The 55,925-nt window shown below is 73.5% G+C and carries 54 protein-coding genes (1 of these 54 cut by a window edge); 21 read left to right on the forward strand and 33 right to left on the reverse strand.

Annotated elements, in window-relative coordinates:
* Positions 1 to 12: 12 nt before the first annotated feature.
* Positions 13 to 270, forward strand: coding sequence for a hypothetical protein (locus tag SD460_RS21925; RefSeq protein WP_290056350.1), 258 nt, complete (start codon positions 13 to 15; stop codon positions 268 to 270).
* Here SD460_RS21925 and SD460_RS21930 read toward each other — a convergent pair.
* Complete coding sequence (locus SD460_RS21930) at positions 257 to 1,264, reverse strand: LCP family protein (RefSeq protein WP_290056352.1); 1,008 nt, start codon at positions 1,262 to 1,264, stop codon at positions 257 to 259. The genes SD460_RS21925 and SD460_RS21930 overlap by 14 nt on opposite strands.
* Positions 1,265 to 1,352: 88 nt before the next feature.
* On the opposite strand from SD460_RS21930, the gene SD460_RS21935 reads away from it, so the two are divergent.
* Positions 1,353 to 2,714 carry a sugar transferase gene (locus tag SD460_RS21935; protein ID WP_290056354.1) on the forward strand — a complete coding sequence of 454 codons (1,362 nt, stop codon included), beginning with the start codon at positions 1,353 to 1,355 and terminating at the stop codon, positions 2,712 to 2,714.
* On the opposite strand, the gene SD460_RS21940 is transcribed toward SD460_RS21935, so the two are convergent.
* From SD460_RS21940 to SD460_RS21950, 3 genes are all read right to left on the reverse strand, one after another.
* Positions 2,708 to 4,129 carry a tyrosine-protein kinase domain-containing protein gene (locus tag SD460_RS21940; RefSeq protein ID WP_318306644.1) on the reverse strand — a complete coding sequence of 474 codons (1,422 nt, stop codon included), beginning with the start codon at positions 4,127 to 4,129 and terminating at the stop codon, positions 2,708 to 2,710. The two genes, SD460_RS21935 and SD460_RS21940, sit on opposite strands and share 7 nt — an antisense overlap.
* Before the next feature lie 26 nt (positions 4,130 to 4,155).
* Entirely contained in the window at positions 4,156 to 5,190 is a 1,035-nt protein-coding gene (locus SD460_RS21945) for a DivIVA domain-containing protein (RefSeq protein WP_290056358.1), read from the reverse strand.
* Between the two features lie 69 nt (positions 5,191 to 5,259).
* Positions 5,260 to 5,727, reverse strand: a complete 468-nt coding sequence (locus tag SD460_RS21950; RefSeq protein ID WP_290056360.1) for a CAP domain-containing protein — start codon at positions 5,725 to 5,727, stop codon at positions 5,260 to 5,262.
* Between the two features lie 414 nt (positions 5,728 to 6,141).
* Between SD460_RS21950 and SD460_RS21955 the strand changes: the two genes are divergently transcribed.
* Together SD460_RS21955 and SD460_RS21960 are read left to right on the forward strand one after the other, a co-directional pair.
* Positions 6,142 to 7,461 carry a GH25 family lysozyme gene (locus tag SD460_RS21955; protein ID WP_318306645.1) on the forward strand — a complete coding sequence of 440 codons (1,320 nt, stop codon included), beginning with the start codon at positions 6,142 to 6,144 and terminating at the stop codon, positions 7,459 to 7,461.
* 23 nt (positions 7,462 to 7,484) lie between these two features.
* Complete coding sequence (locus SD460_RS21960; protein ID WP_290056362.1) at positions 7,485 to 8,225, forward strand: D-Ala-D-Ala carboxypeptidase family metallohydrolase; 741 nt, start codon at positions 7,485 to 7,487, stop codon at positions 8,223 to 8,225.
* Positions 8,226 to 8,361: 136 nt separating this feature from the next.
* Here SD460_RS21960 and SD460_RS21965 read toward each other — a convergent pair whose 3' ends face one another.
* From SD460_RS21965 to SD460_RS21985, 5 genes are all read right to left on the reverse strand, one after another.
* The gene (locus tag SD460_RS21965; protein ID WP_290056364.1) at positions 8,362 to 9,306 is read right to left on the reverse strand and encodes a helix-turn-helix domain-containing protein; all 945 of its coding nucleotides are present in this window, start codon (positions 9,304 to 9,306) and stop codon (positions 8,362 to 8,364) included.
* Between the two features lie 134 nt (positions 9,307 to 9,440).
* Entirely contained in the window at positions 9,441 to 10,205 is a 765-nt protein-coding gene (locus tag SD460_RS21970; protein ID WP_318306646.1) for a DUF1206 domain-containing protein, read from the reverse strand.
* 58 nt (positions 10,206 to 10,263) lie between these two features.
* Positions 10,264 to 11,481, reverse strand: a complete 1,218-nt coding sequence (locus SD460_RS21975) for an RNA polymerase sigma factor (protein ID WP_318306647.1) — start codon at positions 11,479 to 11,481, stop codon at positions 10,264 to 10,266.
* Positions 11,481 to 11,846: a YciI family protein gene (locus SD460_RS21980; RefSeq protein WP_290056370.1), complete on the reverse strand. Its 366-nt coding sequence runs from the start codon at positions 11,844 to 11,846 to the stop codon at positions 11,481 to 11,483. Before SD460_RS21980 ends, SD460_RS21975 begins: the two co-directional genes overlap by 1 nt.
* Positions 11,847 to 11,972: 126 nt before the next feature.
* Entirely contained in the window at positions 11,973 to 12,986 is a 1,014-nt protein-coding gene (locus SD460_RS21985; protein WP_290056372.1) for an ABC transporter substrate-binding protein, read from the reverse strand.
* Positions 12,987 to 13,877: 891 nt separating this feature from the next.
* Here SD460_RS21985 and SD460_RS21990 point away from each other — a divergent pair.
* On the forward strand, positions 13,878 to 16,709 hold the full coding sequence (locus SD460_RS21990; RefSeq protein WP_318306648.1) for a helix-turn-helix transcriptional regulator: 2,832 nt from the start codon (positions 13,878 to 13,880) through the stop codon (positions 16,707 to 16,709).
* Between the two features lie 341 nt (positions 16,710 to 17,050).
* Here the strand turns inward: SD460_RS21990 and SD460_RS21995 are convergent, their stop codons facing one another.
* From SD460_RS21995 to SD460_RS22005, 3 genes are all read right to left on the reverse strand, one after another.
* Positions 17,051 to 18,217 (reverse strand): MFS transporter, encoded by a 1,167-nt coding sequence (locus SD460_RS21995; protein ID WP_290056374.1) that lies wholly within the window; start codon positions 18,215 to 18,217, stop codon positions 17,051 to 17,053.
* A 193-nt stretch (positions 18,218 to 18,410) separates the two neighbouring features.
* The gene (locus tag SD460_RS22000) at positions 18,411 to 18,710 is read right to left on the reverse strand and encodes a hypothetical protein (protein ID WP_290056375.1); all 300 of its coding nucleotides are present in this window, start codon (positions 18,708 to 18,710) and stop codon (positions 18,411 to 18,413) included.
* Entirely contained in the window at positions 18,707 to 19,567 is an 861-nt protein-coding gene (locus SD460_RS22005) for a 3-hydroxybutyryl-CoA dehydrogenase (protein WP_318306649.1), read from the reverse strand. Before SD460_RS22005 ends, SD460_RS22000 begins: the two co-directional genes overlap by 4 nt.
* 120 nt (positions 19,568 to 19,687) lie before the next feature.
* Between SD460_RS22005 and SD460_RS22010 the strand changes: the two genes are divergently transcribed.
* Positions 19,688 to 20,344 (forward strand): TetR/AcrR family transcriptional regulator, encoded by a 657-nt coding sequence (locus tag SD460_RS22010; RefSeq protein ID WP_290056376.1) that lies wholly within the window; start codon positions 19,688 to 19,690, stop codon positions 20,342 to 20,344.
* A 2-nt stretch (positions 20,345 to 20,346) separates the two neighbouring features.
* Here the strand turns inward: SD460_RS22010 and SD460_RS22015 are convergent, their stop codons facing one another.
* Together SD460_RS22015 and SD460_RS22020 are read right to left on the reverse strand one after the other, a co-directional pair.
* A complete protein-coding gene (locus tag SD460_RS22015; protein ID WP_318306650.1) occupies positions 20,347 to 21,147 on the reverse strand; it encodes an adenylate/guanylate cyclase domain-containing protein in 801 nt (266 codons plus the stop codon).
* A 27-nt stretch (positions 21,148 to 21,174) separates the two neighbouring features.
* The gene (locus SD460_RS22020) at positions 21,175 to 22,233 is read right to left on the reverse strand and encodes a YeiH family protein (protein ID WP_290056378.1); all 1,059 of its coding nucleotides are present in this window, start codon (positions 22,231 to 22,233) and stop codon (positions 21,175 to 21,177) included.
* 97 nt (positions 22,234 to 22,330) lie between these two features.
* Between SD460_RS22020 and SD460_RS22025 the strand changes: the two genes are divergently transcribed.
* Positions 22,331 to 23,077: a GntR family transcriptional regulator gene (locus SD460_RS22025; protein WP_290056379.1), complete on the forward strand. Its 747-nt coding sequence runs from the start codon at positions 22,331 to 22,333 to the stop codon at positions 23,075 to 23,077.
* Complete coding sequence (locus tag SD460_RS22030; RefSeq protein WP_290056380.1) at positions 23,077 to 23,331, forward strand: hypothetical protein; 255 nt, start codon at positions 23,077 to 23,079, stop codon at positions 23,329 to 23,331. Before SD460_RS22025 ends, SD460_RS22030 begins: the two co-directional genes overlap by 1 nt.
* Here the strand turns inward: SD460_RS22030 and SD460_RS22035 are convergent.
* Together SD460_RS22035 and SD460_RS22040 are read right to left on the reverse strand one after the other, a co-directional pair.
* A complete protein-coding gene (locus tag SD460_RS22035) occupies positions 23,316 to 24,872 on the reverse strand; it encodes a long-chain-fatty-acid--CoA ligase (RefSeq protein WP_318306651.1) in 1,557 nt (518 codons plus the stop codon). The two genes, SD460_RS22030 and SD460_RS22035, sit on opposite strands and share 16 nt — an antisense overlap.
* Positions 24,873 to 24,950: 78 nt before the next feature.
* On the reverse strand, positions 24,951 to 25,622 hold the full coding sequence (locus SD460_RS22040) for a GntR family transcriptional regulator (RefSeq protein WP_290056382.1): 672 nt from the start codon (positions 25,620 to 25,622) through the stop codon (positions 24,951 to 24,953).
* A gap of 51 nt (positions 25,623 to 25,673) precedes the next feature.
* Here SD460_RS22040 and SD460_RS22045 point away from each other — a divergent pair, with 51 nt between their 5' ends.
* Both SD460_RS22045 and SD460_RS22050 read left to right on the forward strand, forming a co-directional pair.
* Entirely contained in the window at positions 25,674 to 26,450 is a 777-nt protein-coding gene (locus tag SD460_RS22045; protein ID WP_290056383.1) for an alpha/beta fold hydrolase, read from the forward strand.
* 28 nt (positions 26,451 to 26,478) lie between these two features.
* Positions 26,479 to 27,351 (forward strand): hypothetical protein, encoded by an 873-nt coding sequence (locus SD460_RS22050; protein ID WP_290056384.1) that lies wholly within the window; start codon positions 26,479 to 26,481, stop codon positions 27,349 to 27,351.
* 35 nt (positions 27,352 to 27,386) lie between these two features.
* Here the strand turns inward: SD460_RS22050 and SD460_RS22055 are convergent, their stop codons facing one another.
* The 3 genes from SD460_RS22055 to SD460_RS22065 are packed head-to-tail and all read right to left on the reverse strand — an operon-like array spanning position 27,387 to position 31,304.
* Complete coding sequence (locus SD460_RS22055; RefSeq protein WP_290056385.1) at positions 27,387 to 29,465, reverse strand: iron ABC transporter permease; 2,079 nt, start codon at positions 29,463 to 29,465, stop codon at positions 27,387 to 27,389.
* A 7-nt stretch (positions 29,466 to 29,472) separates the two neighbouring features.
* The gene (locus SD460_RS22060; RefSeq protein ID WP_290056386.1) at positions 29,473 to 30,450 is read right to left on the reverse strand and encodes an ABC transporter substrate-binding protein; all 978 of its coding nucleotides are present in this window, start codon (positions 30,448 to 30,450) and stop codon (positions 29,473 to 29,475) included.
* Positions 30,451 to 30,470: 20 nt separating this feature from the next.
* Complete coding sequence (locus SD460_RS22065) at positions 30,471 to 31,304, reverse strand: ABC transporter ATP-binding protein (RefSeq protein ID WP_438860843.1); 834 nt, start codon at positions 31,302 to 31,304, stop codon at positions 30,471 to 30,473.
* Between the two features lie 105 nt (positions 31,305 to 31,409).
* On the opposite strand from SD460_RS22065, the gene SD460_RS22070 reads away from it, so the two are divergent.
* Positions 31,410 to 32,183, forward strand: a complete 774-nt coding sequence (locus SD460_RS22070; protein ID WP_290056387.1) for a maleylpyruvate isomerase family mycothiol-dependent enzyme — start codon at positions 31,410 to 31,412, stop codon at positions 32,181 to 32,183.
* A 48-nt stretch (positions 32,184 to 32,231) separates the two neighbouring features.
* Here SD460_RS22070 and SD460_RS22075 read toward each other — a convergent pair whose 3' ends face one another.
* Positions 32,232 to 32,963 carry a dienelactone hydrolase family protein gene (locus SD460_RS22075; RefSeq protein ID WP_318306652.1) on the reverse strand — a complete coding sequence of 244 codons (732 nt, stop codon included), beginning with the start codon at positions 32,961 to 32,963 and terminating at the stop codon, positions 32,232 to 32,234.
* A 208-nt stretch (positions 32,964 to 33,171) separates the two neighbouring features.
* On the opposite strand from SD460_RS22075, the gene SD460_RS22080 reads away from it, so the two are divergent.
* The 6 genes from SD460_RS22080 to SD460_RS22105 all read left to right on the forward strand — a co-directional run bounded on the left by SD460_RS22080 (position 33,172) and on the right by SD460_RS22105 (position 40,993).
* Positions 33,172 to 34,461, forward strand: a complete 1,290-nt coding sequence (locus SD460_RS22080; RefSeq protein WP_318306653.1) for a hypothetical protein — start codon at positions 33,172 to 33,174, stop codon at positions 34,459 to 34,461.
* Positions 34,458 to 35,462 (forward strand): hypothetical protein, encoded by a 1,005-nt coding sequence (locus SD460_RS22085; RefSeq protein WP_290061285.1) that lies wholly within the window; start codon positions 34,458 to 34,460, stop codon positions 35,460 to 35,462. Before SD460_RS22080 ends, SD460_RS22085 begins: the two co-directional genes overlap by 4 nt.
* 1 nt (position 35,463) lies before the next feature.
* Entirely contained in the window at positions 35,464 to 38,460 is a 2,997-nt protein-coding gene (locus SD460_RS22090) for a hypothetical protein (RefSeq protein WP_318306654.1), read from the forward strand.
* Between the two features lie 48 nt (positions 38,461 to 38,508).
* Positions 38,509 to 39,036 carry a DUF3592 domain-containing protein gene (locus SD460_RS22095; RefSeq protein WP_290061282.1) on the forward strand — a complete coding sequence of 176 codons (528 nt, stop codon included), beginning with the start codon at positions 38,509 to 38,511 and terminating at the stop codon, positions 39,034 to 39,036.
* 367 nt (positions 39,037 to 39,403) lie between these two features.
* Entirely contained in the window at positions 39,404 to 40,150 is a 747-nt protein-coding gene (locus tag SD460_RS22100) for a DUF3592 domain-containing protein (RefSeq protein ID WP_318306655.1), read from the forward strand.
* Positions 40,151 to 40,159: 9 nt separating this feature from the next.
* Entirely contained in the window at positions 40,160 to 40,993 is an 834-nt protein-coding gene (locus tag SD460_RS22105) for a hypothetical protein (protein ID WP_290061279.1), read from the forward strand.
* Positions 40,994 to 40,996: 3 nt separating this feature from the next.
* Here SD460_RS22105 and SD460_RS22110 read toward each other — a convergent pair whose 3' ends face one another.
* The 4 genes from SD460_RS22110 to SD460_RS22125 form a co-directional block, all read right to left on the reverse strand.
* The gene (locus tag SD460_RS22110; RefSeq protein ID WP_290061277.1) at positions 40,997 to 41,401 is read right to left on the reverse strand and encodes an STAS domain-containing protein; all 405 of its coding nucleotides are present in this window, start codon (positions 41,399 to 41,401) and stop codon (positions 40,997 to 40,999) included.
* Positions 41,402 to 41,534: 133 nt separating this feature from the next.
* Positions 41,535 to 42,134 carry a flavodoxin family protein gene (locus SD460_RS22115; protein WP_290061276.1) on the reverse strand — a complete coding sequence of 200 codons (600 nt, stop codon included), beginning with the start codon at positions 42,132 to 42,134 and terminating at the stop codon, positions 41,535 to 41,537.
* Between the two features lie 104 nt (positions 42,135 to 42,238).
* Positions 42,239 to 43,369, reverse strand: a complete 1,131-nt coding sequence (locus SD460_RS22120; protein ID WP_318306656.1) for an agmatine deiminase family protein — start codon at positions 43,367 to 43,369, stop codon at positions 42,239 to 42,241.
* A 77-nt stretch (positions 43,370 to 43,446) separates the two neighbouring features.
* Positions 43,447 to 44,001, reverse strand: coding sequence for a TetR/AcrR family transcriptional regulator (locus SD460_RS22125; RefSeq protein ID WP_318306657.1), 555 nt, complete (start codon positions 43,999 to 44,001; stop codon positions 43,447 to 43,449).
* A gap of 329 nt (positions 44,002 to 44,330) precedes the next feature.
* Between SD460_RS22125 and SD460_RS22130 the strand changes: the two genes are divergently transcribed.
* Positions 44,331 to 45,692, forward strand: coding sequence for a beta-1,3-glucanase family protein (locus tag SD460_RS22130; protein ID WP_318306658.1), 1,362 nt, complete (start codon positions 44,331 to 44,333; stop codon positions 45,690 to 45,692).
* Positions 45,693 to 45,747: 55 nt separating this feature from the next.
* On the opposite strand, the gene SD460_RS22135 is transcribed toward SD460_RS22130, so the two are convergent.
* Positions 45,748 to 46,302, reverse strand: coding sequence for a CGNR zinc finger domain-containing protein (locus SD460_RS22135; RefSeq protein WP_290061907.1), 555 nt, complete (start codon positions 46,300 to 46,302; stop codon positions 45,748 to 45,750).
* Between the two features lie 166 nt (positions 46,303 to 46,468).
* Between SD460_RS22135 and SD460_RS22140 the strand changes: the two genes are divergently transcribed.
* From SD460_RS22140 to SD460_RS22150, 3 genes are all read left to right on the forward strand, one after another.
* Positions 46,469 to 47,152 carry an AzlC family ABC transporter permease gene (locus tag SD460_RS22140; RefSeq protein ID WP_290061908.1) on the forward strand — a complete coding sequence of 228 codons (684 nt, stop codon included), beginning with the start codon at positions 46,469 to 46,471 and terminating at the stop codon, positions 47,150 to 47,152.
* Positions 47,149 to 47,469 (forward strand): AzlD domain-containing protein, encoded by a 321-nt coding sequence (locus tag SD460_RS22145; protein ID WP_290061909.1) that lies wholly within the window; start codon positions 47,149 to 47,151, stop codon positions 47,467 to 47,469. Before SD460_RS22140 ends, SD460_RS22145 begins: the two co-directional genes overlap by 4 nt.
* A 533-nt stretch (positions 47,470 to 48,002) precedes the next feature.
* Complete coding sequence (locus SD460_RS22150) at positions 48,003 to 48,920, forward strand: LysR family transcriptional regulator (RefSeq protein WP_290061910.1); 918 nt, start codon at positions 48,003 to 48,005, stop codon at positions 48,918 to 48,920.
* A 76-nt stretch (positions 48,921 to 48,996) separates the two neighbouring features.
* Here SD460_RS22150 and SD460_RS22155 read toward each other — a convergent pair whose 3' ends face one another.
* The 8 genes in view from SD460_RS22155 to SD460_RS22190 are tightly spaced (at most 26 nt apart) and all read right to left on the reverse strand, a layout consistent with a single transcriptional unit that may run on beyond the window.
* Positions 48,997 to 49,503, reverse strand: a complete 507-nt coding sequence (locus SD460_RS22155; protein ID WP_290061911.1) for a flavin reductase family protein — start codon at positions 49,501 to 49,503, stop codon at positions 48,997 to 48,999.
* 26 nt (positions 49,504 to 49,529) lie between these two features.
* Positions 49,530 to 51,044 carry an amino acid adenylation domain-containing protein gene (locus tag SD460_RS22160; protein WP_290061912.1) on the reverse strand — a complete coding sequence of 505 codons (1,515 nt, stop codon included), beginning with the start codon at positions 51,042 to 51,044 and terminating at the stop codon, positions 49,530 to 49,532.
* A gap of 4 nt (positions 51,045 to 51,048) precedes the next feature.
* A complete protein-coding gene (locus tag SD460_RS22165) occupies positions 51,049 to 51,990 on the reverse strand; it encodes a hypothetical protein (protein ID WP_318306659.1) in 942 nt (313 codons plus the stop codon).
* Positions 51,991 to 52,014: 24 nt separating this feature from the next.
* On the reverse strand, positions 52,015 to 52,755 hold the full coding sequence (locus SD460_RS22170; protein ID WP_318306660.1) for a 4'-phosphopantetheinyl transferase family protein: 741 nt from the start codon (positions 52,753 to 52,755) through the stop codon (positions 52,015 to 52,017).
* Positions 52,752 to 53,846 carry an acyl-CoA dehydrogenase family protein gene (locus SD460_RS22175; RefSeq protein WP_290057395.1) on the reverse strand — a complete coding sequence of 365 codons (1,095 nt, stop codon included), beginning with the start codon at positions 53,844 to 53,846 and terminating at the stop codon, positions 52,752 to 52,754. The genes SD460_RS22170 and SD460_RS22175 overlap by 4 nt, the downstream gene beginning before the upstream one ends.
* Entirely contained in the window at positions 53,839 to 54,990 is a 1,152-nt protein-coding gene (locus tag SD460_RS22180; protein ID WP_290057394.1) for an acyl-CoA dehydrogenase family protein, read from the reverse strand. The genes SD460_RS22175 and SD460_RS22180 overlap by 8 nt, the downstream gene beginning before the upstream one ends.
* Positions 54,987 to 55,238, reverse strand: coding sequence for a phosphopantetheine-binding protein (locus SD460_RS22185; RefSeq protein ID WP_290057393.1), 252 nt, complete (start codon positions 55,236 to 55,238; stop codon positions 54,987 to 54,989). The genes SD460_RS22180 and SD460_RS22185 overlap by 4 nt, the downstream gene beginning before the upstream one ends.
* An 11-nt stretch (positions 55,239 to 55,249) precedes the next feature.
* Positions 55,250 to 55,925, reverse strand: partial view of a type III PLP-dependent enzyme domain-containing protein gene (locus tag SD460_RS22190; RefSeq protein ID WP_318306661.1) — the 3' portion only. It continues 608 nt past the right edge of the window; 676 of the gene's 1,284 nt are visible here — the last part of the coding sequence; the start codon falls outside the window, past its right edge; its stop codon occupies positions 55,250 to 55,252.

The raw sequence follows: 55,925 nt of genomic DNA on the forward strand, positions 1-55,925 counted from the left end.
CGAGGACCACCGGTGAAAGCCGTCGGGCCCGTGCTGGCCGCTCTCTTCGCCGCCGGTTTGCTCTGGCTGCTCACCGCGCCCCTGCACGGCGGATCGCGCCACGGCATGGCTCTCTGGCTCGGCATCGGGGGCACGGCGCTCGTGGCCGCGGCCTGCGCCGTAGTCCGTGCCCGGCGTCGCGCGGCTTGGCGGCGGAACGCGACCATCGCCGTCGTCCCGTTGCCTCGGGCCGGCCGCCGGGTGGCCGACAGCGAGCTCAGGAAGGGCTGAGGGTGGCCGGCAGCGGGACGGGGCGGCCGGCGCGCAGGGCGTCGGCCGCCGCGGCCAGGCGGGGGCGGTCGAGGGTCAGGTAGGCCTGGCCGTCGGGGGCGCGTCCGGAACCGGAGACCGGCGCGGTGTGGAAGCTGACAGCGTTCGGGGGCAAGGTGGCGACGTCGAGGAACAGCTCGCGGAACCGGTCCGGCGTCAAGCCGGCGTCGGCCGAAACCGTGTCGTGCACGACGCCGAACACCCGGCTCAGCAGGTCGGGGTCGGTGAGGCCCTTCGCCGCGACATCGCGGCCCAGCGCGGAAAGCAGCAGGTGCTGGCGGCCGATGCGGTCGAGGTCGCCGTGGGGCAGCCCGTACCGCTGCCGCACGAAGGTGAGCGCCCGGTCGCCTTCGAGCACGATCGGCCCGGCGTCGAAGTGGGTCCGCGTCTGGGGATCGGTCGAGGCCACCGGGTTGTCGACCGGCACCCCGCCCAGCTCGGTGGTCAGCCGCCGCACGCCGGCGAAGTCGGCGACCACGACGTGGTCGATCCGGACTCCCGTGAGGTCCTCCACCGTGCGGACCACCAGCCCGACCCCGCCGAGAGACAGCGACGCGTTGATCTTCGCGCTGCCGTGCCCGGGGATCGGCACCCAGGCGTCCCGGGGCACGGACAGCACTTCCAGCTTCCGGTGCCCGGCGGCGAAGTGGGCGAGCAGGATGCTGTCGGCCCGCTCGCCGGTGACCCCGCCGCCGACGTCGGGCCCCTCGCGCCGGTCGCTGCCCAACAGCATGACCGTGACCGGCGGCTTGGCCTCGCCAGGTGCCGGGGCGGCCGGGGCCGGGCGGGACGGCAGGCCCGCGAAGACGTCGCCCGGCAGGCGGCCGAGGCCGTCGGTCACCACGCGCTGCAGGTGCCACCCGTACGCCGTCACGCCGATGGTCAGCACGGCCAGCGCGACGAGCGCGACCCGTCCGGCCACGCGGTACCACCGGCGGCGCGCGATCCGGCTCATGCCCCGACACTGGCTCCCGGCCGGGACGCTGTCAACGCGGGGACAACGATCAGGTGACCCGGCGAGGCCGGCGGAAGGTCCGATGTAGATGGTCGGGAAGCCTTGGTGGCGAAGGTATCGGACGTTCCTCGCCGGATCCGACACGCTCGTGGTCGGCTGGGCGGTGACCCTCGTCCCGGTGATCGCGCCGGGTCAGCCGCCGTGGCGCGACGTCACCGCGCCGGTGGTTTTCGCGGTGCTGTGGTCGCTCGCGCTGGTCGTTTCGGGCACCCGGGACGCGAACGTGCTCGGGATCGGGCACGAGGAGTACAAGCGCGTGGTGTCCGCGTCCGTGACGCTGTTCGGTCTCGCCGCGATCGCCGCGTACCTGCTCGGCGACCCCCTCGTCCGCAGCTACCTGGTCGCCGCGTTCCCGGTCGGCGCCTCCGGCCTGGTGTGCTCGCGGTGGCTGTGGCGGCAGTGGCTGCACGCGCGGCGCTGCGCCGGCGCCTGGTCGGCCCGGGTGTTCCTGGTCGGCGACACCGCGCGGGTGGCGGACGCGTTCGCCGCGGCGCCCTACACCGGGTACGCCGTGATCGGCAGCTGGCACGGGACGGCGGACGACAGCCCGGACGACACCGCGCGCGCCATCGTCCGCGCCGCGCGCCGCCTGGACGCGGACACCATCGCCGTCACCGGGGGACCCGACGCCGGCCCGGACCTGCTGCGCCGGCTCGGCTGGCTGCTCGAACGCACGCCCACCCAGCTCGTGGTCGTGCCCGGCGTGATGGCGGTGGCGGGGCCGCGGGTGCGCACCCGGCCGGTGGCGGGCCTGCCGCTGCTGTGCATCGAAGCCCCGCGGTTCACCGGCTCGGCGAGGCTGGTGAAACGCCTCTTCGACGTCGTGGTCTCCGCGCTCGCCCTGTTCGCGCTGAGCCCGGCCTTGGCCGTCATCGCGGCGGCGATCAAGCTGGACAGCCGTGGCCCGGTCTTCTACCGGCAGCCGCGCTGCGGGCGGCACGGCAAGGTGTTCCGGGTGTGGAAGTTCCGCACGATGCACCCGGGCGCCGACCGGCGGCGCGCGGAGCTGGTCACGGCCAACGAAGCCGACGGGCCGCTGTTCAAGATCCGGTGCGACCCGCGCGTCACCCGGCTCGGCCGTCACCTGCGCCGGTGGTCGGCCGACGAGCTGCCCCAGCTGATCAACGTGCTCACCGGGCGGATGAGCCTGGTCGGCCCGCGCCCGCCGCTGCCGGAGGAGCTGCGCCGCTACGAGCGGGACGTCCGGCGTCGCCTGCTGGTGACCCCCGGCATGACCGGACTCTGGCAGATCAGCGGGCGCTCGGACCTCGGCTGGGCCGACGGGGTCGAGCTGGACCTGTACTACGTCGAGAACTGGTCGTTCACCCTCGACCTGATCGTGCTGTGGAAGACCGCGCGCGTGGTCGGCAGCGGCCGCGGCGCCTACTGACCGACGGGTTCGGTGCGCCGCGGCAGGTTCCGCCGCTGTTCCGGCAGCCACCGGATCAGCCGGTTCCGCCGCGGCGGCGTCAGGTAGGCGTAGTAGTGCCCGGCGGCGCCGCTCGAACCGGCGGGCACGCGGTTCAGCACGATCCCGATCAGGCGCGCGCCGATCGTGCCCAGCGCCCGCACCGCGCGGTCGGCCTGGTCGCGCCGGGTGCGGCCGACCGCCGTCACGAGCAGGGCACCGGTGGCGCGCTTGGCCAGCAGTGCGGCGTCGGTGACGGGCAGCAGCGGTGGCGAGTCGATGACGACGAGGTCGAACCGGGCTTCGAGGTCCTTCAGCACCTGGTCCATCGCCGGGGAACCGAGCAGCTCGCTCGGGTTGGGCGGCAGTTCACCGGCCGTGAGGACGTGCAGGTCGCCGCCCCAGCGCTGCAGGGCCTCGTCGACGCCGACGCGGTCGAGCAACACGGTGGTGAGCCCGACGGTGTCGACCAGGCCGAGGTAGTGCGCGATCCGCGACTGCCGCAGGTCGGCGTCGACCACGACCACCCGCAGCCCGCTGTCGACCAGCGTGAGCGCCAGGTTGACCGCGGTGGTGCTCTTGCCTTCGGCGGGCACGGCCGAGGTGACGACGATCGAGCGCAGCTCGCCGACCGCGGAGACGAACTGCAGGTTCGTGCGCAGTTTCCGGAACGCTTCGGCACGGGCGCTCTGCCGGCTGCGCAGCAGGGTCGGGCTCTGGTCGGCCTGGCGGTCGAAGGGGATCTCGCCGAGCACCGCGCCACCGGCGTCCTTCGGCAGGTCGGCCTCGCCGCGCACGCGGGTGTCGACGGCCTGGCGCACCAGCGCGCCGGCGACCCCGGCGAGCAGCCCGGCCAGCAGGCCCGCGCCCAGGCTCAGCGGCAGCGAGGGGAACACCGGGTCCGCCGGGACGCTGGCGCGGCGCACGAAGCTGACGGTGACGGGGGACCGTTGCCCGACGGTGCTTTCCAGCTGCGTCACGACGCGGATGAGCGAGTCGCCGATCGCGTCGGCGGTGGCGGCGGCCCGCGCGGGGTCCGAGTCGCGCACGGCGATGTCGACGAGCACGGTGTCCAGCGGCGCGCCGACGGTGACCCGCTCGGCGAGCTGATCGGCGGTCCCGGGCAGGCGGAGCTGGGCGATGACCGGGTCGAGCACGCGCGGGGTGGTGACGACCTGCGCGTACGACTTGACCCGCTGCTGGCCGAAGCTGCCGCCGGAGTAGAGCTCGGTGCCGTCGTCGCCCTGGCGGGTGGAGACGAACAGCTGGCTGTTGGCGGCGTACTGCGGGGTGGTGAAGAGCAGGAAACCGACGGCCGCGAGCAGGCCGAGCAGCACCCCGGCCGCCATGACCCGCCAGCGGATCTTCAGGGCGTGCAGGTATTCGGCGAGCTCCACGTGACTCCTCTGGTCGGGGTGCCGCCTCAGGCCGGCGTGCCGGGGCGTCCGGTGGGCGCACGACGGCGGGTCACGCGACGGGCGGGTTTCGGGGAGCGGCCGTTCGCCGCGTCGGCGGGTTCGACAGCGTCGGCGGGCGGTTCGTCCGGCGAGGTGCCGGGGGTATCGGCTGCGGGCTGGGCGCCGGGTGCTGGGTCGTGCCGTTCGGCGGGCGTGGCGGCGGTCGGTTGGGGGTTGGGTGTGTCGTCGGGGGTCTGCTCGCCGCCGGGTGTCGGGTTGTGCCGGGGGGCGGGTGTGTCGGCTGGGCGGGTGGCGTCGGCGCTGTCCGCGGCCGGCGGTGGCGCGATGTCGGCTGCGGGCTGGGCGCGGGGTGCTGGGTCGTGCCGTCCGGCGGGCGTGGCGGCGGTCGGTTGGGGGCTGGGTGTGTTGTCCGCGGTCGGCTCGCCGCCGGGTGTCGGGTCGTGCCGGGCGGCGGGTGTGTCGGCTGGGCGCGCAGCGTCGGCCCCACCCACGGCTGACGATGGCGCCATGTCGGCTCGGTCCGGCGCCGGCGTCGAGGGTTCGCGCAGCCGGGCCAGCCTGGCGGCGATCCGGTCGAGGTCGCCGGTCAGTTCGCGGTGCGCCGCGCGGATGCCGGCCGCTTCCTCCTCGGCGCGGGCGATGATCAGGCCGGCCTCGCGTTTCGCGTCGGCTTCCGCGGCTCCGCGCAGCGCCTCGGCCTCCTCGGCGGCGCCGCGCACCCCCGCGCGGATCTCCGCGGCCTCGCGTTCGGCGGCCGCGCGGATCGCGGTGGCCTCCGCTTCGGCGACGCCGAGGAGCTTGTCGATGCTCGCGCCGATGCCGGGCGCCGCCGGTTCGGGGGACGGGCGCGGGTGCGGCACCCCGCCGTCCGCGAGCCGCGCCTCGGCGTCCGCCAGCGCCTGCCCTTGCCGGGCGACGCGCTCCTGCAGCGCCTGTACGTACTCGTCGACCTGGCGGCGGTCGTAGCCGCGCAGGACGACCGAGAACCTGACCGGGCTGTCCGTGACCGGTCCGGACACGGAAATCGGGTCTTCCGCCATGTCCCGAGTGTTGTTAATGGCGCTCCCGCCAGCAAACCGGAACGCGCCAATGGCACCTTCGGATGAATTTCACGTGCCGCGGGCGGTGCCGAAATCCTGGGTCCAATACGCGCGGGCGCCGCTGGTGTACCAGATCCCGATTTCCCGGAACGCGCAGTTGAGGATGTTCGCGCGGTGCGGCGGGCTGTTCATCCACCAGGTGACGACCTGCTGCGGCGTGCGTTGCCCCGCGGCGATGTTCTCGCCCCACCGCGACCACTTGTACCCGGCGCCGGTGATCCGGTCGTCCGGGTTGTCCCCGGCGACGCCCGTGTGGCTCATGTAGCGGTACTTCGCCATCTCGTCGGTGTGCACCTGCGCGGCGACGGTCAGCTGCCCGTTCCCGATGAGCGCGGGGCACCCGCCCTGCTGCCGGTACTTGTTGGTTTCCTGCAGGACCTGCACCGGGTACGACGTCGCGGCTTGGGCCGCGGCCGGGAGGCACAGCGAACTCCCGAACAGCAGGGAAACGACGACGGCGGTTTTCCGGATGCGCATGATTCCTCCCCGGTGGAAACGGAATGTCCGTCCATGATGCGCGAAGCGCGAGGGTGATCGGGCTCGCCGGATCCGGCAAACCCGATTCACCGAACGTGGCGTGAACGCGATGCGATCAGCGGAACAGGGGAGGTTCGCCCGGCCGGTCGGGGGAACCGGCCGGAATCACCCGGACGTCCCGTGCACACCGGCTCGTTCGGGGGCAGCCAGGCGAACCTCCTCGATTGCCGGGTGAACGTGCCCCGGTGCCGGCGCGGAAGGACTGCAGCACGCCCGCTCGCGCGGTTGATGCGTCCCAGCGGTGTCCCACCGGGGTGGCGTTCCCGCTGGTCCGGCGGGGTGGGACCGTCCCACCGTCCCGAGTCGGGCGGCGACCGGCGACCGGCGGGGGCGGGCACTGCCAGCCTGCTGGCCATGCAAAGACTCGCTCTGGCCGTCGCGGTGCTGCTGGTGGTCCCCGCCGCGGCCGCAACCGCGGTCGCGGCCGAACCCGTCGCGGTGTGCGGGCACACCAGCACCCAGCCCACCCTCGCGCAAGGGGCGACCGGCGCCGCGGTCACCGAAGCCCAGTGCGAACTGAACCTCGCGACCAAGGCGAGCCGGTACACGCCCATCGGCGCGGACGGCTCCTTCGGCCCGGCGACCGACGCCCGCGTGCGCGTGTTCCAGAAGTGCGCGGCCTTGAGCGTCGACGGGCAGATCGGCCCGAACACGTGGGCCGCGCTGAACTCGTGGTCCGCGCGGCCGCGCAAGTGCGCCACCCAGGGCACGGCAGAAGCCGCGCAAAGCGTGGTGTGCGGCCATTCCACCGCGCGCCCGACGCTGCAGAGCGGGGCGACCGGCACCGACGTCAAGGAACTCCAGTGCCGGCTGAACCTCGCCATGGAGCCGGGCCACTACCCGCCGCTGACGATCGACGGCCAGTTCGGTGACGGCACCCGGAATCGCGTGATCCAGTTCCAGCACTGCGTCAACGCCAGCGCCGACGGCGTCGCCGGGCCCACCACCTGGAGCAAGGTCACCGACTGGTCCGGCCGCAACGCCTACTGCACGCCGCCGAAGCCCGCCGGGCACCCGATCGACGGCGTCGACACCGCGAAGTACCAGCACCCCGGGGGCGCGGCGATCAACTGGGGCGCGGTGAAGGCGTCCGGCGTCGAGTTCGCGACCGTCAAGGCGACCCGCGGCCTCAACGTCACCGACGAGTACCTGGCCACCGACTTGCCCGCGGCCCGCAACGCCGGCTTGGCCGTGGGGCCGTACCACTTCTACACGGGCACCGCGGCGAACACCGGCGGGGCGCAGGCCGACCGGTTCATCGCCGCGGTGAAGGCCACCGGGTACACCGGCAAGCGCGCCGGTGACCTGCCGCCCGTGTTCGACCTGGAGTGGAAGGACGACGGCTCCGGCGGCTGCCCGCCGTACGTCACCGTCGCCGACGCCAAGGCGTGGCTGGACAAGGTGCAAGCGGCGTTCGGCCGGACCCCGATCATCTACACCCAGAAGTCGTTCCTGGACGCGTGTCTCGGCGGCACCACGGCGTTGTCCGGCTACCCGATGCAGCTCGCGGACTACCGCCAGTCCGTCACGCAGCCCGCGCTGCCCGCCGGGACGAAGACGTGGCTGATGTGGCAGTACACCGACGCGGCCATCCCCGACGGCATCCCCGCACCGGCGACCGGCGACGTCTTCAACGGCACCCAGGCCGACCTCGACCAGCTCGCCAACCGCTGATTCCCCGCTAGGAAAGGACGAGAATGACCTTCCCCATGAGCCGCCGCACGGTGCTGCGCGGCGCGGTGGTGCTCGGCGCCGCCGCGGCGGTCAGCCCGCTGCTGCTGACCGGCACCGCCCAGGCGTACCCGTGGTCGCGCACCCTGACCCAGGGCGCCACGGGCGCCGACGTCACCGAACTCCAGATCCGGGTGGCGGGCTGGGCGGCCGACTCGCCCAGCCACAGCCGCGTCTCGATCGACGGCGAATTCGGCCCCGGCACGGCCGCGGCGGTCCGCCGGTTCCAGGCGGCGTACGGCCTGGGCGCGGACGGCCAGGTCGGCCCGGCGACGCAGTCGGCGTTGAACGCGCTGGAGCAGAGCGACGGCTCGACCGCGCACTTCGACTTCAGCGAGTTCACCGACCGGGTGAGCGGAACGTTCAACGGCGGCAAGGTCAGCGCGGCCACCGCCAAGGAGAACGCGCGCCGCTGCATGTACAAGCTGGAGGCGGTGCGCAAGAAGCTCGGGAACAAGCCGATCACGGTCAACTCGGGGTTCCGCAGCATCGCGCACAACGAGGACATCGGCGGCGCCAGCGACAGCATGCACCTCTACGGCACCGCGGCTGACCTGAACGTGCCGGGGGTGGCGAACAAGACGGTCTACCAGAAGGCCGAGACCAGCGGGTTTTCCGGGCTGGAGACGTACAACACCGACCACCAGCACGTCGACAGCCGGGCCGACCTCGGCCGCGCGTGGTGGTGGGAGAACGGGACCGTCTGACGCCTCCGGCCGGGAGCTGCCGCCGGGAACCTGGGGGTTCCGGCGTCGGCGATCCCGTGCCGCGAAGCCCGCGCCCCCTGGGCCCGCACCGCGGGCCGCCCCTCGCGGGGGGCGCGGGCTTCGCCCTTTCCTCTGCTCAGTGCGCCGGGGGGTTTTGGAGGGCGGCCGAGCAGGACGGCCAGTCGTGGAAGTCGTGGTGGGCGCTCCACAAGCGGTGGGCCGCCTCGATGTTCCAGACCGGGTCGAACGCCTGACGCGGCGTGCCGCCCAGGTCCAGCAGGCGGGCGTCGGAAATCTGGAAGACGCCCCAGTTGCGGCTGCCGTTCGTGTTGGGCAGCACCCACAGCGGGTCGAGGAACGAGGCGCAGCGGGCGATCGCGACCGCGGTGTCCGGTGCCTCGGTGAACACGGCGCGGATCCGCTGCTCCACCATCGTGGCCGACCAGCCCGCGAGGCTGGTGCGGTGGTCGTACAGCGCGTTCTTGGTGGCCTCGTCGACGATGCCGCGGGCGGGCAGGCCGGCCAGCACCTGGAACGCGGTGACCCGCCGCAGCGTCTCCGGGCCGAACGAGCCGTCGACCGAGAGGCGTCCCTGGGCCGCGACCAGCAGGTTCTGCACCTCGGTCACGCACTCGTCGTGCTGGCCCATGCTCACCGTCGGCTGGCAGCCCGTGGAGAACAGCACCCGGTCCGCGTACCGGCCGCTCGCCGCCGGGCCGGACGTGTCCCCGCCGACGGTCGCCCACGCGAGGCCGCCCGCCAGCAGGGCCGCGATCGCGATGGCCACCGCCACGTACACCCGTCTTCGCGGCCGTGGCGAGGGTGGCTCCGGCGGCACCCGGCCCGCGTCGGCCAGTGCCCACAGCTGGTGCAGCTCACGCAGTTCCTCGGTGGACGCGCCGCAGACCTTCGCGAACGAGTGGACCACGCGGTAGTCGGCGGGAACGCTCTTGCCCGAGCAGTACCGGTGCAGGCTCGAGCCGCTGGCCCCGGCGAGCCGGCCGAGCCGCTCGTAGCCCTGCCCGCTGCGGTCCTTCAACATGCGCAGGTACGCGGCGAACTTGTCCGTGTGCGGTGTCAACGGCGACTGGACCACCTCGCTCGGGCAGCGGACGACGGACGGAAGTTAACACCGTCCCGACGATTGCCGGGCGAAAACCGACGGATTGGGCCACACGGCGGGTCACCGCCCGCCAAGTGGGGGCGCACGGCGCTTCAGATCTTGCGGTACCGGCTCTCGAACAGCGCGAACACACCGAAAACCGCGATGCCGGCGGCCAGCGCCAGCAGCATCGCCTGCCCGTACGGCTGGACCGCGAGCGTCTTGAGCGCGGGGTCCAGGCCACCGGCCTTCGCGGGGTCGTACTCGACGGCGGCGACCACGAACATCGCGCCGACGGTGCCGTAGGCGAGGGCCATCGCGCACCAGCCGACCTGGCCGAGCCGGATCGTCGAGCGCCGCAGGGCGGGGGACGCCCCGCCGAAATCCAGGTCGTGGACGAACTTCTTCGCGATCCCGCGGTAGCCGAGGAACGCGGCGACCGCGATCACGGCGCCGCCCGCCGTGATCACCGCCGCGGCTCCCCACGACTGGGCCAAAGCCGTGGCGACGATCGAGCCCGCCTTGCCGGAGCCGCCGGTCGCGATCTTGCCCGCGCTGTAGGCGACGAGCGCGTACAAGACGACTTCGACGCCACTGGTCGCCCGCCGCACCCAGCGTCGTCGCGGTGCGGCGTGCCGGTGTCCCGCGATCGCTTCGGTGAGCTGCCACAACGCGAGCAGCCCGGTGCCGGCGGCGATCAGCCAGAGCAGCCACGCGCCGCCGCCCGTGGCCACGATCTGCAGCGCGCCCGCCTTGTCGGCCTTCTCGTTGTCCCCGAGGGCCACCTGGGCCGCCAGCCACGCGACGACCAGGTGCACGAAGGCGTAGCAAACCAGGCCGATCCGGGCGAACAGGGTGAATCCTCTGATGTCGGGCACCGGGGGATCCTCGCCCATCCTGCCCCGCTTGAAAAGGCAGTCCCGCCGGACCGAGGGATCAGTCCAGCGCGGCCGCCTTGCGCAGCAGCACCGAGCGTTCACGCTCGTTGGCGCACAACCGGGCCGCCAGTTCCAGCTCGCCACGCGCCTCACCGAAGCGGCCGAGCCGGGTCAGCAGCTCGCCGCGGACGGTCGGGACCAGGTGCGAACCCGGCAGCCGGTCCGTGGCGACCAGCTCGTCCACGATCGCCAGCGCCGGCTCCGGACCCGTGGCCATCGCGACGGCGACGGCCCGGTTGAGCTCGGCCACCGGCGAGGGCGCAACCCGCCCGAGTGCCTCGTAGAGCAGCACGATCCGGTCCCAGTCGGTCTCCGCGACCGAGGGCGCCGACGCGTGCGTGGCGGCGATCGCGGCTTGCAGGCCGTACGGACCGAGGCCGTGCGGCGCCGCCTTGGCCAGCGCGGCCAGCCCGCGGTGGATCGCCGCGTGGTCCCACCGGCGCCGGTCCTGGTCTTCGAGCAGGACCGGCTCGCCGTCCGGCCCGGTCCGCGCCGGGAAGCGCGCGGCCGTCAGCTCGCACAACGCGAGCAGGCCGTGCACCTCGGGCTCGGCCGGCAGCAACGCGGCCAGCGTGCGGGCCAGCCGGATCGCCTCGTACGCGACGTCGGGGCGGATCAGCCGGTCGCCCGACGTGGCGGTCGAGCCCTCGGTGAAGATCACGTAGAGGACGCTGAGCACGCCGCCGAGCCGCTCGCGGCGCTCGCCGGCCGCCGGCAGCTCGAACGGCACCCCGGCGGCCGCGATGGTCTTCTTGCCCCGGGTGATCCGGGCCTGCACGGTCGGCACCGGCACGAAGAACGCGCGGGCGATCGCCTCGCTGGACAGGCCGCCGACCACGCGCAGGGTCAGCGCCACCCGGGCCTCGGGGGAGAGCACCGGGTGGCAGCTGATGAACATCAGCGCGAGGACGTCGTCGTCGATGCGGTCCGGGTCGAGGTCGTCCTCGCCGGCCACCGCATCGGTCGCCAGCTGCGCGTAGCGGTCCTGGAGGGCGGCCCGGCGGCGGATCGCGTCGATGGCGCGCCGCCGGGCCGCCGCCCGCAGCCAACCCGCCGGGTTGGCCGGGGAATCCAGTGGCCACGACACCAGTGCCTCGGCCACCGCCTCCTGCGCGGCGTCCTCGGCGAGCCCGAAATCGCCGGTGAACCGGGTCAGCGCGGACACGATCCGCGCCGACTCGATCCGCCAGACGGCCTCGACGGCGGCCGCGTCCATCAGGAACCGGGGGTCTCGTCGTCGCCGGCCACCCGGCGGACTTCGATCTTGGACCCGCGGGCCGCCGGGACCCGCTTGGCCCACTCGACCGCTTCCTCCTTCGTGGCGACCTCGAGCAGGAAGTAGCCGCCGAACAGCTCCTTCGTCTCCCCGTACGGCCCGTCGGTGACCACCGGGGTGTCCCCGCCGAAGTCGACCACGACGCCCCGGCTCGGCAGGTCGAGCCCCTCGGCGGCGAGGAGGACACCGGCCTTGAGCATCTCCTCGATGAACTCGCGGCTCGCGGCCATCATCGCGTCGATGTCGGCCATCATGGCCGCGTTCGACTCGTCGGTGCCCCGCATGATCAGCATGTACTTCGACATCGTGCGCTCCTCGTCCCGCGTGGCCGCCTCTCGGCCTCGCCCCCCTTTGTCGAACGGGCGGCGCGCGGATCAACACGACTGTCGAAAAACTTTCGCCCGGCCGCGCCGAGGATCGCACACCCCGGGTCATCTGCCCGCTTGCGGTCCGATCATCGAGTTCACGTCGATCGGGGACGGGATGGCGCCGAGCTGCAGCAGCAGGTCCGGCACCCGCTGCAGGCGCCGCGCGTCCAGGATCGAGCCGTAGCCGGGCAAGGTGAGGAGCTTGGCGGTGTCCTCGTCGATCTTGGCGAACCGCACCAGCAGCGGCTCGACCTTCGCGCGGTCGTTCAGGGTCTCGTGGGTGGCCTTCTGCATCGCGCGCTGGAACGCGGCCAGCGTCTTCGGGTTCTCCCGCACCCACTTCCGCGTCGCGCCGTACCCGGTCAGCGGGAAGTCCTGGGTCGCGCCGCTGTTGATGTCGATCACCGGGATCGCGCCGACCGTCTTGGCGGCCTGCGTGATGTAGGGCTCCGGCAGGTACGCGGCGTCGGCCTGCCCCTGCTGCAGCGCGGCGGCGACGTTCGGCAGCGCGACCAGCACCCATTTCACCTTGCCGAAATCGACGTTGTGGTCCTGCATCACCGAGCGGGTGAGCAGATCCGCCGCGGTGTTCTTGGCCGTGATGGCGATCTTCCGGCCCGCCAGGTCGAAGATGTTTTTCACCGGGGAATTGGGCACCGTGACGATCGCATTGGACTTCGGGTTGACCGACGTCGCGTCGGCCACCAGCTGCATGTCGGCGGAGCCGGAGCTCCTCGCGATGAAGAACGGCGGGTAGGTGGAGAACGCGATGTCGGCCTCGCCGGAGATCGCTTTCGTCAGCGAAGCCTGGCCGCTGGCGGCGATCACCGACTCGACGGTCAGGCCCTCGGCCTGGAAGAACCCGCCGTCCTGGGCCAGCCAGAACGGCCCGAGATCCGTAGTGGGGAGGATGGAAACCTTCAGCGTGTGCTTTTCCAGGCCGCTGCCGCTCGACGACGAGTTCGACACCTCCGAACCGAGCGCGCCGCACCCGGTCGCGACGGCCAGGACGGCCGCGACGGCGAGTGCGGCGGGGCGAGTGCGAAACCGGTTACTGCTCCTGCCTATTCCGAACAAGACCTGCTCCTCGAAGGGAGATCACGATTGATGTACCGAGTCCAAGGTGTGTCCGTGAATCATTCCCCGGAGTCAGGCAGGTCACTGTAGGGACCCCGTCACCACTTGACAACGCGTGCGTACATCGAAAACCGGATTTCACCACAATGGCGGCACGAATACTTGATCGACGATCTTGTTTTTTGCCAGCCAGGTGTCGTCTCCGGCTGCGGAAATCTTCGGTCGAAACGGGGTGGACCCGCTGATTCCGCCGGGGGAGCGCCGGGGACGCTGATTTGATCCGGTCCCGTTCCGGCCGCCGGTGTTCGCCGGGGCGATCACTGTCCGTGGTCGCCCCGGCAATCGCTTGCCCGGTGGGGCGAGATTGCCGGGAGCGTCGGCCGGCGGTCGCCCGCCGGATGCGGAAAACGTGGCACCTCGGCGCGGGTCGAGGCGGAAAACAACGGATCGGTGCGGCTTCGCGACGATGAATCCGGCCGGTGCGACCTGCGGAAACCGCCGGTGCGGGGCGTCACTGCGCGGTCCACGGACCGGATCTCCGGGCCGCTGGGGTGTCGTCGAAATGTTCGAACGCCTCATCCGGTGATCGCGGGATGATCATCGGAAAGGCATCGGCCTACGGGGTGGTTTCCCGGAACGCGGCCTGTTTCGTCGGCCGTAACGCCGTTTCTCCGAATTATTTCCGGATTGGCCGCAGTGTCGTTCTTCGGCGCCGTGTGCGGTGTGTAGTCGCATTCTTCCGCGCAGCGGAATCACGCTCGGATCACAAAACGGGATTAATATCGAAATGGATGTTTGCCCGGAGGGGAAGCCTTGGTTAACGGCCGAAGATCCGGATTTGTCCCACGATACCTCTTGTTGGGCAACAAGTTTTACTCCTATTATCAGCGTGTGCGACCGCTCACCGACGGTACCGAGCTGCTGGTCGGTCGGGACAGTGAGCTGTCCTGGCTGGTCGCCTGGATCCGTGATGTGGGCACCGGTCGCGGCCACGCCGTCCTGGTGGACGGCGAGCCCGGCATCGGCAAGTCCGCGCTCGTGCGGACGGCCTGCGCGGCCGCGACCGACGCGGGCTGCCAGGTTTACTGGGGTGCCGGCGACGAGCTCGGGCAGGCGCTGCCGCTGCTGCCGCTCCTGGACGCGCTGCGGATCACGCCGGCCGCGCGGGATCCCCGCCGGGTCGCCATTTCCAAGCTGCTGCGGGGCGGCGCCGTCGCGGGCAAGGTGGCCGACCTCGCCGCCCGGGCCGCCGAGCAGCTGATCGCGCTGGTGGACGAGCTGAGCCAGGACGGCCCGGCGGTGCTGGTCGTCGACGAGCTGCAGTGGGCCGATCGCACGACGGTGGCGGTGTGGAGCCGGCTGGCGCGCGCGGTCCGGCAGCTCCCGCTGCTCCTGATCGGCGTGCTGCGCCCGATCCCGCGCCGCGACGACCTGCGGTCGCTCTTCCGGATCGTCGGGCCGGGCGAGCGGTTGCGGCTGGGCCGGCTGCCGGAACCGGCGGTGCTGGAGCTGGTCGCCGAGCTGGCCGGCGGCAAACCGGGTGCCGAGCTGGCGCGGCTGGCCGCCGGCGCGGCCGGGAATCCGTTGTACCTCACGGAACTCCTCGACGCGCTGACCAGGAGCTCGTGCCTGGAGGTCGACACCGCGGGCATCGCGGAGCTGACCGGCGCGGCCACGCCGGACTCGCTGCCGGAGGCGATCGCGGACCGGCTCGGCTTCCTCCCCGAACCCGCGCGGGGCGTGCTGCGCGCGGCGGCGCTGCTCGGCGTCGGCTTCTCGGTCGCGGACCTGGTGACCGTGACGAACACCCCGCTCGCCGACCTGCTGCCCGCCCTCGACGAAGCCCGCGCCGCCGGGGTCCTCGTGGCGGCCGGGGACGACCTGGAGTTCCGGCACCCTCTGATCCGCACGGCGCTGTACGACGACATGCCGACGGCGGTGCGGATCGCCTGGCACCAGGGCGCCGCGTGGGCACTGGCCGAGGCGAACGCCCCGGTCGAGCGGGTCGCGCGGCAGCTGCTGCCCATGGTGTCCACAACGGACAGCCGGGTGCCGGTGCCCGCGTGGGCCGTGCGGTGGCTGCTCGACGTGGCCACGCCGCTGATCGGCCAGGCGCCGGGGGTCGCCGTCGCGCTCCTGCGGCGGGCGGTCCGGGACGCGCCGCTCGACGACGTCGTGACGGGTGCGCTGGCCGGCCGGCTGGCCGACGCGTACTACGGGGTGGGCAACATCGCCCAGGCCGAGCGGATCGCCGAGCGCGCGCTGGACCGCGTGCGCGACCCCGACGTGCGCGTCGACCTGTACACGACGGTCGTCCAGTGCCGCGCGATGACCGGCCGTTCCGCCGAGTTCCTCCCGGAGCTGAACGACGCCTTGACCCGGCCGGGGCTGCACCCCCGGCACCGGGCCCGGCTGCTGGTGCTCATCGCGCGCACGCACCGCTACATCGGGGAGGTCGACACCGCGGGCGAGGTCGCCACCACGGCGCTGGCCGAGCTGGCCCCGGACGAGGACCGCTGGGCGACCGGGTGGGCGTTGCACGTGCTGAGCCTGGTCGCGATGGTGCGGGGCGAATGGGCCGGCGCGCTGCCGCTGTTCGAGCGCGCGATGGCGATCGTGCGGGGTGATCCGGCGCTGATCGACCTGACCCTGCAGCTGCGCATCAACCAGTCGGTCACCTACGGCGCGCTCGATCGCTACACCGAAGCGCACGCCGCCGCCGCGCAGGCGCGGGAACTGGCCGACCGCACCGGCAGCGTCGTCCGGCTGAGCGAAGCGCAGAGCGCGCTCGGGCAGCTGCTGCTGGGCGCCGGCCGGTGGGACGACGCGCTGGCCGAGGTCGACGTCGTCGCGGACGACCGCAAGGACCCGAGCGTGGTGTGCTGCGACCACGGCGTCGCCGCGATCATCCACTTCCACCGCGGCGAGACGGCCGCGGCCCGCCAGCACCTCGACGTCGCGGCGGAGTACTGGGAACGCATCGGCGACCGGGTGGTGGAATCCCTGGTGCGCGCCCGAAGCCTCGCCTTCGAGTACGCCGGTGCGCCGGAGCGCGCGCTCGCCGTGCTGACGGCGGTGCTGGCCGGCGTGGACGCGGGGGAGGACCTGCTGGGCGACGCCGTCCGGCTGGCCACGACGATCGGCGACGTGCGGACCGCGACGGAGATCGAAGCCCGGGTCCGCGCGCTCGCGGCGGATTCGGCGGTCCCGCACCTCGGCGCGCTGGCCCTGTACTGCCGCGGCTTGCTCGACGGCGACGGGACGACGTTGCTGCGAGCCGCCGACGGCTACCGCGACGCGGGCCGGCCGCTGTCCCGCGCCAAGGCGTTGGAGGCAGCGGCGATCGCCTTCGCCAAGGCACGGGAGGAAGACCGCGGTTCGGCACGGGCGGCGTTCACCCACGCGGTCGACCTGTACGCGGAGCTGGACGCGCAATGGGACGTGGCCCGCCTGCGCGCCCTGTTCCGCGCGTTCGGCATCCGCCGCGGCCCGACGGTGAAGCACCGCCAGACCACCCACGGCTGGGACAGCCTCACCCCGACCGAAGGGAGGATCGCCGCCCTCGTGGTCGAGGGCCTTTCGAACCCGCAGATCGCGGCCCGCTTGTATTTGTCGCCGCGCACGGTCGGCACACACGTGTCGCACATCCTGAACAAGCTGGGCGTGCACTCGCGCATCGACATCGCTCGGGAAGCCGCCCGCCACCAGTCGGCTTCGGGCTGAGCGACGGGCCCTGGCTTCTCAGCGGCGGGGTGCGCGGCCGGCACTCCGCGGTTTGGTCCGGCGCGGCGCGGTGTGCCTCCGACCGCGCCGCGCCGGCTGCCCCTCCAGCGATGCCTTTTCGTCGAGCCGGCCTGGGTGAGCCGCGTTGTTTGGTCCGGCGCGGCGCGGTGCCTCCCACCGCGCCGCGCCGGCAGCCCCCTCCTGCAATGCTTTCCGGCCAAGCGGTCCGGGCGCCCAGTCCTGGCCGCCGCGGTTTGGTCCGGCGCGGCGCGGTGTGCCTCCAACCGCGCCGCGCCGGCTGCCCCTCCAGCGATGCCTTTCCTCCGAACGGTTCCGATACCTCACACCCCGACCTCCGGTGCGTCGTCCGGGCGGCGGACGAACAGCGGACGCCGCGCTACCCGCTGACGGGGGATCAGCGCCGCCAGGTTCCGGCGCGTCACGGCCGCGTGGCCGCTGACCACCTGGCCGACCAGGACCGCCAGCACCAGCAGCAGCGGGGTCCGCCACGCGCCGGTGTACGTGTGCAGCCAGCCGCAGGCCAGTACGCCGAAGCCGGCGATCACGTAGCCCACGCCCTGCACCACCGCCGACAGCGCGAGTGAGCTGTTCCTGCTGCGCAACGAGATCGTCGTCAGCGCGAACGCGAGCGAGCCCATGCCCGTGCCGGTGGCCGCGGCCCAGAGCCAGGGTGCGGCCGCGGGGGCCAGGAGCAGGCCGGTCACCCCGATGGCGTTGGGGACCGCCAGCGCGACGACGAGCAGGGTCTGGTTGTGCCACCGGCGGGTCCAGCCCGGGACCAGCAACATCATCGGCAGCCCCATCGCCATCGACAGCGCCAGGCACCCGCCCGCGGTCGTCGCCGGGACGCCCGCGTCGCGCAGGATGCCCGGGAGCCAGCCCATGACCAGGAACGTCACCGTCGAAATCAGTCCGAAGTGGATGGTGAGGGCGAACGCGGGTGTTGCCCCCGAAGCCCGCTGCGGGGTCGCGAACTCGCCGGGGACGCGCTGCCACACCTGCAACGCCACCAGTGCCACGCCCGCCCACAAGCCGAGGGCGACCTGCCACGACGACGAGAGCACCACCGCGGGCGTGACCAGCGCGCCGACCGTGCTGCCGAGCCCGAGCCCGAAGGTGAAGGCGGCGGAACCCCCGGCCAGCAGGGGCAGGATGGTGCCGAGGACCGCGATCGACAGGCACGCCAGCGCCGTCCCGGTCAGCAGCTGCGCCGAGCCGGCGAGGACCCGGCCACCCAGCGAAAGCACCAGCGCGGCCAGCGCCACGGCGACGGTCCGGTAGGTCCCGAGCCGGTTGGCCAGCCACGGCGTCGCCCAGCCGCCGAGACCGATCGCCCACAGGGGTAACGCGACGAGCACCGCGGCGACGAGATCACCGGCGACCGAGATGTCCGGCAGAGCCGCACCCAGGCTGGTCACGGCCGGGCGCAGGTTGAGGGCCAAGAGGAAGATCACAACGGTGGAGACGGTGGTGGTGGCACGCGACATCGCTCCTCCTCGGGTCTCGAGGGTCGGAGCGTCGGGGCCCCGTAAAGCAATGTTTCGCGGTGCGCGTGGATCAGACATCCGTCAGGTGACGGATGTGCGAGTTTTCCTGTCCCTCAAGGGATTCGGTGTGCGAATGGCCGTGCATCGGCACGGCCGGACGGCACCCCCGTCGGCGCTTGCAGGCCGTGGCGGGTCAGCTCGTCGTAGCCGCCTTCGGCCATCGGGCCGAGCGGCGGCCGGGTCGGGCGAGCGCTGCGGCGTCCCAGTCGCGGGCTTCGAGCTGCTGCTCACGCTGCTGCGGCGGCGGCTCGCTCGCCCGCCGGACCGGCGGCTGACCCCGGTGGGGCAGCGCGGCGCGGTGGCACGGCAGGCAGGCTGGGACCCGGGTGCCCGGGCTGCCCGGCAGCGGAACCGACCTCCCGGGTTCCGCGGTGCCGGTGCAGATCTGGTGCTCGTGGCCGACCGGGGCGCACAGGCAGCGGCACTCCGTCATGGCCGCTCGTAGGTGTAGAAGCCGCGGCCGGTCTTGCGGCCGAGCAGGCCGGCGTCGACCATCCGCGCCAGCAGCGGCGGCGGTGCGTAGAGCGGTTCCTTGAACTCTTCGTAGAGCGATTCGGCGACGGCCTTGGTGGTGTCGAGGCCGATCAGGTCGGCCAGCGCCAGGGGACCCTGCGGGTGGGCGGCGCCGCGGACCAGGCCTTCGTCGATGGCTTCGCGCGTCGCGAAGCCCGATTCGAACATGCGGATCGCGGCGAGGATGAACGGGATCAGCAGCGCGTTGACCACGAACCCCGCGCGGTCCTGGCAGAGGATCGCCTGCTTGCCGAGCGCGTCCTGGGCGAAGGTCCGGGCCCGGTCGACGGTGGCTTCGGTGGTGAGCAGGCTGGGCACGAGCTCGACCAGCGGGAGCACCGGCACCGGGTTGAAGAAGTGCACGCCGACGACCTGCGCCGGGCGTTCGGTGGCGGTGCCCAGCTTCATGATCGGGATGGACGAGGTGTTGGACGCGAGGATCGCGTCCGGCGCGGCCACGACCTTGTCGAGCCGGCGGAACAGCTCCGTCTTGACGGCTTCGTCTTCGACGATCGCTTCCACGACGAACGTGCGGTCGGCGAGGTCGTCGAGGGATTCGGTGACCCGGATCCGGTCGAGGACGGCGGCGGCGCTCGGGATCTTGCCCTTCTTCTCCGCGCGGGTCAGGGACGCTTCGAGCCGTCGCCGCCCGGCCTCGGCACCGGCCGGATCGGACTCGACCGCCACCACGTCGAGGCCGGCCCGGGCGCACACCTCGGCGATCCCGGCCCCCATCTGCCCGCACCCGACCACGCCTACGCGTTCCATCGCCGCCACCTCTCTGGGACTCGATACCATTCGGACGGTACTCAGTACCGCCCAGTAGCTGAAGGCGTGGGTCCCGGATATGACGACCGCCACGCCCTAGGCTGGGCCGCGGCAGGGAGGATGACGCGGATGACGGCCAAGGAACGCCTGGTCGAGGCGGCGTTCGCGCTGTTCGCCGAGCGCGGCTACGACCAGACGACGATCGACGACATCACCGAGCGCGCCGGCGTCGGCCGCACGACGTTCTTCCGCACCTTCCGGGCGAAGGAAGACGTGATCTTCCCCGACCACGAAGTGCTGCTCCAGGCCATCGAAGCCCGGCTGGCCGGCTCGACCGGGACGACCGCGCTGCTCGCGGTCACCGAAGGCACCCGGGTGGTCCTCCGGCACTACCTCGCCGAGGGGGAGCTGGCGCGGACCCGGTACCGCCTGACGCGCAGCGTGCCCGCGCTGCGGGACCGGGAGATCTCGGGGTTGCAGCAGTACCAGCGGCTGTTCCGGGGGTTCCTGCACCGCTGGATGGGTGGCGGCGACGACACGGCGCTGCGGGCCGAGCTGATGGCGGGCGCGGTCGTGACCGCGCACAACCACGTGCTGCGCCAGTGGCTGCGTGGCCGGTCGGCCGACCCGGAGCGGGAGTTCGACGCGGCGATGGCGGAGACGGTGGCCCTGTTCACCCGGCCGGACGACGACGGCGAAGCGTCCATTGTGGTCTTCCGGACGACGAAGGACCTGGCCACCGTGCTGCCCGAGCTCGACCGGGTGCTGGGCACCCGCCGCCCCTGAGCTCAGGCCTCGTCGTACCGCGGGACGACGGCGAACACTTCGAGGTCGCTGGGCGCGCCCTTCGCGCGGAACCGGCGCCGCCGCCGGACGGTGAACCGCCCGGGGTCGAGGTTCGCCAGGACGTCCCCGGTGATGAGGACCTCGCCGCCGGCGGCCGCGTCGGCGATCCGGGCCGCGATGTTGACGTCGACGCCGAAGTAGTCGCGGCCGACCTTGCGCGGCCGTCCGGTGTGCAGGCCCGCGCGCAGCTGCGGCCGGTAGCCGCCGAGGTCGATGGCGCTGACCGCGCCGCACGTCTCGTACGCCGCCTCGACCGCGGCCGCCGGATCGCCGAAGACGGCCATCAAGCCGTCGCCGAGACCCTTGACGACCCGGCCTCGGTGGCGGGAGATGGTGGCTTCGCTCGCGGTGGAGACGGCGCGCAGCAGCTCGAGCGCCCGCGCGTCGCCGACGTCGAGGGCCCAGCTGGAGAAGCCGACCAGGTCGGTGAACACGATCGTCGACTCGCCGGTTTCGCCGTGGCGGCCCTGGGCGACGGCCTGCCAGACCTGGACGGCCGCGAGCCCGAGTTCCCGCACCGCGCTCGGCTGCTCGGCCTTCGCCTCGGCGAGCAGCCGGGCGACCCGGTCCGACGGGTGGCCCGCCGTCGTCGACAGCGCGTCACCGAGGTCGCGGTCGCCGGGGACCAGGCGGCGCACGGCGCGGGCGGACCGGATCAGGCCCGGCCGCCGGTCCGCGGCGCGCAGCAGGTCGACGAAGCGGGAGAGTGGCCGGTCCGGCCGGTCGCCGTGGCTGTCGGTCACCAGCCGCATGCTACCGGGGCAGCCCGCTCAGAGCGTGCCGGTGAGGGACTGCAGGCCCAGGCTCGTCGCGGTGACGGCGAGCCAGAGCAGCCCGCCGAGCAGCAGCGGCCGGGCACCCGCGCGGCGCATGTCCGCCAGGCGCAGGGAAAGCCCGATCCCGGCCAGCGCCGTCGTGATCATGAACGTGCCCAGCGCCGAAAGGGCGGGGTGCCACGAACCGGGGATGACGCCGAGGCTGTTCAGCGTGGCCGCGGCGACGAAGCCCAGCAGGAACAGCGGCACGATCCGCCGCCACGGCATCGCGGCGACCGTGGCGCCGGGACCGGCCTGCCGGGCTTCGCGGCGGGACTTGAGGACGGCCAGCACGATGACGATCGGGATCAGGGTGAGCGTGCGGGTGAGCTTGACGACGAGCCCGTACGACCCGGCGTCCTCGCCGTAGGCGAAGGAGGCGGCGACGACCGAGGAGGTGTCGTTGATCGCGGTGCCCGCCCACAGGCCGAACGCGTGCGGACTCAGGCCGAGCAGGTGCCCGAGGGGCGGGAACAGCAGCACGGCGGCGATGTTGAAGGTGAAGATCGTGCCGAGGGCGTAGGCGACGTCGGCCTGCTTCGGCTTGAGGACGGCGGTGGTCGCGGCGATCGCGGACGCGCCGCAGATCCCGGTGCCGACCCCGATCAGCGTCTGCGTGTCGCCGCGGACGCCGAGCCACCGGCCGAGCAGCCACGCGCCGCCGAGCGCGACCGCCAGGGTGCCGAGCATGACCGGCAGCGAGCCGCCGCCGACCTCGAGCACCTGGCGCAGCGACAAGCCGGTGCCCAGCACCACGATCGACGCTTGCAGCACGGACTTCGACGCGACGCCGTAGCCCGGGGCCCAGCGCCCGGCCCGCAGTCCCGGCACGACGGCGGCGGCGAGCGCGCCGAGCAGGATGCCGAAGACGGGGCCGCCGACGAGCGGGACCAGCGACCCCAGCCCGGTCGCGACCGCGGCGACCGCGGCCGCCACCAGCAGCCCGGGTGCCACCCCGTGGTGGGGGCGGACGGGCGCCGGGGGCGCGACGGGTGCGTTCCGGATCGTGGTCACCAAGGCCTCCGTGCCAAAATGTACGTACATTCAACTTAGATGATGTACGGACATTTGGCCACGAGTAGGGTCGGCCGCGACGAGCCGGGAGGAAGCCATGCCACCTCGGACGCTCAGCCGGGCCGGCTCCGAGCCGCTCTGGCGCCAGCTCCAGCGCGAGCTGCTGGCCAGGCTCGACGCGGGGGAGTTCACCGATCAGTTCCCGGGTGAGCTCGCGCTCGTCGAGGAGTACGAAGTGAGCCGCAGCACGGTGCGCCAGGCGCTGCGCCAGCTGCGCGCCGACGGGGTGATCGTCGCCGAGCGGGGCCGCCAGCCACGGGTCGCCCCGCCCGCGGAGATCGCCCAGCCGCTGGGTGCGCTCTACAGCTTGTTCGCCTCGGTGGAGGCGGCCGGGCTCTCGCAGCACAGCGTCGTGCGCACCTTCGACGTCCGGGCGGACGCGCTCGTCGCCGAACGGCTCGAACTCGAGGCGTCGACCCCGCTGGTCTACCTCGAGCGGGTGCGGCTCGCCGGGGACGAACCACTGGCGCTCGACCGCGTCTGGCTCCCGGCCGCGGTGGCGGAACCGTTGCTGGCGGCCGATTTCACGCACACGGGCCTGTACGCCGAACTCGCGCGGCGCACCGGCGTGCGGCTCGACCACGGCCGCGAGGAGGTCCGCGCGGTGATCCCGACCGCGGCCGAGCGGGCCCAGCTCGCGTGCGCGCACGACGTCGCGGCGTTCGCGATCAACCGGCTCAGCCACGCCCGCGGCCGCCCGGTGGAGTGGCGCCACACGCTGGTCCGCGGCGACCGCTACGCGCTGACCGCGGAGTTCTCGGCCGCCGGCTACCGGCTCGTGTGATGCGTCGCGACGCATGGGTCGGCGGCGTCGCGCTCGTCGTGTGGGTGGTCAGCTGGCGCATCGTGTGGCTGGAGATCTTCCGGTGGCACCACATGACCAAGACGTTGCGGTTCCGGGCGCCCGATCCGCCGGCCGGGATCGTCGTCGTCCCCCGGCCGGGGTGGCCGGTGCGCTGCCTGCGGGTCGCGGCCGTCGTGTCGCCCGTCGTGTGCCTGGCCGGGTTCGCACGGCGGTGCCGTCAGGCCGGGGAGTAGGCGATGTCCCGCCCCGCGCGGACCCAGAGCACGTCGTCGCAGTTGAGGCCCTCGGCGGACAGCTGCCGCTTGACGACCTTGAACGTCGACGTCCGCGGGAGTTCCGCGACCACGCGCACGTAGTCGGGCACCTGCTTGGGCCCGAGATCGGGCTGGCCGGCCAGGAAGCGGCCGAACTCGGCGGGGTCGAGGGGAGTGCCGTCGGTGACGACGGCGGCCATCACCCGGTCGCCGGTCACCGGGTCGGGCACGGCGTAGACCGCGGCGTCGGTGACCGCGTCGTGGCGCAGGAGAATCCGCTCGATCGGCGCGGTGCCGAGGTTCTCGCCGTCGACGCGCAGCCAGTCGCCGAGCCGTCCGGCGAAGTAGCAGAACCCTTCGGCGTCGGCGTAGGCGAGATCGCCGGTGTGGAACCGGCCGCCGCGCAGTCGTTCCGCGTCGGCGCCGGGGTCGCGGTAGTACCCGGCGAACCAGCCGGCGCCAGTGGTGTTGACCAGCTCGCCGACGGCTTCCCCGGCGTTGACCAGGTGCCCGGCGGCGTCGAACTCGGCGGGCGGGCACGGCAGGCCGGTGTGCGGGTGCAGGATGGCCACGTCGCCGGCCGGTTTGCCGAGCGAGCCGGGCGGGGTGTCGTCGGTGCGGGCGAAGCCCACGCCGCCCTCGGTGGAGCCGAACGCGTCGACGACCTTGCAGCCGAAGCGTTTCTCGAACGCGGCCAGGTCGGCGCTCGCGCCTTCGTTGCCGTAGACGAGCCGCAGGGGGTTGTCCGCGTCGTCCGGCCGTGGTGGGGTGGCGACCACATAGGACAGTGGCTTGCCGACGTAGTTGGCGTAGGTCGCGCCGAACTTCCGCACGTCGGGGAGGAACCCGGAGGCGGAGAACCGGCGGCGCAGCGCGATGCCCGCGCCCGCCGCGAGCCCGACCGCCCAGCCCGCCATGATCGCGTTGGAGTGGAACATCGGCATCGTGACGTAGACGGTGTCCGATGTGGACAGCCGGAAGCGGTCGGCGAGCATCGCGCCGGGGAAGGCGATCTTGCCGTGCGTGCAGCGCACGGCCTTCGGATCGCCGCTGGTGCCGGAGGTGAAGATCAGCATCAGCAGATCGTCGGGCGCGGCGGGAACGGGTTCGATGGGGGAGTCCCCGGTGGGCCAGGAATCCAGGTCCAGCACGCGGATCCCGCCGAGGTCCAGCCCGGCCAGGAGGGGCTGGTACTTCCGCTCGGCGAGCACGAACTGGCAGTCGGCGAGCCGGACGTCCCGAGCGAGCGCTTCGCCGCGCCGGGTCGGGTTGAGGCCGACCAAAACCGCCCCGGCGAACGCGCAAGCGCCCAGGAGGACGGAGAACGCCGGCACGTTGTCGGCCAGGATGCCGACGTGGGGTGGCGCGGCCCGGTCGAGCGCTTCCCGGAGGTCGCCCGCGCGGCGCGCCGAAGCCCGTACGTGCTCGGCCCACGACCACGTCTCGTCCTCGAACCGCAGGCCCGGACGGTCGTCTCCGGCGCGGGCCAGCAGCAGCTCGGTCACCGTCGGGACGCTCATCCACGCACCTCCCGGCAAAAGTGGAACACGTTCTATTTCTAGCACGGGCGCCGTCGCGTGGTCCAGGCACGGTGACGCTCACCGGCCGAGGCGGTGGGCGCTTTCCTCCGCTCGCCGCAGTGCCGTCAACAGGGCCGCGCGGCCCGTGTGGTCGATGTCCTCGGTCAGGGCGTCCGTCGCGGCCGTGCCGCCGAGGCTCAGCTTGACCAGCAGGCGGCGGTGGATCGCCGCCATGGTCGTGGCGTCGAAGTCGGGGCGGACGAAGGCCAGGAGGAGGCGGATCTCGTCCTGGCAGCGGTGGTAGCTGTCCAGCACGTGCTCGTTGCCGGCGGCCGCGACGATCGCGCGGTGGATCGCGCCGTGGACCTCGGTCAGCTTTCGCCACGACGGTCTCGGTGTCCGCTCGGCCAGCGCCTCCAGGCGTTCGACCTCGGTGCGCACCGGGGTCAGGTCCGCGCCGCGGGCCAGTGCCATGCGCAACGCGCCGAGTTCGAGGACCTTGCGGTAGTCGAAGATCTCGTCGATGCGGGCCCGGCTCAGTGGTGCGACGACCGCCCCGCGGTGGCGTTCGTGGTGCAGCAGGCCGCGGTCGGCCAGCAGCCGCAGGGCCGACCGGACGGTGTGCCTGCCCACGTCGAAGCGCTCCGCCAGGTCCTCCTCGCGGAAGCGGGTGCCGACGGGGTGCACGCCGTCCAGCAGCTCGCCGCGCACCACCGCGGCGATGCGCTCCGGTGCGGCGGGCGCGGCCATGGCCATCCTCCTTGTCACACACGATCGCATTGGATTGTGTCACAATGTGGCATGGAGATCGACGGAGTCCAGGTCCACGGCGAGTCCGGGCCACCGGTGCTGCTCCTCCCCGGCGGCGCCGAAGCCTGCGACGGCTTCTTCCCCGGCCTCGTGGAGGGGCTGGTGGCCGAGCCCGGCGCGCGCGTCGTCGTGCACGACCGGCCGGGCACCGGGACGTCCACTGTGGACGGCTCACTGGCCGGCGCCGCGGCGCACCTCGCCTCGCTCGTCGAGCGGCTCGGCCTCGGCCCGGTCGTGGTGGTCGGCCAGAGCCTCGGCGGCGCCGTCGGCGTCCTGCTCGCCCGCCACCGCCCCGACCTGGTCGCGGGCCTGGTCCTGCTCGACCCGACTCCGGTCAACGACGCGCGGGCCTGCGCGAGCCTGGAACGCATGACGACCGTGCTCGGCAGGCTCTCGGCCGTGCCCGGACTGCGCGTGGTGCTCGCCAAAGCCCTCCGCGCGGCGGCCCTGCGCACCGCACGCGGCCGCGACCTGCGCCCGGACTGCGCGGCCGCCCTCGAGCGCACCGCGGACCTCGACATCCCGACGCTGGCCCGCGCGGTCCACGGCCTCACCGCCCTCGCCCTGCGGGAGTCCGACCTGCCCCGCTTCCCGGCCGTCGTGGTGACGGCGGACCGCAAGCCGGACCACGCCGTCCGCCGCGCCCACGAACGCCTGGCCACCGCCTTCGGCGCCCGACTGGTGAGCTGGCCGGGCGCGACGCACAGCGTCCACCTCGACCGCCCGGACGAAGTCCTGGCGACGGTGCGGGAACTCGTCGCTGGCTGAACGTTCCTCCGGCTGCGAGGATGGCGAGGTGGACGAACCGGTGGAGGAGTCCCTCGACCGCATCGTCGCCGTCGCGCTCGGCGACCACGTGGCCAAGGTGCTCAGCCTGCTCGACCGCGGCCGCGCCATGGCCGCACGTGGCCAACGCGCCGGAGCCGAGGCAGCCTTCGCCGAAGCGGCGGCGCGTGCTCGACGGGCGGCGACGGCGAAACGCTCCGAATGGGGTCGCGAGCGGCTTCCGGTGTCGGACATGGTTGCGGCACTGCGTGAGGCAGGGCTGCACGACGTCGCCGAGGAGGTCGAAGGTCGGGCAACCGCGGCCATCGCCAACCAGGCTGACCACGTGCGCGCCGACAACATCGTGCAGGCCGGCATCGTCCACGGCGGCATCCACATCGACGGCGGACAGGTCGGCCGCGACGGGAAATTCCTGAAGCTGTCGGTGACCACCGTCCAGTTCGAGTCCACGACTTTCGAATACGAAGGTCTCCACGTGAACCCCGACGAGGAGATCCGCGTCTTCGTCGAGGCGTACACCGCGCAGGCTGTCCTGCTGCACCGGATGCGCCCGGTGTTCATTCGCGAGCTCGGGGTGAGAGGGGCACAAGCGAGGCTGATCGGGCCGAGGGAGTTCGAAGCCCACTTGACAGCGCCCGCCTGGCCGCCCGCCCACCGCTACGACGCCGATATGCCGGGTGAGGTCCTGACTTCGGCCGAGCGCGGCGTGGACTTCCCCTTCTCCGTGACCGCGAGCGATCCCGAGTACTTCGTCATCCGGCCCAACCTCCACGGCATGCGCGGTCCTGTCGAATGGCGGCTGGAGCTGGACTGGTCCTGCCTGGGGCAGCACGGAACCGAAGTCATCGCCCACGCCTACCGCCCGTTCGTATCCGGCGGTTGAGCACAGCCGGACGTCAGTAGGCCACCCCGGCGCGTTCAGTCCGAACCACGGCGGTGCCGGTACAGCAGCCACACGAAGTACGGCGCGCCGATGATCGCGGTCATCAGCCCGGCCGGGAGCTGGCCGGGGGCGATGACCGTGCGGCCGAGGGTGTCCGCCGCGCACACCAGGAGCGCGCCCAGCAGAGCCGCGGTGGGTAGCAGGCGCGAGTGCCTGCTGCCCACGATCGCGCGGGCCGCGTGCGGGGCGACCAGTCCGACGAACGTGAGCACGCCGATGCCGGCGACCGCCGCGCCGGTCAGCAGCACGGCGCACGAGAGCAGCAGCAGGCGCGTCCGGCCGACGGGCACGCCCAGCACCCGTGGTGTCTCGTCGTCCAGCGCCAGCAGGTCGAGCTCACGCCGCATGCGGATCAGCACGGGCACCGCCAGCAGCAGCGCCAGCGCCATCGGCACCAGGTGCGTCAGGGTCCGGCCGTAGGTCGAGCCGCCCAGCCAGGTCAGCGACTTGGTCTCGTTCCACGGATCCGACAGCGTGATCAGCAACGTCACCAGCGCCTGCGTCGCCGCGTGCACGCCGAAGCCGATCAGCACCAGGCGTTCGCTCGCGAAGCCGCCCCGCGCCGCCACGGCGAAGACCACCGCCATCGCCAGCGCGGCACCCAGGCCCGCGGCGCCGGTCAGGGTCCAGAACCCGACGCCGGACACCAGGGTGATCACGGTGACCGCGCCCAGCCCGGCCCCGCCGACGACGCCGATCATGCCCGGCTCGGCCAGCGGGTTGCGGGCGACCGCCTGGGTCAGCGCACCGCCCAGCGCCAGCGCCGCGCCCGCCAGCAACGCGGCCACTACGCGCGGCACGCGGGTGTCCAGCACGCCGGTGACGATCGGGCCCGCCTGGCCGGACAGCCAGGTGACGACGTCGCCGAGCAGCAGCTTCGCGTCCCCGAGCAGGACCGCGCCCACGGCGGCGCCGGCCACCGCGAGCGCGAGCCCGGCCAGCACCACGCGGTACCGGAGCGCACTGACCCCGCCGCGTGCGCCGGCCGACGGGGGTTCGGCGGTCGCGGAGGTGATCCGGGCGGTGCGCGCCAGCACGATCAGGAAGAGCGCGCCGAGGATCGTCGTCACGACGCCGGTCGGTACTTCGAGGGCGCGCTGCGGGCTGATGATCGCGCGGAGCAGCACGTCGGCGCCCAGCAGGAGCGCCGCGCCCAGCGCCGCGGAGAACGGCAGCAGCGCGGCGTGCCGGTGCAGGCCCGGCACCACCGGCGCGAGCAGCCGCGCCAGTGCCGGGGCGGCGAGGCCGACGAACCCGATGGGGCCGGCCAGCGTCACCGCGGCCGCGGCCAGCAGGACCGCCAGCGCGATCGCGGCCACGCGGACCCGTCCCACGTGGACACCCAGCGTCCTGGCGTGGTCGTCACCGACGTGGACGAGGTCGAGCCGCCGGGACAGGCCGAGCAGCGCGGCCACCGCCACGCCGATCAGGGGGCCGAGGGTGCGGACGCCGCCGAGCCCGTTCTGCTCCAGCGATCCCTCGCCCCACGCGAACAGGCCGCGGGTTTCCTGGGCGTAGAGCAGCAGCAGGACCTGGGTCACCGAAATGAGGGCCAGCGAGATGGCGGTACCCGCCAGCACCAGCCGGATGATCCCGGTGCCGCCGGTGCCGGACAGCGCGAGCACGAACACGGCCGCGGCCAGCCCGCCCGCGAACGCCACGCCGGTCGCGCCGAGCAGCGGCAGCGAGACGCCGAACGCCGCGACGGCGACGACGGCGAGGTGCGCGCCGGAGTTGACGGCCAGCGTGTCGGGCGAGGCCAAGGTGTTGCGGGACACCGACTGCAGCACCGCGCCGGCCACGCCGAGCGCGGCCCCGACGAGCAGTGCCGCGAGCAACCGCGGCAACCGCGACTCGAGGACCACGGCGGTGGTGTCGCCGGTCGCGCCGCCGAACACCAGCCGCAGCACGTCGAACGCGGCCACGCTCGCGGTGCCCTGCGTGAGGTGCACGGCCGAACCCAGCAGGACCAGCGCGGCGAGCGCGATCCCCAGCAGGGCGAGCCGCCCGCGGCGCCGGACGGCGGCCACGGGCGGCTCGGACAGGGTGACCACAGCGGCGCTATCCCTTGAGCGCGGCGACGGCGGCGTCGACGAACTGCTCCATCGACTTCGGCCCGCCGAACATCCACAGCGAGTCCGGGAAGCGGTGCACCTTGCCGCTCTTGACGAACGGGAGGTTCCGCCAGATCGCGTTGTTCGCCAGCTCCTGCTGGTACGGGTCGCCGTCGGCGTTGTTGGCCATGTACCAGAACCGCACGTCGGGCAGCTTGGTCAGGCCTTCGACGTCGGCCTGCGCGAGCCCGTAGGCCGGGTCGCCGTCCATCGGCCACGCGGTCTCGAGGCCGAGCCTGCCGAACACCGCGGACACCAGCGCGCCCTTGGTGTAGGGCCGGATGCTGACCGACCCGGAAGTGACGTAGGCGTCGGAGAAGGCGACCTTCTCGCCCGCCGCGCCCAGCTTCGCGACCTCGGCCTTGCCCGTGGTGAGCTTCTGCTCGAACTCGGACTTCAGCTGCGCGGCCTCGGCTTCGGTGCCGGTGGCCTTCGCGATGGTGTCCAGGTTGGCGTACATCCCGGCGATCGGGTCCTTCGCGCTGCCGCCGTTGATGACGATGACCGGGACCTTCGCCTCGATCTGCTCGAGCGCCCCTTCGGTGACGCTGTCGGTGACGATCACGAGGTCCAGCCCCAGCGAGCCGAGCGTGTCGAGGCTCGGCTCGCCGCGCGTGCCGATGTCCTTCGGCGTGCCGTCGAGCTTCTCGGCGCTCACCCACTGGCCGTAGCCCTTGATGTCGGACACGCCGACCGGCATGACGCCGAGCGAAACCAGGTGCTCGACACCGTTCCACTCGGTCGCCGCGACGCGCCGGGCCGGGTGAGGCAGCTTGACCTCCTTGCCGCGCGAGTCGACGACCGTGACCGGGCCGGCGGCGCTCGCGGTGGCGGCGCTGTTCGTGGGCTCCTCGGTCGTGCCGCAGGCGGCCACGAAGAACGTGGCGGCCGCGGTCAGGCCGAGGATCATCCGGGTGGTGCGCATGGTTCTCCTGTTTCGAGGGGTCAGACCGACGCGGTACGCGGTGCGGTGTCGTTGAAGCGGCCCACCGCGCGGGCGTGGATCCGCCCGTCGGCCGGGTCGAGCACGACGTCGACGCGGATGCCGTAGGCCCGGCTGAGGTTCGCCGAGGTCAGGACTTCGGCCGGCGGACCGTCGGCGGTGACCCGGCCGTCCTCCAGCAGCAGCACGCGGTCGGCGACGGCCGCGGCCTGGTCGAGGTCGTGCAGGACCACGCCCACCCCGACGCCGTGCCGGTCGGCGAGGTCGCGGACGACGTCGAGGATCTCGACCTGGTAGCGCAGGTCGAGGAAGGTCGTGGGTTCGTCGAGCAGCAGCAGCGCGGTGTCCTGGGCCAGGCAGCTCGCGAGCCACACCCGCTGCGCCTGCCCGCCGGAGAGCGCTTGCACCGGCCGGTCGGCGAGCGCGGTCAGGCCGGTCAGCGCCAGCGCGCGCTCGACGGCGGCGGGACCTTCGGGGTCGCGGCCGCCCCAGCGGGACCGGTGCGGGTGCCTGCCGAACTCGACCAGCTCGCGGACGCACACGCCACCGGGTGCGGTGCGGTGCTGCGACAGCAGGGTGATCCGCTTGGCGATGTCCTTTCCGGACAGTGCACGCAGGTCCGCGCCGTCGGCGAAGGTGACCGAGCCGGCGACGGGCGGGTGCAGCCGCGCCAGCGCGCGCAGCAGCGTCGACTTCCCGCTGCCGTTGGGGCCGATCAGCGCCGTCACGCGGCCCGCGTGGAGGGAGATGGACGCGGCGCGCACGACGACGTCGCTGCCGTAGGCGATGTCGATCTCGCGCGCTTGCACACCGCTGGGGTGGGGGACGGGGGACACGCGAGAACAATAAGGTCAGGCTTACCTAACTGCAAAGGTGGCGGTCGGCACATCGCGGGCAGTGATCAAGGGAACACCCGCACCGGCCGGGGAGTTGAGCTGGGCATGGACCAACTCGTGGATCGCACGATCGCCGCCCTCCGCGCCGAGCACGACGTGCTCGCCGGCCTCGTCCGCACCCTCACCGACGAGCAGCTGGCCGGCCCCAGCGGCGCCGCGGAATGGACGGTCGCGCAGGCTCTTTCCCACCTCGGCAGCGGTGCCGAGATCGGCCGCGCGCCGATCCTGCGCGCCGCCGGGGAAGCCGTCGAGGCCGAAGAAAACCCGACGATCTGGGCCCGCTGGGACGCGTCCGCGCCGCGCGCGCAGGCCGAGGGCTTCGTGGCGCACAACGGCCGCTGGCTCGAGACGGTCGAGGCGCTCACGCCGGAGCAGCGCGCGTCGCTGACCGTCGACCTCGGCTTCCTGCCGGAGCCGGTGCCGCTGGTGACGGCGCTGGGCATGCGGCTCAGCGAGGTCGCCAACCACTCGTGGGACGTGCGGGTGGGGCTGGACCCGGACGCCGGGGTCGACGCCGGCTCGGCCGCGGTGCTCGTCGACCTCCTGGCCGGGCCCGTCGGGTTCATGCTGAGCTTCCTGGCGAAGCCCGCCGAGCTGGCGAACCCGGTGTCCCTCGCCGTTCCCGGCGGGGGCCTGGTGATCGAGGACGCGGTCACCGTGGTGACCCACCTGGACGCGCCGACCGCGACGTTCGACGGGCCTCCGGAAGCGTTCGTCCGGCTGCTCAGCGGCCGGCTCAAGGCGCCGTACGACAAGGGCGTGACGGTCGAGGGCGACGTCACGCTCGACGAGCTGCGCCGCGTGTTCCCCGGGTTCTGACGGATCCGGGGCCGCCGGGCCGGTCGCGGCCGGCCCGGCGGCCCGGGCTCACTTCAGGTGCCGGGCGAAGAACCGGTTCCCGTCGTCGCCCTCGAAGGCCGGGACGCCGGTGTGCCCGCCCAGGTTGGCGTGCAACGTCTTTTCCTTGCTGCCGAAGGCGTCGAACAGGTCGAGAGCCTGCTGCCGGTCGTTGCCTTCGTCGTCCCACTGCAGCAGGACCAGCAGCGGCGCGGTGACCTGCCGGGCCTCCTCGAAGGTGGTCCTGGGCACGAAACTCCCGGCGAACAGGACGGCGGCCGCGATGCGCGGCTCGACCACCGCGAGCCGGACGGCGATGGCGATCACGCCGCCCGCGAACCCGACCGGGCCGCCGATCCCGGGCACGGCGAGCAGGGCGTCCAGGGCCGCCCGCCACTCCGGGACCGCCTGGTCGACCAGCGGGAGGACGAGCCGGTCGACGACGTCGTCGGAGACCGGTTCGCCGGCCGCCAGTGCGCGGCGCAGGTCGGCGCGGGCGTCGTCGACGTCCGCGAGCCGGGGCCGGTCGCCGCCGCCGGGCAGCTCGATGGTGGCCGCGGCGTAGCCCGCCGCCACGGAGTGCCGGGCTCGCGCCGCCAGCCGGGGGTACATCTTCGGCAGGCCGCCGGGGTGGCCGAGCAGGATCAGCGGGACCGGTGCGGTCGCGGATCCGGGCGTCCACAGGATGCCGGGGACGTCGCCGAGGGTGAATGCGCGCTCGAGGACACCGTCGCCGAGGCGTTGTTCAGAAGTGAAGTGCATGGTCGTGCCTTCCGGGAGTGCTGCGAACGGCGCTCCCGGGCGACCTATCGCCCGACCGTGACCCCGGAGGAGAGCACCCACGTCGTCTGGTTCACGGGTACCACCTCCTCGGTCTCTCGCACGGCCTCCGGCAAGTTAGCAGTGGCCGCCGTTGCGCCGCCAGCGCTTTTGCCGTCTCGTAAGGTGAGCGGCGGACGAGGGGGTGGCGGTGAGCGGATCGGGGCGGGCTCGGTTGCGCTCCGCCGTGCTCGCCGCCGCGTGGGCGCGGATCCCCGGGGTCGAGGTCCTGTCCGCCGGGGACGGCGGGCCGCTGACGCGCACCGTCAAGAAGATCATCGACCCGCTGGTCGTCCGCACCGCCGCGCGGCCACGGCTGGGGCGGCCGCTGCTCGAACCCGCCGAGGCCGCGGAACTGACCGCGCTGCTGCTCGCCGACGCCGCGCGGCTGCGGGCGACCGCCGCGTGGTTCACCCACCTCAAGCGGCAGCGCCGGGCCCTGCGCATCACCGCCGGCGACGTCCAGGACGTCTGCTTCCCCTTGGCCTACGAGCTGGCGACGGGTTCCGGCGCGCCGGGCCCGGACGCGCCGGAGGCCGCCGCGGCCGCGCTGCGCGAGCTGCACGGCGACGGCGAGGAAGCCGGGGTCGCGCGGCTGGCCGCGTACCTGGCCGATCCGCTGGTGGCCGCCGAGCTCACCGCGGAACTGCGCCGGCTCTGGCCGGCCGAGCCCGTGCTCCCGCACGGGGACGCCGTGGCGCTGCTCGGCGCCTTCGCGGACGACCTCGGCGAGGACGCCTGGCGCGCGCTCGCCGGCTCCGCCGCCGGACACGCGCTGGGGCTCGCCCTGCGCCACCCCGGCGGCACCGCGGCCGTCCCCGGTTCGGCGGAACTCGGGCTGCAGCGCGGGGAGCGCACCGCCGTGCCCCCGCTGCGGCGTCACGACGAAACCGGGCCCGAGCTGCTCGAGCGCAGTGTCGAACGGCGGGTGCGCGCCACCTTGCGCCGGCTGCCCGCCGACGAACGGGGTGCCGTGGAGGCCCTCGTCGACGACGAGCTCGCTCGGGCCGCTGCCGGGTTCGGGCTCGGCCTGCCCGCGCTGGCCACCTGCTTCGCGCTCGGCGTCGTCGTCGCCCCCGCCCTCCGGCCGCTCGACGGCGCTGCGCCCGGCGAGGCGCCCGGACTCGCGCGGGAGCTCAACGCCCGGGTCGCGCGCGAGGGGTACGTGCTGCACGCGCGCCGGGCGCTGGCCGGCACCACACCGCTCACCGCGCGGCCCGACCCCGAGCTCGTGCGCGACCTGCGGGAGTTCGCCAAGCAGTTCCTCGGCCGGCTGTGGATCCGGCTGCACGGCTTCGACGTCCGCGGCGACCGACCGGCCGACGCCGCCGACGTGCGTGACCTGCTCACCGGCGTCGTCCGCTCCACTTCGCTGGACTTGCGGACGAAGGTGCGTCGTGCGCTGGTGGCCCGCCTGCCGGATCTGGAGGCCGTGTCGTGACACACCCGGTGCACACCCCCGTCATCGCGGCGGACGGCGGGCTCGTCCGGTTCGCGCTCGCCGAGCTGCTCGCGGGCGGGCCGCGGACGATGCGCGTCGAACTGAGCGACGCCGCGGCCGCGGAACCGTGGCTGACGCGGCTCGTCGGCGAAGAAGCCGCGCTGGCCGCTCTCACGACCGGGGCCGCCGAGGTGCCCGCCCGGCCGGAACTGGCGGACCTCGCGCTGCTGCTGTGGGCTCGCCGGTGGTGGCCCGCGAGTCCCGGCCTCGGCGTTGCGCCGCTGGATCCCGCGCTGCTGGACCTGGAAGCCGCGGTCGCGACGGCGGCCGTGGCCGAAGGCGTGCTGGACGGCTTCGAAGCCACGCCGGGCGAACTGTTCGACGCCGCCGCCGAAGGGATCGCCGCGACCTCGGTCGCCGAAGAGGTCCGCGAGCTGTGCCTCCGGTTGGCGGCCTGGTTCGACGAGCGGGACGACGTCGTGCGTGCCGAAGCGGCGGCCGCGCTGGCGGCGGCCGTCTCGCCGGGACAGCGGGCGTACGCGCTGGCCGCGGGCGCCGGGGGGATGGCGGCCGGGGACGGGATCGTGGCCGAGGGCCGGGCGAGCGTCGACTGGGCGCGGGTGCCGCCGGGGATCCTCGACGCCGCGGACGACACCGTGACCTGGCGGATCGTCGCCGCGCCGACCGGCACCCGGCTCGAGGTCGAGGTCGCCGGGGCCTTCGCCGACGCGGCTCTCACGGCGTTCGCCACCCGCGACGGCGAGGTCGTCGCGGAAGTTCCGCTGCACCTGGGGGCCGCGCGGTTCGCCGGCGCGGCGGACTTCGCCGGATCCGTCCCCATCGGACTCGTCGTCGGCGTGACGGCGGAAAGCATCACCGGGACGACGCCGGAAGACCGCGCCGAGGTGGTCGCGCTCGTGCGGGCGCGCGAGGCGCTGCCGCCGACGGCCCGGACGCTGGCCGAGCGCGCGGTGGCCGCGGCCGCCGGCGAGGAGTTCTGACGTGCTCGCCGGTCTGCCGCCGCCGCTCACCCCGCCGGACCGGCCGCTGCCCGCCGAACTGGCCGGGGCGAGTTCGCACGGCTACAACTGCCGTTGCGTGGCAAGGCACTTCGGCCTCGACCCGGAGCCGTACGGCGAACTGCCGGCGTGTTCGCTCACCGAAGCCGAGTACCGGCGGCTGCTGGGAGACGCCGTCGAGACCCAGCAGAAGGCCAAGCGGCTCGCCGCGGCGCGAGATTTCGCCGGCGCGCAACGGGAATACGGCCGGCTGCGGCAGTTCGCGCAGCGGCTCGACCGGACCGACCTGGAACTCGCCGCCGTCAGCGATCTGGCCACCCTCCGCTACGCCGCCGGTGACCTGCGCACCGCGCGGCAGTGCGCCGAGGCCGTGCTGGCCGCCTTCCCGGTGAGCGCCGCCGCGGCCGTCCACTTCGGACAGTACGCCGAGCTGCGGATGATCGAAGGATCCCGCGAAGTCGCCGACCGCGTGCTGATCTCGCTGTCCACGGAGGAGGGCGACGTCGGCCGGGCCCGCGAGCTGATCGCGGGACAGCGGCACCGGGCGGCGCAGCGGAAGGCGGCCGGGCCGGCGCAGTACCCGCCCGAGCTGCTCGACCCGCACGGCGCCGACGAACTGGAGCTGCGCATCCTCGAGGTGCGCGTCGAGGCGGCGGCCGGTGACCCGGCCGGCGCGCTGGCCGCGCTCGACGGGATCCTCGCCGAGCTCGACGGGATCCTCGCCGACGAAGCTCAAGTCGAATCGCTGCGGGTGATGGCACGCGCCGAACGCGCCCGCCTCCGCCAAGCCGGTGGCGAGAACGCGGACGCGCGGGCCGACCTGGTCCGGCTCGACGCCCAGCACGAAGGCGCGAAGTTCGCCATCGACCTCGCCGCGGACCGCGCGCTGGGCGGCGATTTCCCGGGCGCGGTCGCGGCGATCGCCGCCGCCCGTGACGAGCTCGCGGCCACCGGCGCGACCGGTGACGTGGCGGAGGCGAGCCACGCGCTGGGCACGCTCCTGCTGCTCGCGGGTGACCCCCGCCAGGCTCGTGCTCAGTTCGAGCACGCCGGCCGGCTCTGGACGGCCAACGGCGACACGCCGGGTCTGCGCCGGCTCGACGTGGCGCTGGCCCGGTGTGCGGCGGCCGAGGGGGATTGGGCGACGGCGGAGGAGCACGTGACGCGCGCGCGGGCGGCCGGGGAGTGGCTCCAGCGCCTGCACACGGACTTCGTGGCGGCCACGATCGGCTTCGCCCGCGGCGAAGACCTCCCTGCCGTGCTTGACCTGCTGCTCCCGGTGGCGCTGGCGGCGGCGGACTACCGGTTCGAGTTCGCGTCGCCGCGGGCGCGCACGGCCTGGGCGCGCGACGTCGCCGGCCCGGCGACCGAACTGCTGATGACGGTGCTCGCCCGGCTGAAGGCGCCGCGGCTGGCCGCCGAACTGATCGAGCGCACCTGCGCGGTCGGCGCGTACACCGGGGCCGGGGCGCCCGCGCTCGACCTGACCGGCACGCTGCCCGGCCTCGAACCCGCACCGCCCGGCGCCGGGCTTCCGTTGGCCGCACTGGGTTCCGTCACGGCGTCGCTCCCGCTGCGGCTCGCCCCGCCGCCGGCCCTGCGCTGGTCGCCGGACGCGCCGATGGAGCTCGACCGCTGGCTCGGCGTCGCCGCCGACCGGTACGGCTCGCCCCGGCCGGACCCAGTTCCCGTCACGACGTGGCCCGCCGCCGCACCCGGGCGCGAGACGTTCCTCCTGCGCTACGCCGACGCCGGCCACACGTATCTGAGCTGGCGCAGCACCGAGGACCTCGACGCGGTCCACGTCCACTCGATCGGCGCCGAGTTGGTCGCGACGGCCCGCGAGGTCCTGGCCGAGGCGTCGCCGACACCGCGTGAAGGGGAGAGTGCCGCCGACGCCGTCCGGCGCTCCCTCGGCGAGGACGCCTTCGGCAGCCTCGCCGGCGAACAGCGCGTGGCCCGGGTGCTCGCCCTCAACCTGCTGCCCGCGGACCTCGTCACGCGGCTGCGCGACGCCGCGGCCGGTGGCCGGCGCCCGCTTCTGCGCGTGCAGCCTTCGCCCAGCCTCGCCGCGGTGCCGTGGGGCCTGCTCGCGCTGCCCGACCGGCGGCCGGACCAAGCGCTCGAACCCGGCGAGGAGGGCAGCTGCTTCGACGGCGACGAGCGCGTTCTCGACGTCGCCGACGTCTCCCTGCTCGCGCCCGCCGGGATCCCGCGCCGCCCGCCGCGGGCCGCCGAAGGGCCGCCGGTGTACCTGCTCGACCCGCGGATTCCCGGCCAGAGCGCGTTCGGCGAGCTGGGCTCGGTGCTCGGCAAGCAGGAGCCGGCGTCGCCGCTGATCCGGTACCTGGACGCGCGGCTCGCCGCCGGCCCGGTCCGGCCGGCCGCCGCGCGCGGGCTCGACCTGGTCCGCCGCACCGACACCGACCGGCGGCTGCTCACCCGGCTGCTGGCCGAGCCGTGTTCGCGGCTGGTGTTCGCCGGGCACGTCAGCCAGGTCCGCGACGAGCACGGCGCGCAGACCGCGCTGCACCTGTCGTGCCCGGCCGACGTGCCCGGCACCGCCGAGCCGATCGGAGCGCACCGGCCATACACCGCCGCCGACCTCGCACTGTCCGATGTGGACACCATGCCGGCGCGGGTGGCGCTGATCGGCTGCGCGAGCGCGAGCGACTTCGGCCTGCCCGAGCCGTTCGGCGTGCTGCTCGCCGCGGTCGCGGCCGGCGCCCGCCTGGTGGCCGCGACGGTGTGGGCGCTGCCGACGTCGGCGGCGGTGCCCGGCGCGGACCCGATGGCCGAGCTGGTGATCGCCGTCGACACCGCCCTCGACGGCGACGACCCCGTGACCGAGCTGTGCGCGTGGCAGCGCACCCGGCTCGCACGCTGGCGCGAACAGCCCGAGCCGGCCCGCTCGCCCGCCTTCTGGGCGGCGCTGACCTGCCTCGACGCCTCGGACGACGGGCAAACCTGGGTTCGGTAGCACCGCGGCCCGCCGAAGCTGTGCACACCGCACAGAGAGGCAGGACCGATGTTCAAGAAGATCCGCCGTCAGCTCGACGAAGCCACCCAGCAGGGCGCGGCCCGCGGCGCGCAGCAGTTCCAGCAGCACGCGGAGCAGTTCCGCCGGGCGGCCGCGGCCCAGGGGTACGACATCACCCCGCAGCTGCCCACGCCGCAGCTCGCCGCACAGGCGTTCCGGGCGATGAACGCCGACCCCGAGACGGCGGCGTTCCTGGCGCTGCCCGCCGAGGAGCAACTGCGCCAGCAGCGGGAACTGCAGGCCTACGGCACGGAACTGCGCCGCCTGTACGACACCGGCGAGCGGGCCACCCTGGTCGTCCGCGCACTGGAGCCGACTGACCGGCCGCTCGCCGGGCAGGCCCGCTACACCGCGACGCTGGAGGTCACCCGCGCCGACGGCACCACGTACCGGACGGTGACGCCGCTGATCACGCCGATGGCGACGGTTCAGCAGTACGCCCCCGGCACCCGCCACGAGGCCCGCGTCGACCCAGCCGATCCGGCGAAGGTCGCCGTGTTCGGCCCGCTCGATTAACGCCGCGGTGTCGGGGGCTGGTCGGGGGTTGGAGGGGTCGCGAATGAGTCATTGGCGGCGTTGGGGGTCCCGAATGAGTCATTGGCGACCTTGGCCCGCTCGCCTGGCGCTGTGGTGTCAGGGCGTTGCTCGGCGGCTGGAGGGGTCGCGAATGGGTCATTGGCGGCCTCGGAGGTCCCGAATGAGTCATTCGCGACCTCGGCCCACCTGCCCGACCCGCAGGACCGGCCCGCAAGACCGGCGCGCCACGGCGACTCGGCCGTGAACCTGAACCGAACCGAAAGGAGGCGCGGTGTTCGCCTACGGATTACCGGGGGACCCACGGCTGAGCAACCACCGTCGACGCGGGCGGTTGTGGCTGCTCGGCGTGCCCACCACACTCGCCTGGGCCGCGGCCGGCTGGTCCGGCTCGCTCGGGCTGCTGGACGGCTTCCGGCTGATGTCGCTGAACCGCGTCGACGCGTGGGGGGCCGACGCGGGCCCGGTGGCTTCGCTCGTGTTGTTCTTCAGCCTCTCGATCACGGTGGCGTCGTCGCTCGGCTTCGCGATGCTGTGGGCCGCGGGCCCGTCCCTGGACCGGCTGTCCACCGGCTTCCGGGCGGGCTCGCTCACCGCCGCACTGGGCGTGGCGCTCGGCAGCGGTGTGGCGATCCCGTCGTGGACGCCACCGGAAGCGGTCGGGCGGCGGCTGCCGTTCCTCGACGGCGACGGCGAGCCGTGGTCCGATGTGGACTGGGTCGTCTACTACGAGCCCTACCTGGTGCCCGCGGTGTCCGCGCTGGTGGCGCTGGTGCTGATCGTGGTGCTGCTGCGGGCGTTCCTCACCGAGGCGGAGGCCGACGACCGCACCGAAGCCCTGCGCCGGTACGGCCGCGAGGTGACCGGGACCGTCACGCACGTCGAGTTCACCAACGTCTGGGTGCTGGGCAACCCGCGGTTCGTGGTCCACGTCCGGTTCACGGCGGAAACCGGGGAGCGCTCGGTGGTGACGACCATGATCACGCCCTTCCTCCAGGCCCCGTCCCGCGGTTCGGCCGTGCGCGTCCGCTACGACCCCCAGAACCCGGAAGCCGTGCTGGTGGAACCGGATCCGGCCGAGTCGCCGTTCTGCTGAGGAGTTCCGATGTCCCTTGCCGCACTGGTGCGCGGTTTCCTCGGCGGCGGCGTCGCCGGGGTGGCGCTGAACGCCTTCGTCACCGGGACCGTGCTCGAACGGGTCCCGCTCGTCCTGACCGGCCTCGGCCTTCCCGTCGCGTACGGCGTGCTGCTGTTCCTCGCCGGGCTGCCTCGCCGCGCTCGCGAGGCGGCGGTCGTTCCCCGCGTCGCGCTCGCGAGGATCGAAAGCCGGCGTGCCGGCGGCACCGAAACGGGGGACGTCCCGCTCACCTGCGTCCTCACCGTCGCGCCCGGCGGCGAGCCGTCGTTCCGCGTCGAGATCACCCACCACGTCAACCTGGCCGACCTGCCCGGCGTCCGGACGGGTGACGTCGTGGTGGTCGAGTACCCACCGGACCGGCCGTGGCGGGCCCGGGTCGTGCCCAATCCGACGGCGGAGTGGCGGCGCCGGGCCGAGGGGGCGGTGGTCGAGCCGGCGCCCGAGTCCGCGACGGTCGCGCCGCCGCCGGAGGGGTGCGGGTTGGCGGTGGCCGCTTTCGCGGGCTTGCTGATCGGCGCCGCGGTCGTCGTGGGGGTCTTCCGGGTGGAACTGTTCAGCCCCGGGGCGGAACCGACCACGACGAGCACCGTGGCCGCCCTCCCGGACGCCGAAGAACTGCGCGAGGCGGGGCTGCCGGCGGACCTGATCCCCGAAGTGGTCGGGCAAGCGGCGAAGGCCCTCGACGTGGGGTCGCCGCGGACCTGGCAGTTCACGATCGTGCGGAGCGACGGCGACGTCACCGTCCGGGTCACCGTGAGCGGGCCCGGGGGCACTGCCTCGTTCGCCGTGCCGCCGCGGTGAGGCTCAGCGCCGGCTCGTCGACGCCGCGCAGAGCGCCAGCCGCTCGCGGGCGTCGGTGAGGGTGGGGTAGACCGGGAGCAAGTGCTCGAGGTGCAGCGCGGCGATCGGCCGCCGCACCGCGTGCTGGTCACTGGCGATGACGCAGGGGATGCCGGCGGCGTGCGCTTCGGCGGTGGTCAGCAGCAGCACCCGCAGGGCGGCGGCCGAGCAGAAGCCGACCCGGGTGAGGTCCACGAGCAGCGCGGGCGGGCGTTGGGCCAGCTCGGCGCTCAGGCGTTCGAACAGGCGTTCGGCGAGGTGCTGGTCGAGGTCCCCGACGGCCGTCAGCACGGTGGACTCGCCGCTCGCGGTGACCGTGACGGTCGTGGTCCGCCGGTGGAACCGGGCTACCGGATCTTCAGTGCGCATGGGTCCTGCCACCTCCGATGTGGACGGCGGCTCCACGGAGCCGAGCCGACGCGAACTGCGTCACGGCTGCTGGGCTGAACCGCGGATACTGGTGGTCTTACCCAGAACCCGCGCGGTTGAAGCACCGTGCTCGTCACCCGGCCGGGTACTGCGTTTTCTCGAGCAGCCGGGCCAGGTGGACGGCGTTGCGCACCAGCGTGGCGTTGGTCGACGCGACGGCTTCGGGTGTCTCTTCGAGGTCGTTGTAGTCGCCACCCTGCATGGCTTCGCCGTTCCAATAGGTCCCGCCCTGAGCGGGGATCGAAAACCCGATGTCGTTGAGCGCCTGGAAGAGGTCGGCGATGATCTTGTGGGCGCCGTCCTCGTTGCCGACCGCCGCGGCCACGGCCACCTTGCCGAACATCGCCGGGCGGCCTTCGTCGTCCGTTTCGGACAGCTCGGCGTCGAGCCGTTCCAGCACGCGCTGCGCGACGCTGGACATGTGCCCGACCCAGGTCGGCGTCGCGACGAGCAGGATGTCGGCGTCGCGGATCTTGGCGCGGATCGACGGCCACTCGTCGCCGTCCCCCATGTCCGCCTCCACCCCGGGCCGCACGTCGTGGTCGACGACGCGCACGGTCTCGCCGGTGACGCCCTGTCCGGCGAAGAGTTCGAGGAGTTGCGACGTGATGAGGTCACTGCTCGACTTCGCGGGCGAGGGCTTGAGGGTGCAGACGAGAGCCAGGACGCGCATGGAGTACCTCCGTGTCGGTGTGGGGTCGCCGAGCCCGGATTCCCCGCGGGACGACTGCCCAACCGGGGCATTCACCTGCGCCGGCAGCTCCGTGCCGGTTTCCCTCAGCCGGGCACGTCGTGGGTCGAGCAGTGGATTCCGCCGCCGCCGGCGGCGATGGCGTCGATCGGGACGAGGACCACCTCGCGGCCCGGGAAGTGCTCGGCGAGGGTTCCGCGGGCCTGGTCGTCGGCTGCCGCGTCGCCGAACTGCGGGAGGAACACCGCGCCGTTGGCCACGTAAAAGTTCGCGTACGACGAGACGAACGCGTCGCCGCGGCCAGTGATGCGATCCGGGTCGGGCTGGGGTAGGTCGACGACCTCGAGGCGCCGCCCGGCGGCGTCGGTGGCCTCGCCGAGGACACCGCGGGCCTGGTCGCCGGAGCGGGACCAGACGTCCGGGGGAGTGCCGGGGAACGCCTTGTCCAGCAGCACCACCCCGGGCGCGACGTAGCGGACCAGGCAGTCGACGTGGGCGTCGGTGATGTCCTCCCCGCGCACGCCCGCGAGCCAGATCACCGTACCGACCCCGAGCGTGCTCTTGAGGTCGTCTTCCACCCGCTGCCGGTTCTTGCCGGGGTTGCGGTTGTCGTTGACCAGCGAACTTTCGGTGACCAGCAGGGTCCCCTGGCCGTCGGTCTCCAGTGCACCGCCCTCGGCCACCAGCGGGGTCACCACCCGGGGCAGCCCGTACTTCTCCAGCACCGCGCGGGCCACGCCGGAGTCGGCGGCGTGGCGCTGCTTGCCGCCCCAGCCGTTGAAGGCGAAGTCGACGCCGACCGTCTTCCCGCCCTCCCGGACGAAGACCGGCGCCGTGTCGCGGGCCCACAGGTCGTCGGTGGGGATGGGGACGACCTCGACGCCGTCGCCCACGGCGTTCTGGGCATCGCCGAGGTTCGCGGGCTTCGCGAGCAGGACCACCTCCTCGAAGCCGGCGACGGCGCGGGCGAGCCGCGCGATGTCCGCCTGGACCGCGGGCAGGTCCTCGCCCCAGATGCCCGTCGACGACGGCCACGACATGATCGTGCGGACGTGGTGGTCCCATTCGGCGCCGAAGGTCCGGCCGGCCGGACCGCTCCCGCCCGCGGCGGCCGGTGCGCCCTTCGGCGCCGGGGAGGTGCACGCGGCGAGCGCGGCGGCACCGAGCCCGGCCGCGGCGGTGAGGGCACTGCGACGGGACAGGAGTTCGGAAGGCATGTCCCCAGCCTGACACTGACTGAAAATTCAGTCAAATCGAAACTGACGAGATCTTCAGTGATGTCAGCGACACGGGTTCAGGGGCCGAGTTCGGCGATGATCGCGCCGAGCAGCAGGTCACGCGCCCGGGCGAGGGGGAGCGTCCCGGACAGCCACCGCTCGGACAGGCCTTCGACCAGCGCGGTCAGCCGCTCGGCGACGTCCTCCGCCGCGGCGGCCGGTGCCGCGGCCGTGACCAGTTCGGCGATCTCGGCCACCCACGTCCCGGTGGCGCCGGCCAGGCGGTCGCGCAGCTCGGGCTCGAACACCGCGCTCGCGCGCAGCTCACCCCACGCGAGGCTGTTTTCGCGGACCTCGTCGACGTCCTGCAGCTCCAGCAGCAGGCTCTGCTCCAGCCGGGTCCGCGCGTCCCCGGAGTCCGGCACGGCCCGGGAGGTGTAGCGCTCGGCGCGGTCGTTGACGTGGTCGAGCGTGGCGCTCAGCAGCCCGGCGCGGTCCTTGAAGTGGTAGTAGATGAGACCCGTCGACGCGCCGGCCTCGGCCGCGACCTCCTCGACCCGCAAGCCGCGGACCCCGCTCCGGGCGATCATGGCGACCGCCGCCCGCAGGATGAGGTCGCGTTTGCCCGCCACGCCGCCGCCTTTCGTTGACTGAAGCTTCAGTCAACACCGTAGGGGCCGTCGAAGGCAGGGGGCACCGCTGGGCATGGCTGACTCCCGGTGAGCCGGCCCCTGTGCGGGTGGCGGCGCCACGCAGAGGATCGAGGTGGAACCGGTTCCGAGGATCGCCCGGCGGCGCCGAACTGTCAAGGCTTGACAGGCCGGTGCCGGTGGTATGAACCTTTCTACCGATCGTCCCCGCCGGCCCTCGTGGGCATCCGCCCGGCGCTCAGGGGCGAGCCGGACGACGCCGTCCCCTGACCGGCGGCGGGTCCGACCACTTCCCCGGCCAGGGAGGAACCATGCCCACGATCGCCCCGCCGCGGCTGCGCCGCCGCGGACCCACCACCCGACTGACGACCTTGGCGGCGGCTCTCGCGGTCGCCGCGCTCGGCCTCGTCGCCCCCGCCGCGAGCGCGGCGGATCCCCTTATCTCCCAAGGCAAAGCCGTGACGGCGTCTTCGGTGGAGAACGCCGGAACGCCCGCCACCGCCGCCGTGGACGGCAACACCGCCACCCGCTGGTCGTCGCAGTTCAGCGATCCACAGTGGATCCAGGTCGACCTCGGCGGGGCCGCGACGGTGAGCCAGGTCGTGCTGCGCTGGGAGGCCGCTTACGCGACGGCGTACCAGATCCTGGTGTCCGACAACGGATCCACCTGGTCCACTGTGTACCAGACGACCACCGGAACCGGCGGCACGCAGACGCTGAACGTGACCGGCTCCGGGCGGTACGTGCGCCTGAACACCACCGCGCGGGCCACGCCCTACGGCGTCTCGCTCTGGGAGTTCCAGGTCTACGGCACCGGCGGCGGCACCGTCCCGACGCAGCCCGGCACGCCGCCGGACTCGTTCTGGGGCGACACCGGCAGCATCCCCGCCGCGCGGAACGTGCTCACCGTGAAGGTGCTCAACCGCACCAACGGCAAGTACCCGGACAGCCAGGTGTACTGGAACTTCGGCGGCCAGACCCACTCGATCGCCGAACAGCCCTACCTCGACATGCCCGCGAACTCCGCCGGGCGGATGTACTTCTACCTCGGAACCCCGAACGGCCAGTACGCCGACTTCATCGAGTTCACCGTCGGGCCGGACGTCTTCAACGGCAACACCACCCGGGTCGACGCCTTCGCGCTGAAGCTGGCCATGCGGCTGCACGCCCACGACGGCTACGACGTCCAGGTGGGCGACGACTACGGGCTGTTCCAGGAGGACCGTTCGGCCACCTTCGCCCGGTTCCAGGCCGAGGTCCCGACGGAGTTCAAGGGCCTGGCGACGGTGAACGCGCCGTACCGGATCCCGGCGCCGGGCAGCGCGCCGGACTTCCGCGCGGGCGGCAAGTACGCGAACTACTTCACTTCCTACGCGCAGTCGGTGGGCGTCAACGAACCGACGTCGAACATCACCGGTTGCGCCGGTTCGCTGGCCGGCAACCCCGACATGTGCGCGGCGCTCAACCGGCACACGGCGCACCTCCCGCAGTCCCAGTGGCAGGACCCGGCGCGGTACTACCAGGCGGCGCCGGCGAACTACTACGCGAAGTTCTGGCACGACCACGGCATCAACCGCCTGGCGTACGGCTTCCCGTACGACGACGTGGCGGCCCAGTCCTCGTTCGTCTCCCACGGCGACCCGCAGTGGCTGGTGGTCGCGGTCGGCTGGTGACCCCGGTGGCCGGCGGCGTGGCGGCTCCCGCCACGCCGCCGGTCGCTGTCCGGGTTCAGTTCGAGGCGGCCGCGGCGCGGCGGGCGCGGTAGGCGCGCATCTTGTGGCGGGCGCCGCAGACCGAGGTCTCGCACCAGCGGCTCACCGCGTTGGGGGAGCGGTCGTAGTAGGCCCACAGGCAGTCCTCGGCGCCGCAGATCTTCAAGCGGGACAAGGAGCCGTCGAGGCGGGCGGTGACCACGGTGGCGAGCACCCGGGTGATCGCCGCGTCCAGCGAAGTGGCGGCGTCGCCCACGAACTCGGCGCCGGGCGGCTCGGCCCGCAGGAGCGGGCGGGTGCCGGTGCGTGCCAGTTCGCCGTTGAGCACGGCCGCCGCGGCCGGTGCGCCTTCGCCGCCGTGCAGCAGCTGCCGCAGCGCCTCCCGGACCTGGCTCATCCGCGTCAGGTCCGCCTGCGCCGGCCGGGCCGGGCACGGCAGGCCCTGGGCTTCCGCCCACGCCACCAGGCCGGCCGCCGTGGTCAGGTCGTCCCGGTTCTCCAGCAGCTCCCGCGTGTTCACCAGGCTCTGGACCACGGTGAGCGGAGGGGGAGCGGCCGGACGCGGAGTCATGCCCGGCACGTTACCAGTAAGTTCGCCTGCTGGTTACCACCGATGGAGCAACTACGCCTGTTCTGGTGTTTAGGAAAGTAGTTGCCGGGTAGAGCCACCCAGTCGGGTTACCAACAATCGGCTTTGTTGGTAACGTCGACCGGGTCGAGCCGAGGAGGTGAACACCGTGACCGAAACCACCGCTGAACGTCGTTCACCGGCGGGAGTCGTGCGCCCGGTGCTGCCGGTGGCCGCGGCCGACCTGGCGGACGGCATGGCGTTCGGCGCGCTCGCGGCCTCGGTCGGGATGGGCGTGCTGGCCCCGGTGGCCATGTCGCTGCTGGTCTTCTCCGGCAGCGCCCAGTACGGCGCCGTCGCTGTCATCGGGCAGCACGGCTCGGTCTGGGCCGTGGTCGGCGCCGCGGCCGCACTCAACGCGCGGTACCTGCTGATGGGCACCACGATCGCCCCCGCACTGACCGGGTCCGCCTGGTCGCGCGCGGGAACGGCCCTGCTGATCACCGACGGGTCCTGGGCGATCGCGCACCGCGGTGACGGCCGCTACGACCTGCGCACGCTGCGGGTGGCCGGAGCGCTCTGCCTGTGCGGCTGGACCGCCGGGACGGCGCTGGGTGCCATCCTCGGCGACGCGATCGGCGACCCGGGCCGGCTCGGGCTGGACGCCGCTTACCCGGTGTTCTTCCTGGGGCTGCTGCGCGCGCACCTGAAAACCACGCGCGCGTGGATCCTGGCCGTGCTGGGCGTCGTCGCGGCGGGTGCGCTGGTTTCCTGGGCGCCCCCGGGCGTCCCGGTGCTGGTCGCCGGCGCCGCGGGGGCCGTGGCCGGTGCGGCGCTGGGGGTGCGGCGATGACGTACCAGTGGCTGATCGTGCTGGCGCTCGGCGCCACGGCGCTCACGTTGCGGGTGGTCGTGCCGCTGGCGGCCGGCGGGCGGGAACTGCCCACCTGGCTGCGCAACGCGCTGACCTGCGCGACCCCGGCGCTCATCGCCGGTCTGGTGGTCACCTTGCTGTGGCCGACGTCGGGCGACGTGTCGTCGCTGCGGACGCTGACCGCGTTGGCGGGTGTGGGTGCCGGGGTCGTGCTGCTGGCCGCCAAGCGGTCCATCCTGACCGCGATGATCGGCGCCGCCGTCGTGAGCGCGGTGCTGCGCGTGGTGCTCGGCTGATTCCTCCGTCTTGGAGAAAACCGGGGCGGAAAACGCAGGAATCGATTTCGCAAACTCGAAAAGTGTGCTCATCCCACGGAGAGGGTGAATGGGATGACGGGGCGAAGCTGCTCTCTTGGAGTGAAGGACGTTGCCGTACCGGCCACGGCGGGTGAAAGCGCTGCCTGCCCCTGCCCGCCTGATGGGAGCAGTTTGCCGGTCATGTCCGGGTGGTATTCGCAGAGCAGGAAACCAGTGGTCGTTCGTGGTCGAGAAGGTGCTTCGGACGCCGATGGGGGAAACGTCGTAAAGGGTTCGGTGCCGGCCGGGAACAGCCGGCCGCTGGGAGGTTTCGTGTTCGGGACCGAGTTGCTCCACCACCACGAGGAAGCGGCCGCCATGGCCGATCGGAGAGCCGGACGGCGGTACCGCGACCACGGCGTGCGCGCGGCGACCGTGCCGCGAAAATCCACCCCGTCCAGTGAAGGGAACATTCGCCCGGGTACGGGGTCCGAACCCCGTACCGCTCGCGCGGACCGGTGGTGAACCGAGCTGTGGACACCGCATCTTTGACCACTTTCCTCAGCGTGGCCGAAAAGTCGAGCTTCACCAAGGCGGCCGGCGACCTGAGCGTCGCCCAGCCGACGGTGACCGCCCGGATCAAGAAGCTGGAGCGCGACCTCGCCTGCGACCTGTTCCACCGCACCGGCGCCCTCATCCGGCTCACCACGGCCGGCGAGCGGTTCCGGCGCTACGCTCACAAGATCGTGAAGCTGAGCCGCATGGCCGAAGAGATCGTGCTGGCGGGCACCGCGGTCGGCGACGCGCTGACCGTCGGCGCCGACAGCGGCCTCACGTCCTACCGGCTGGTGCCGATCGTCGAGTACCTGTACCGGCGGCACCCCGAACTGGCGCTGGAAATCCGGCCACTGGAAGAAGACCCGTGGAGCCGGATCGGCGATTCCGATGTGGACTGCGCGTTCTTCATCGACGTCTGCGAGTCTTCGTCGAAGGCCGATTCGACGCTGCTGTGCCCGGAGCCGCTCGTGGTGGTCACCGGCCAGGACGGCCCACTGGGCCCCGGCCCGGTGCCGACCGCCCGGCTGGCGCGGCAACCCCTGCTGTGCGCCCACCGCGGGAGCGGCTACCAGCGCCTGTTCGAGCGGACCCTGGGCGACGCCGCGGACACGCACGTCCGGGCGTTGACGTTCGGTTCGATCGACGCGGTGAAGCACGCGCTGACCGCGGGCCTGGGCATTTCGCTGCTGCCCCGGCTGAGCGTCGCTTCCGAGCTGGCGGAGGGCCGCCTGGTCGAGCTCCCGTGGACGGCGCCGTTCCAGGTCTTCACGCAGCTCGCCTGGCACCGCGAGATCCGCACGGACCCGCGCTTTTCGGTACTGCTCGACGCGGCGGCGCGGGCCACCGCCGAGCAGGTCGCGGACGCCACCCCGGCTCGCCGCTCCGCGCAGTAATCCTTTCCCGCAAACCCGTGAAGGCCTCCTCACCAGCCGGTAAGGAGGCCTTCATGGATTTCGGAGCGGCGCGGGCTCAGGCCCCGAGCGGGTACTGCTCCCGCCCGTACAGCACCGTCGGCGCCGCGTTCGTGTCGCGCAGCCAGACCACCTGGCCCACGACCACCGTGTGGTCCAGCAGGTTCGCCGTGTCGCCCACCTCGCAGACCAGTGCCATCACCGCCGCGGAGAGCACCGGGATGCGGCGCTGCGGGGACCACGGGACGCCGGCGAAGCGCTCGGCCGGGCTGCCGGTCGCGAACTTGCGGGTCAGGGCCCGCTGTGACCAGGACAGCGTGTTGACGGCGAAGGAGCCGGTGTCGAGGATCGCCGCCAGGGTGCGGCTCTGGCTGCCCAGCGACACCAGGACGCTCGGGGTGTCGGCCGACAGCGACATCACCGCGTTGGCTGTGCAGCCGACGGGGGCGTCCTCGGAGCCGGTGGTCAGCACCGTGACGCCGGTCGGCAGCTTCGCGATCGCCTGGCAGAACCCTTCCGTGGGCACCAGGTTCGGTGGGAGCGTGGCGGTGGGTGCGGTTTCCATGGTCGTTCCTTCCCGGGCGCCGGCGGTCATCCGCGCTGCCCGATCGCGTGCGCGGTGAGCGCCGAACGGTCGATCTTGCCGTTGACGTTGAGCGGCAGCGTGTCCAGCACGCTGAGCCGCCGGGGGACCATGTAGCCGGGCAGCCGGTCGGCCGCCGCGGCGAGCAGCCGGTCGGGGTCCAGGCCCGAGCCCGTGCACACCGCTTCGAGCTCGGTGGTGCCGCCGCTGCCCGGCAGGGCCAGCACGATCGCGTCGCGCACCGCATCCTGGTCCCGCAGCACGGCCTCGATCTCGCCGAGTTCCACCCGGTAGCCCTGCACCTTCACCTGCTGGTCCGACCGTCCCAAGTGGACGAGCGCACCGTCCTGCCAGGACACCCGGTCGCCGGTGCGGTACCACGCGGTGTCGTCGAGTTCGTCGTCCGGGCCGTGCACCCGGGCCGTCCGGTCGCCCGGGCCGAAGTGGTAGAAACGGCCCTCGTTGGCCGCCGGGTCGAGGTAGCCGGGGAACCGCTGGGGCCCGCGCGCGCAGAGTTCGCCCTCCACGGCGGGGCGGCCCTGGTCGTCCAGCACGACGTGGGTGACGCTGGGGTGGGGCCGCCCGATCGGCACGGTCCCGTTAGGGGTGCGCGGCCAGTCCGCCGGATCGGCGGGCAGCCGGAATTCCGCGCAGCTGATGGTCAGTTCCGTGGGGCCGTAGAGGTTTTCCACGATCCCGCCGGGTGCGGCGCGCTGCCAGGCTTCGGCCTGGTGCGTGGTCAGCGGCTCACCGCAGAACAGGCTCCAGCGCAGCGTCGGCATGCTCCCCGGCCGCAGGCTGCGCAACCGCTGCGCGTAGGACACCATCGAGGGCACCGCGAACCAGTGCGTGAGCCGCTTCTCCGCGACGAACCGCACCGGCGCCAGCAGGTCCTCGCGGCTGGGGACGACGAGCGTCGCCCCGCCGCTCCAGGCGGTGAACATGTCGAACACCGACAGGTCGAAGGTCAGGTCGAACGTCTGCGAGACGCGGCTGCCCGGCGCCATGCCGTACCGCGGCACGACGTGGCCGAGGTAGGAGCAGACGTTGCGGTGCCGGATCGGGACGCCCTTGGGCTTCCCGGTCGAGCCCGAGGTGAACAGGATGTAGGCCAGGTCTTCGCCGCGGGGCTCGGGCGGGGTGCGCGCGGCGCCGCCGGAGGGCTCGGCCATGACGAGTTCCGGCACGCCGAGGCCGGCGCTCTCCTCGGTGAGGATCACGTCCAGGCCGGCCGCTTCGGCGATCATCCGGTTGCGCTCGCGGGGGAACGCCGGGTTGAGCGGGACGACCGTGCTGCCGAGCCGTTGCGCGGCCAGGTATCCGGCGTAGGTCAGCACGCTGCGTTCGGCCAGCACGCCGATCCGGGCGGGCACGGCTCCCACCGCGCTGACGGCCTCGGCGGCCACGTGCCCGGCGAGGTCCCGCAGTGCGGTGTAGGTCAGGGTGCGCGCGCCGACTTCGAGCGCGGGTTCGTCGGCGTGCTTCTCCGCCGACGCGGCGAACCACTGGTAGAGCGTTTCCATCGTGTCATGCCTCCTGTTCCGGTCCGGTCGTCTTTTCGTTGGTGCGCAGCAGGTCTTCGAACGTCCGCCGCAGCAGTCCCGCGCGGGGACGGCCCCGGGCGGCGGACGCCGCGGCGAACCGGACGACCTTGGGCAGCTCGCCCCAGCTCACCGCGGCCGCGGCGGCATCCTCCGCGCCGATTTCGCCGTTCGCGGCGAGCACCTCGAGGCGGTAGGTGTAGTGCCGGCTCGCGGCCCACAGGTCGTCGCCGTAGCGGGCCGCGGCGGTCTCGTCCTCGGCCAGCACGCAGCCGATGCGCCCGAGCACGTCGGGCAGGCCGCACGTCCACTCGCCGGGGTCGGCCGCGGTGGCCTCGCCGGTGGTGCGCGCGAGCCAGCGGAACAGGTCCGCGTGCACCGGCTCGACGGCGGCGCCCAGCGCCAGGCGGTCGCGGTTGGCGATCTCGGCGGGCCACGGGGTGTGCGGGGCCAGCGCGCGCTCCAGCGCGGCGTCGTCGAGCCAGCCGAGGAACGGCTCCTGGCCGCCGAGCGGCGTCAGCGCGCAGAAGTGGTCGCCGACCAGCCACCGCCCGTCGCGCCGGCCGAGCAGCAGCAGCCAGTGCGGCGAGTGCGCGATCCCGTGCGCGGGCGACCAGGGCAGGTGGAAGGTGTCGGCGACGGCCAGCACCCGCCCTGAGCGCGTGAGCTCGGCGACCAGGCCCTCGGCGGCTCGCGGCCAGTCCGGGGCGCCGCGGTAGCCGAGCGGTGCCCGCGCGGTGCCGCCGTCGACGCGGGTGTGCTGGGAGAACGCCAGCTCCCCGGTACCGCCGTCGCACCGGACCGCCAAGCGGACGGCGTGCGCCAGGCGCGTCTTGACGCCGGGGTCGTCGGTTTCCAGGTAGGCCACCAGGTTGGTGGTGTAGCAGCTGAGTTCCGGGACTACGTCCGGAGCGTTGATGAGGTGCACGTCGACCTCCGTTGTCGTGGTGGGTCACCGAGGGGGTGCGGGGTGGAAGGCGCAGCTCAGCGGCACCGGCGACCGGGTGCGCAGGCTCAGCCAGGTGAAGCGGCCCCAGCGTCCGGACAGCGCGCCGGGCGGGACGTCGATCGACCACGGCCGCCCGCCCATGCCGGTGCCGTCGGCCTTGACGCACGCCTCCTGCACGGTCCACACCCAGGCGAACTCCCGCGCCCGCCGGGCCCGCGGGAGCGCGGTGACGGCGGGAGCGTGCGAGCCGAGGCACCGGCGCACGGCCGAGTCGCTGAGCCGATCCGGTGGCAGCTGGACGTCGACGCCCACGTCCCCGTGCGCGCACACGGCCGCGGCGATCCGGTCCCCGTCGTGGGAGATGGTGATCCCGGGCAGCGCGAGGTCCGGCGCGCCACCCAGCCGTGGCTTGCCGGCGGGGTCGATGCGGACGGGCAGCGCGGCGAGGTCGGGCCGGACCCGGCGCAGCAGCCGCCGGAGGAGGTGCCGCCCGGCGAGGAACTCGGCCCGCCGCCAGGCCGGCCGGCCACCGGCTTCGGCGAGGTCGCCCGGGTGAACGTCGGGCTCGCCGAAGTCGGCCCGGTCGGCCGAGGCGACCCAGACACCGGGCGCGACCTCGGTGCCGTCGGCGGTCACCTCGGGAAGCACCGCACTTTCACGTGAAAGTGCCGGTCCCAAGGCCGCACTTTCACGTGAAAGTGCGGCTAGGAGGACGGGTGGGGGCACCGGCTCTCGCGGGCTCATGTGCGCAGCTCCGCGAGGAGGGGCTCGGCGCCGTCGGCGATGGCGGTGAGCATCAGCTCGGTCACGCCGCCGCCGATGCCGAACACCGCCGCCTCCGCTCGGACCAGCTGGAGGCCGTCGTCGGCGAAGCCGTCGGCGCCTCGCCAGCGGGCGCAGCGGGACAGCACCTCGTCGGCGGTCAACCCGATCGCCGCCTTGAGCATTGCCGCGCTCGTCGGGTCGTGGTCGGCCACCACCCGCTCGGCCAGTGCCTCGTGCAGCGCGCGCAACGAGCGCACCCGCACCAGGCAGGCCGCGAACTCCTGACGGACCGAGTCGTGGTCCCACAGCGCGCGGCCGTCGATCTCCCGGCGCGTCAACGCCTCCCGGGTCTCCGCCAGCACCCGGCTGGTGAGCGCCGTGGCCCACTGCGCGCCGGCGAGACGCTCGGTGCCCATGTGCCGGGCGAACAACGCCAGCCCGCGGCCCGGCCGGCCGAGCACCGCCGACGCGGGCAGGCGGACGCCGGAGAACTCGACGTGGCCGATGCCCGCGCCCGGGAGCAGCGTGGTCGTCGCGGGGGTGACCCGGACGCCCGCCGCGTCGGCCGGGACCAGGACCCACGTGAACGCCGTGAAGTGGCGTCCGGGCCGGTGGCGGGCCAGCACCAGGAAGTACGCGGCGCGGGTCGCGGTGGTCACCCACCGCTTGCCGCCGTCGAGCCGGACGGTGTCCCCGTCGAGCTCGACCTCCGTGCCCAGCCCGGTGAGGTCGGAGCCGGCCGCCGCGGCGTCCGTGGCGGCCAGCGCGACCTCGCAGTCGCCGTCGGCGACGCGGTCGAACTCCGGGCCGGTCCCGGCGGCCAGGATCGGCAGCGCGCTCGCCGACTGCACCAGCACGCTCAGCGTGATCCCGTTGTCGCCGCGGGCGTCGACCGCGCGCAGGGTGGCGGCGAGCCGCCCGGGGTCCGCGACCAGTCCGGTCGGCGTGCGCTGCCGGTACTGGTCCCGCAGCACGCCGGCCGAACCGAGCCGCTGCCACACCTGGGCGCCGCCGGCTTCCCGATCCACAGTGGACAGCACGTCGCCGTCCAGGATGGCGGTGTCAGGCAAAACGCACCTCCTGGTCGAGCAGGGTGAGCCGGCCGTCGGCGAGGTGCAGCCGGTCGTTGCTGTAGTTCAGCACCGCCGAACGCAGGTCCCGCAGCGACTGCTCCAGCCGCGTCGGGGAGTCGCGCAGGTAGCCGTGGCGCATCCCGACCGCGTCGACGAGCTCGTCGACGGCCCGGTAGCACTCCTCGGCCGCGGTGATCTTCACGGCGTTGATCAGCAGCTGCACCTTCGGCACGCTGAGGTCGGCGGTGGTCTCGACCACCTCGCGGGCGTGCGAGATCAGCGCGTGCACGGTGTCCAGCCGCTGGCGCGCCCGCGACAGCCGGGTCATCAGCAGTTCGGAGCTCAGGTCCGTCTTGCCGCGGCTGCCGCGCACGGACGCGATCACCCGCGACAGCGCCCCGGCCGCCGTGCCCAGCCAGCAGGACGCCCAGCCGAGGTGGGCCATCGGCCCGAACACGGTCGTCACGATGGTGTGGAAGTCGCCGTGGCGCCCGACGACCTGGTGCGCCGGCAGCCGCCCGCGCAGCTTCATGGCGCCGCTGTCGCTGGCGCGCATGCCCAGCGGGTTCCAGCCGCCGGCCGGCTCGATCTCGACCTGTGCGCGGGAGGCGTAGACCAGCGAAACCTGGTTGTCCGCCTCGGAATCCGGGGAGCGCAGGGTGATCAGGAACCCGTCGGCCTGCTGGCCACCGGTGACGATCGGGGCGAAGCGGTCGACGAGCAGCTCCCCGTCGCGCCAGGCCGCGGCGGACTCGGCGGTCAGCAGATGACCGCCCTTGCCCGCCTCGGTGGTCACCGAGCCGAGGTAGAGCCGGCCCGCGGCGATCTCGGGCACCAGCTCCTCGCGCAGCCGGCCGTCGGCGTGCGCGAGCACGGCGGCCACCTGCTGGCAGTGCATCGCGAAGATCATCGCCAGCGACATGTCCACCCGGCCCAGCTCGGTGCTGATCTCGAGCACGTCGGCCAGCGACCCGCCGAGCCCGCCCTCCCCGGCGGGCACCTGCAGCCCGAGCAGGCCGGTCGCGCGCAGCTCTTCCAGCGCCTCCACCGGGAACGTGGCTTCGTCGTCGGTCCGCCGGACGTGCTCCTCGGCGACCTTGGTCACGCGCCCGACGAGCTCGGCGAGCGGGGCGGCGGTCACGACGACACCTCCTGGCGCTCCAGCTGGGCCGCCACCGCGGTCCACAGCGTGCCGCCGGTGGCGAAGGTGGCGTCGGTGATGTCCTCGTCCGGCAGCGAGACGCCGAAGACGTCCTCGATCTCGAACAGCACGTTGATCGACTGCATCGAGTCCAGCCCGCGCTCGCGCAGCGAGTCGTCCGGGCCGAGCTCGCGGCCGTTGAGGAACTTGAGGTACGGGGTGAGCAGTTCGGCCATGCGGGGGTCCATCGGTGTGCTCCTCACAGTCGGTCCGCCGAAGCGGGGTCAGTGGTCCTGACCAGTTCCACGCGGGAGGTCCGCGCGGGGGTGCCGGGGCGGTCGCCGTCGACGACGACCTCCGCCGGCAGGGGGTGGCCCAGGAAGGCCACGAGGCTGGCGCACAGGCCGTAGGCGCCGACGTTCGGCACCGCGACCAGGTCGCCGGGGGTCAGTACGGGCAGCTTCGCGCCGCGGGACCAGGTGTCCAGCGGGGTGCACAGCGGGCCGGCGACGAGCGCGTCCAGCACGTCCGGGCCGGCCGGGCCGAGCAGGCGGGGCGCGAGCGGGGGCAGCCGCCGCAGCCCCGACATGCCGCCGAGGTGGTTGATGCCGGACTCGAGCACGACGATGTCCTTGCCCTGCGAGCGCTTGACGTCCAGCACCGCCGTGACGAGGGTGCCCGCCGTGCCGGCCAGGTACCGGCCGGACTCGAAGACGACTTCCGGGCCCTGTTCGCGCCAGCCCGGCAGTTCTTCGGCGAGCAGCGCCTCGAGTCCTTCGCGCAGGCCGGGCAGCTCGACCGCCGTGCCTTCCTTCGCGAACGGGGCGCCGAAACCACCGCCGAGGTCGAGGGTCCGGAAGCGGACCCCGTGCGGGGCCAGGGCTTCCCGCAGCCGCGCGGCGGTGCGCAGCGCGCGGCGGAACTGCCCGATCAGG

The organism is Amycolatopsis solani, from assembly GCF_033441515.1.
GTDB classification, from domain to species: Bacteria; Actinomycetota; Actinomycetes; order Mycobacteriales; family Pseudonocardiaceae; genus Amycolatopsis; species Amycolatopsis solani.

Excerpts from the sequence above, each read along its gene's own strand:
- SD460_RS21930 (WP_290056352.1), bottom strand. The coding sequence starts at position 1,264 with ATGAGCCGGATCGCGCGCCGCCGGTGGTACCGCGTGGCCGGACGGGTC.
- SD460_RS21935 (WP_290056354.1), top strand. The coding sequence starts at position 1,353 with ATGGTCGGGAAGCCTTGGTGGCGAAGGTATCGGACGTTCCTCGCCGGA.
- SD460_RS21945 (WP_290056358.1), bottom strand. The coding sequence starts at position 5,190 with ATGGCGGAAGACCCGATTTCCGTGTCCGGACCGGTCACGGACAGCCCG.
- SD460_RS21950 (WP_290056360.1), bottom strand. The coding sequence starts at position 5,727 with ATGCGCATCCGGAAAACCGCCGTCGTCGTTTCCCTGCTGTTCGGGAGT.
- SD460_RS21955 (WP_318306645.1), top strand. The coding sequence starts at position 6,142 with ATGCAAAGACTCGCTCTGGCCGTCGCGGTGCTGCTGGTGGTCCCCGCC.
- SD460_RS21960 (WP_290056362.1), top strand. The coding sequence starts at position 7,485 with ATGACCTTCCCCATGAGCCGCCGCACGGTGCTGCGCGGCGCGGTGGTG.
- SD460_RS21975 (WP_318306647.1), bottom strand. The coding sequence starts at position 11,481 with ATGGACGCGGCCGCCGTCGAGGCCGTCTGGCGGATCGAGTCGGCGCGG.
- SD460_RS21980 (WP_290056370.1), bottom strand. The coding sequence starts at position 11,846 with ATGTCGAAGTACATGCTGATCATGCGGGGCACCGACGAGTCGAACGCG.
- SD460_RS21995 (WP_290056374.1), bottom strand. The coding sequence starts at position 18,217 with ATGTCGCGTGCCACCACCACCGTCTCCACCGTTGTGATCTTCCTCTTG.
- SD460_RS22000 (WP_290056375.1), bottom strand. The coding sequence starts at position 18,710 with ATGACGGAGTGCCGCTGCCTGTGCGCCCCGGTCGGCCACGAGCACCAG.
- SD460_RS22010 (WP_290056376.1), top strand. The coding sequence starts at position 19,688 with ATGACGGCCAAGGAACGCCTGGTCGAGGCGGCGTTCGCGCTGTTCGCC.
- SD460_RS22025 (WP_290056379.1), top strand. The coding sequence starts at position 22,331 with ATGCCACCTCGGACGCTCAGCCGGGCCGGCTCCGAGCCGCTCTGGCGC.
- SD460_RS22030 (WP_290056380.1), top strand. The coding sequence starts at position 23,077 with ATGCGTCGCGACGCATGGGTCGGCGGCGTCGCGCTCGTCGTGTGGGTG.
- SD460_RS22035 (WP_318306651.1), bottom strand. The coding sequence starts at position 24,872 with ATGAGCGTCCCGACGGTGACCGAGCTGCTGCTGGCCCGCGCCGGAGAC.
- SD460_RS22040 (WP_290056382.1), bottom strand. The coding sequence starts at position 25,622 with ATGGCCGCGCCCGCCGCACCGGAGCGCATCGCCGCGGTGGTGCGCGGC.
- SD460_RS22045 (WP_290056383.1), top strand. The coding sequence starts at position 25,674 with ATGGAGATCGACGGAGTCCAGGTCCACGGCGAGTCCGGGCCACCGGTG.
- SD460_RS22060 (WP_290056386.1), bottom strand. The coding sequence starts at position 30,450 with ATGCGCACCACCCGGATGATCCTCGGCCTGACCGCGGCCGCCACGTTC.
- SD460_RS22070 (WP_290056387.1), top strand. The coding sequence starts at position 31,410 with ATGGACCAACTCGTGGATCGCACGATCGCCGCCCTCCGCGCCGAGCAC.
- SD460_RS22075 (WP_318306652.1), bottom strand. The coding sequence starts at position 32,963 with ATGCACTTCACTTCTGAACAACGCCTCGGCGACGGTGTCCTCGAGCGC.
- SD460_RS22095 (WP_290061282.1), top strand. The coding sequence starts at position 38,509 with ATGTTCAAGAAGATCCGCCGTCAGCTCGACGAAGCCACCCAGCAGGGC.
- SD460_RS22105 (WP_290061279.1), top strand. The coding sequence starts at position 40,160 with ATGTCCCTTGCCGCACTGGTGCGCGGTTTCCTCGGCGGCGGCGTCGCC.
- SD460_RS22110 (WP_290061277.1), bottom strand. The coding sequence starts at position 41,401 with ATGCGCACTGAAGATCCGGTAGCCCGGTTCCACCGGCGGACCACGACC.
- SD460_RS22115 (WP_290061276.1), bottom strand. The coding sequence starts at position 42,134 with ATGCGCGTCCTGGCTCTCGTCTGCACCCTCAAGCCCTCGCCCGCGAAG.
- SD460_RS22120 (WP_318306656.1), bottom strand. The coding sequence starts at position 43,369 with ATGCCTTCCGAACTCCTGTCCCGTCGCAGTGCCCTCACCGCCGCGGCC.
- SD460_RS22130 (WP_318306658.1), top strand. The coding sequence starts at position 44,331 with ATGCCCACGATCGCCCCGCCGCGGCTGCGCCGCCGCGGACCCACCACC.
- SD460_RS22135 (WP_290061907.1), bottom strand. The coding sequence starts at position 46,302 with ATGACTCCGCGTCCGGCCGCTCCCCCTCCGCTCACCGTGGTCCAGAGC.
- SD460_RS22145 (WP_290061909.1), top strand. The coding sequence starts at position 47,149 with ATGACGTACCAGTGGCTGATCGTGCTGGCGCTCGGCGCCACGGCGCTC.
- SD460_RS22155 (WP_290061911.1), bottom strand. The coding sequence starts at position 49,503 with ATGGAAACCGCACCCACCGCCACGCTCCCACCGAACCTGGTGCCCACG.
- SD460_RS22160 (WP_290061912.1), bottom strand. The coding sequence starts at position 51,044 with ATGGAAACGCTCTACCAGTGGTTCGCCGCGTCGGCGGAGAAGCACGCC.
- SD460_RS22170 (WP_318306660.1), bottom strand. The coding sequence starts at position 52,755 with ATGAGCCCGCGAGAGCCGGTGCCCCCACCCGTCCTCCTAGCCGCACTT.
- SD460_RS22185 (WP_290057393.1), bottom strand. The coding sequence starts at position 55,238 with ATGGACCCCCGCATGGCCGAACTGCTCACCCCGTACCTCAAGTTCCTC.